The following is a 56,317-nucleotide window of genomic DNA, read 5'->3' on the forward strand; positions in this document are numbered from 1 at the left end:
AATGTCCGTGCCAGGCCCAGCCGGGCCGCTCCGTCACGCAATGCCTCGCTGGCGCCCAGCCATGCCACCGCCACGCCGCGCGCCGCCGCCTCGCGGCGGAACACCGCCAGCAACTGCAGCGCGGCCGTATCCACGCGCTCTACCGCGCCGCCGTCCAGCGTCGCGGCAGGTGTGGACAAGGCAGCCTCCAGCGCGGCCTTGACCGTCGCCAGGTCCGCGATGCGGCAATCCGCCGGCAGCGCCACGCGCCCTTCCGCCCGGTCTGTCTTCGCCTTGCCCATGTGCCGATGTCCCGCCTGTGTGATGGCTTTCAGGGCAGTTATCGGCGGGGACGCGGGCGGCTTTAGGCGGTCCGGGTACCTTTTTTCGGTCGGCATGGAACATGCACATTTCTTTCCGATGGCGTTGCGCGGCGTCAGAAAATCGACGCTCAAGTTCCCGCGCGGCCTGCCGAAGACATGCTTATTAGAAGAGATGGCAGGGCGTCGAATCACTGGCACCCCAAGCCCAGGAGCCCAAGTGATCATCCAGCCAACCAGCCTTGCCGCATTGACCTGGGCCGGCGCCGCCTCCGGCGCCAGCGCGGACGGCTGGCGCGTCGGCGCGGTGTTGGCCGCACGCACCCTGGGCTATAGCGAACAGGCCAAGCTGGTGCTGCAGATCGGTGCGCTCACCGTAGAGACCGAAGCGCCCGGCACCCAGCTGCCTTCGCAGTTCCAGGTGCGCGTGCTCAGCCTGGGCGCCGAGCCGAAGCTGGAAATCCTCGGCGCCGCGCCGCTGGAACAGGCAGTGAGCCGCGCCCTGCGCGAACGCCTGCCGCAGCAGAACGGCTACGCGCCGCTGCTGGCCACGCTCGGCGCGCTGGCGCAGCGCCCGCTGCTGCGCCAGCTGCCGGCGCCGCTGCGCGCGGCACTGGCCCTGCTCGAACACAGCATTCGTACCCCGGTCGAGATCGCGCACGCCGCCGGCCTGAAAGAGGCGGTGAAGCGCAGCGGCCTGTTCCTGGAAGCACAGCTCGCCCAGCCGCAGACCGACCTCGGCGAGCTGGGCGAAGACGACTGGAAAGCCGCCCTGCTGCGCCTGGCCGCCACGCTCGACCGCGGCGCGCCGCCGCAACCCGGCAGCGACCACGCCGAGACCGCGCCGCCACTGCTGCAGCGCGGCCTGGTCGCGCAGCCGCGCGCACCGATGCCCGAATCCGCCCAGCCCGGCGAAGTCGACAGCCTGCTGGTGCGCCTGCACAGCGAAGTGCACGCCGCACTGGCGCGGCTGGAAGTGGCCCAGCTCGAAACCCAGGCCACCGGCGCGTGGATGATCGAGATTCCGCTGCAGGGCGAAGGTGGCCAGGACATCCTGCAGTTGCAGATGACTCCGCACGAGGACGATCCCGAACAGCCCACCTCGTGGGTGCTCGGCTTCGCCATCGACCTGCCACGGCTGGGCCCGGTGCAGGGCGAGCTGCAATTGCGCGGCCTGCGCCTGTCGGTGCGGCTGTGGGCGCAGCGCATGGAAACCACCGCCAGGCTGGAACGCCTGTTCGGCGAACTGAGCCAGCAGCTCACCGCCAACGGCTTGCTGCTCGACCAGCTCAGCTGCCAGACCGGCGTGCCGCAGCCGCCGAGTTCGCGCAGCGCGGTCTTGCTGAAAGCCACCGCATGACGACGCGCACATGAGCCAAGCCCTGCCACCGCCCACCCGCAAGGTCAGCCTGCGCGTCGCCGCCGCGGGCGGCGGCACGCCACCATCGTTGCCGCCGGAAGCGCTGGAACAATTGCTGGCGCGCGCGCGTTCGCTGGGCATTGCCTTGCATCACGACGCGCAGGTCGCGGCGCTGCTCGCCGCGCTGAAGTTGCGCCCGGATATTCCGATGGAGCTGTATGCCGCTGCCGCTGCCGTGCTCAGCAGCGTGTATCGCGCCTCCGAAGAAGCTTGAGCTTGCGCCCGCTCTGGTTCGTCATCCCCACGTAGAACGGGATGACGAGCAAGCACAGGTGCGGCCCCTCGGAGCAAATTGAGACACCCAGCTATTGCTTTTGGGCCCTGCGCAGACATGCGCTTTACGCCCCCGCCTCAACCCAAGTACACAACGCGCACAAGGCCGCTCGCACAGGGGCGACGGCCACACCACCTGCCCAAACGGGCACGCGCGACCAACCCAATGGACCGGCGAGCGCCGGCCCCACCGACCGCGCGCAGCGGAAACCCACATGGACCAGTCGCCCACCACGAGCGAACGCCACCTGCTGCATTTCGATGCGGCAGCCGCACCCCGGCGCGACCACACGCTCACCTACTACGCCGGCCTCACACCGCACCGCATCCACACCCACACCAAGGCCACCCGCGCCGACGCCCGCGTGGGCAATGCACTGCTGCAGCGGATGCCGGATGCACGGCTGAGCCACTACCTCGAGGTCGACCTGCCGTCCGATTCGGTGATGGTCACCTACCTGGCGCGCGCCACCGAGGTCGAAGGCGCGACCACCGAGGACTTCCTCTCGCTGGCCATACACGTCCCGCGCGAAGGCCGCCGCCATCAACGGGAAAACCGCCTGCTGCGCGGCGCCCCGCAGGAACTGCATCCCAAGCTTGCCTGGCTGCTCGAAGACGAGGAACTCGGACAAGGCCTGCACACCCTGCTCCACGGCGATGCCGCGCGGCTGGATACCGATCTGCTGCACGACCTGATCGATCCGTTCGAGACCGCCTCCACCTTGCTGTTCCAGCATCCGTCGCTGATCAATCTCAACACCGAGAACGGCGGTGCGATTCCCGCGCTGATCCTGCGCGATTGCGTAGGCCGCGCGCTGCGCAAGCGCAGCCGTCTGCTCGACGAGATCCGCCGCCTGGGCGCGCAATGGTCGCGCCGCGTGCCCATGCTCGATGCGGACGGCAAAGTGGTGACGGATGCCGAAGGCACCATCTTCACCATCGAAGTGCACGAGAACGTGCGCCGCCAGATGCCCGCGCCGATGGGCCTGGCGCTGAAGTACTCGCAGCAGATGGAAGAGCTGCAGGGCCAGACCTGGAACGTGCAGTACGGCCAGACCGTGGCCGAGCATCGCCCCGTCCGCGCCGTGCAGCTGGGCACGCGCCCGGTGCTGCGCGCCGGCGAGACGCGCTGGACGGTGAAGGCGCTCAGCACGATGAATGGCGTGAGCACCGGCGCGGTCAACTTCGACCCGCCGCGCGAAGGCGGCTGGAGCATCGCCGCCAACTGGTCGACGGACGATATGGCGCCGTTATCCAAGGACATCGTCGAGGCGCTCGCCGATGGCCGCATGTTCGTGCGCATCGAGACGGCGGACGATGCCAGGGCCTGGGAGGGCGCGTTCGCGGCGCAGCCGCTCCAGGACGGCCGCGAGAACGCGTTCGATGCCGTCTACAAGAAAGGCGGCGGCGGCGCGGGCCTGGTCACGGCGACCGTGCGGGTCGACGAGCTGCTGGTGGATCTGTACCTGCATGTGCAGATGCGCTCGAGCTCCGGCAAGGTGCTCCGGCGTGCCCACCTGTACGTGCGCGAGCCCAATGGCGTGGAGCGGCTGGTGTGGAGTACCGCGCCGACCACCAAGGGCAAGTACGGCCAGTTGCGCGTCGACATGAAGAACGAGTGGTTGCGCCACCTGGGCGCCTACGCCGAGTTCTTCGACGCCGCCGGCCAGGTGATCAAGCCGGAGCAGTACCAAGGCAAGCTGCCGTCCCCGCTTTCGCAGTACTTCGATAACCATCCCACCAAGCGCTATATCGAGCTGATCGAGCCGGTGACCACGATCTTCGGCATCCCGATCCCGCCCGACACGCAGACGCTGAAGATCGACGTGCCCGAGTCGGCCGCCTCGGTCAAGTTGTACTGGGGCGGCCTGGGCACCGGCGAGTTCGACGAAACGGTCTGCCTCGGCGGCATTCTCTTCACGACGGTGATCGAGATGGCCCTGCCCATCTATCTGCTGATCAAGGGCGCCTCGGAGAAGAACACCGGCTTCATCAACAACCTGATGAAGGATCCCAAGGTCCGCATGGGCGTCTACTCGCTGGGCATCGGCCTGGCCACCGGCTACGCGTTCGGCGCGTCGCAGGATCCGGCCAAGACCATGGGCCGCTTCGCCACCGTGGCGCTGCCGAAGCTGGCGAAGATGGAAGCCAAGAAATTCTCGCTGTACCTGGCGCAGAAAGCCGGCGAAGCCGTCGCCAAGCGCGCCGTGCCGCTGATCAACCTGGCCTTCCTCGCGCTGGACACCACCATCACCCTGATGCAGCTGGCGCAGACCACGGCCGCCGTGCTGCAGTCGCCGTTCTACTACACCACCGAACTGACCCGCACCTTCGACCTGCGCGGCCGCGTGCTGCCCGATCCGGCCTTCAACAAGTTCCCCGACCATCACGACCGGATGCTGCTGCGCGTGCTCTACAACGCGGGCAATACCTTGCCGGTGCAGGAGATCCGCCTGCCCGGCGAGACCCTGTCCGAGCCGCTGCGGTTCGAGTTCAACAACATCGCCGCCGGCGGCCGGGTGAAGGTGATGGTGTTCTTCTACGCCGCCAACGGCTGGCAGTCGGCGATGGGCGCATCCGGCTGGATCGATGCCAAGGGCGTCAACGGCAGCTCCCTGCTCGAACTGGACATCGTGGTGAAGAACGCGCTGATCCCGCTGTCGCGCCAGTCGGTCTACCAGCACCGGCAATCGATCGTGTTCGAAGGCGGACGCCATCGCTGGAAGCAGCGGCCCGCCCCCACCGCCACCATCACCACGCCGCCGACGGACGACGGCCACCGGCTGCTGTCGATGGGCGGCATCAGCGTGGCGCAGCGGCCGGGCATGCTCGGCTACTCCTGGCAGGCCAACGGACTGAACCTGCCACGCGACCGCGCCGGACCGCCGACCGACGGCGCGATCCACACCATGCAGAACCTCTCGCTGCTGGAAGATCCCGAAGCGTCCTACGCCAGTTCGCCGCTCGGCTTCTCCTTGCCCTGCGGCGTGGCCTACGACCTCGGCTCGGCGGAGGACGGCACCGGCGCGAACTTCTATCTCGATCCCGGCGCCGGCGACTACGACGACACGCGCAACCCCGCCGGCGGCTTTCACCTGCGCCGCATCGCGCTGTCGCTGAAGGGCAAGCCGCGTTTCGAACCGGGCTCGCGGGAAAGCTGGGGGAGATTTTCCGCGCCGGTGGATCGCTTCGTGGTGCATCCCCAGGGCTATGTGGCCGGCGTCAGCGCCGATACGTCCAAGCTCTATCTGCTGAAGCTGCCCACCGCGCCGCGGACCAACGAGCAGGCCACCATGGCCAGCCCGTATAGCGGCGAAGGCACCCGCGTGGGCCTGCTGCAGCAGCCATGCGCGATCGCCGTCGCCCTGGACGGGCGCCTGCTGGTGCTGGAGCAGGGCAACCAGCGCATCCAGAGCTTCGACATCTCCGGCAATCCCGTGCCGTACTTCAAGCCGGCGGGCCAGGCGGAGAAATCCGCGCTGCTGCCGCTGCGGCGGACCGGCGCTGCCGCCACCACGTATCTGGACCTGTCGGTGGAGGCCAAGGGCTATCTGTTCGTGCTGGCTTACGACGACAACGGCAGCCAGCCCGAGCACTACCGCGTCGACATCTACGAACCGGACGGCAGCTTCCTGGTCAGCACGCCGCGGGTGGCGGCGGCACGCATCGCGGTCGACCTGGCACGCAGCCTCTACACGCTCAACTGGGAAACCCTGAGCGGTCCCGAACGCCGTACGGAACCCTCGCTCAGCATGTGGCTGCCCCCGCCGCCGCCCCCTGGGCTCGGCAGGAGGAAAAAGTAATGTTCGTTTTCGAAGGCAAGTGCAGGCTGATCACGCCCGGCCAGACCGTACGCTTCATGTTCCATATCGACCACCAGGCCGGGCAGTTGCGGATCCAGATCGACGAGCTGGAGCCGTACAGCAAATCGTTCGCGCAATGGGCCGAGCTGTTCAAGGACTTCTTTCCATTCCCCGCGCCGCGGGGACTGTTGTCGGCGCTGGCCGAGGCACAGCCGGGACAAGCAACCGGCGCCGTCGCCGTGCTGGCGAACCTGGCGGGCATCGGGCCGGGCCTGCAGGGCAAGCTCGACTTGCGCACCGATGCCTTGGGCGTGTCGAGCATCCTGCAATCGAAGAGCTGCGAGAAGGCCGATTTCTCTCCGCAGGGCAAGACCGTGGTCGACCTGCACGACACCGATTTCTCGGGCGTGCGCTTCGTCGACACCGACTTCTCCTCGGCGATCCTGCTCGGCGTCAATTTCTCCGGCTGCCGTTTCGAGCGCTGCACGTTCGCGCGCGGCCAATTGTCCGGCAGGCAGCTGACCGGCGCCGATTTCAGCAACCAGGAGCTGCAGAATCTCGACCTCTCGGGTGCCAAGCTCGACCGCGCCAAGCTCGATGGGGCCGGGATATCGCGATGCAACTTGCGCGGCGCTTCGCTCAGGAACGCCTCGATCAGCCGCACCAGATTCATGTCGTCGAATCTGACCCTGACCGCCTTCGATGGAACGACAGGCACGTTGCCGATGTTCGTGGACTGCGATCTCACCTTCGCCTCGCTGCGTGGGGTGGTCCTGGCCAAGCCGGTGTTCAGCGCCAGCCAGCTGGTGAGCGTCGAGGCCAAGGGCGCGAGCCTTGCCGATGCGCGTTTCGGCTGCCTCACGCTGGAAGATGCCGTCGAACGCGTGGTTCTGAAAACGAGCGTTGGCGCGAATCCGATCGATACCCCAGCCACCATTCATCAGGCCGATTTCAGCGGAACCACGCTTAACAACGCGCGCTTCGACGGCGCACGCATCACCGAGAGCAAATTCGATGCGGCAAAAATGCAGAAGGCCATTCTCGGCGGCACGACCTTGATCACAGTGTCGTTCAAGGACACCGAACTGAGCGGCGCGGATTTCGGCGCCAGGAAGGTGGAATACGTCGGCGCGCACCGCATGCGCGAGCCCGTCCCGGTCGCCACCTTCCAGAACGTGGACTTCGACAACGCCAACCTGCACGCCACCAACTTCTGCGGCGCCTTACTGACCGGCAAGATCAGGCACGCGCGCCAGCCCCGCCGCGACACTTCCAAGACCGAGCGCATGTGCCTGGCCGGCGCCACCTTCCGCTCCGGCTTGCTGGGCGTGGACTGGTCCTATGTCGACGCCGGCAGCGCGACCATTACGCTGGATCTTCCAGCCGGGGTGGAGATCAAGGACTTCAAAGCCAGGCAAGCGATCCTGCCCGTGGTGGAGTTCGCGGGACTGCGCCTGCCCGGCGCCGATTTCTCGTACGCCGAGCTGCGCGAGATGCACTTCGGCGATTGCGACCTGGCCGACGCCAAGTTCGGCAGGGCGGTGCTCGAAAGCGCCGACTTCACCGGGGCGAATCTGCAGGGCGCGGATTTCTCGCACGCCTCGCTGCTGGCCGCGAACTTCTCCGACGCCTGGATGTGGGAAGCCACGCTGGACGGCGCCGTGCTCACGGAAGCCAATTTCTCTTCCGCCATGCTGGCGCAGGTGAACTTCCATGGCATCAGCGATGGCCGCTTGAGCGCCGTGACCTTCTCCGGCGCGTGCCTGGTCTCGGCGAGCTTCAAGAACATCAAGGCGCCGCGTTCCGGCAACAAGCAGACCACCTTCTCGTCGGCCTGCATGGCCGGTGCCGATTTCAGCGGCGCCGCGCTCACTGACGTAGTGCTGACCAAGGCGCAGCTCTCTGCCAGGAAGGGGACCATCGCGATCTCGCACCCCGTACGCTCCGGCGATCTGGAGCTGGAGTACGAGGCGACCAAGCTGGAATCCGGCAGCACTGGCCAGCAAACCATCTGCCCCGATGGCAAGAGCGGCGCCTGCACGCTGGAGCGGCTGCGCGCTCACGCGGTGCCCGCAACGTGGTCGAGGGCGAAGTGACGGGGCCTTCGCGAGCAACACCATAGGCGAAGGGTTGGGAGCCATCCCGACCTGCGCCATGAAATCGGACTTGCTTCGAAGTGTTTTTCAGAACCGCCTGATGGATGGGCTGATGCCCGCCGCCTGACAATGCATACGTTCATGTCGCGCCGGTGCGTGCCTGCAGCCGGCGCGGCATGGAACGAAAGAAGGCATTGACTTTATCGCAAATCGCGATAATCTATCTTGGCGAGCAAGGACGAACGGATGAGAGTCGTATCCAACAAGCGGCTGCTTGAGTTTTCGGCCCGTTATCCCGACGCGCTCGCTCCACTGCAGGCCTGGCGCAAATTGATGGAATCCACCGAGTTCGCTCGCTTCGCCGCACTCAGGCGCAGCTTCGGTTCGGTCGATGTCATCGGCGACAAATACGTGTTCGACATCCGTGGCAATCGCTATCGATTGATCGCGGGGATCAGCTTCCAGGCGCAGATCTGCTACATCAAGACGGTGCTTACGCACGCCGAATACAACCGAGGAACCTGGAGATGAATGCTCAACTTGCCCCCGTCTTCGACGCCTGGGAAACCTTCCAGGAAATCTCTGGCGTAGGACATATCGAGACAGACGCCGACTACACGGAAGCCACCGAGCTCGCCGACGCCCTGCTGGACGACGGCGCCATGAACGAAGGGCATCCTCAGCACTCGCTGTTCATGCTGCTCAGCGACTTGATCTATGCCTACGACCAGACGCACTACCCACAGTCAGGAGTGAGTGGCGTCGACATGCTGCGCTTCCTGATGGAGCAGCACGACCTGCGCCAGAGCCAGCTGCCGGAGATCGGCACGCAAAGCGTGGTGTCGGAAATCCTGTCCGGACGCCGCGAGCTCACCGTCAACCACATCCGCGGCCTGTCGCGGCGCTTCGGCGTCAGTCCGGCCGCGTTCTTCTAAGCAAGGATCGCCTCAGGCCGCGGCCTCAAGTTCCTCCGGCAAACGGCACAAGCGCCGCACATCGAGCAAGGCCACAAACCCATCCGGCCCCGGCGCCACGGCTTCGACCGGATCGTCCTCCCGCATCACCCGGCCCGGCGGCGGCGCCACGGTCTCCCCGCTCACATCGAGCAGATCGCCCACCGCATCCACGCGCAAGCCCACCAGATGCCCCTGGTGCGACAACACCACGATGCGCCTGCGCGCACTCTCACCCGCATCGACGGGCAAGCCCAGGCGGCGGCATCCATCCAGCACCGGCACGATGCGGCCGCGCAACTGGCGAATCCCCAGCAGGTCGGACGCCGCCCCGGGCACCGGCGTGATGTCGCCATCGCGCACCACTTCGCTCACCTGCGTCAGCGGCGCCGCATACGGCTGGCCGGCAAGATGAAAAATCAGCCAGCCGCGTTCGGCGGGCGGTGCGGCGGCGCGGTCCTGGTTCATGCGTAAGTCTCAAGGCGTGTCATGGGCGGCGTGCGGCTCAGCCGTTCTCGACAGGAGCGATCTGCACGGTGCGCAATTTCGCGGCCACCGGCAGGCTGCCGGTCGGCACCGCGGGCATGGCGACCGCGGGAATCGCCGCCGGCAGCGGCGAAGAACGCACGGCCTCGCGCGGCGGCGGCGGCGGTGCAGCCGGCGCGATCGCCGCGGCAGCCGCCTGGGCGATCGCCGGCTCGGCGCGATCGGCGTCGCTGTAGAAACGTGCTGGCGCCTGCTGGTCGCTCAGCACCACCACCAGCACCCGGCGGTTGCGATTGCGGCCTTCCTCATTCGCATTGTCGGCGGCCGGGCGGTACTGGCCCCAGCCCATGATGCCCATGCGATTGGGGTCCACGCCGTTGTCGGCAAACAGGCGCGCCACGCTCGCCGCGCGTGCTGCAGACAGTTCCCAGTTAGACGGGAACACCGAGGTATTGATCGGCTTGTCGTCGGTATAGCCTTCCACCCGCAGCGGATTCGGAAACGGCGCGAGAATGCCCGCCACGCTGCGCAGCGTGGTATCGGCCTCGGACGAAATCCGCGCCACGCCGCTGGGAAACAGGATGTCGGTACGGATCTCGATCTCCAGCCAGCTCTGCGTGCGGCGTACTACCACCAGGCTCTGGTCGATCAATGGCTGCAGCGCGTGCTCCACTTCGTCCTGGATCTTCTGCAGGTTTTCCTGCGCGGTTTCGCGCGTGGTCAGCGCACCCTGGGTCATCTGCGGCGGCAGCGACTGGGTCGGCAGCGGCACGGCCAGGCGCGGGCGCAGCGAAGGCGGCGTGGTCGAGGTGGAGCGCTTGGCCGGCACCGGCGCGGGAGCCGTCGCGCTGTTGGTCTGCACCGGCTGGATCTGCTTGTTGTTGCCGTTGAAGGCCTCGATGATCGACTCGGACATCACCCGGTACTTGCCCTCGTTGACCACCGACACCGCATACATCACCACGAAGAACGCGAGCAGCAGCGTCATGAGGTCGGCGTAGGGAATCGCCCAGGCCTCGTGATTGACGTGGTCCTCGTGTTTCTTCTTCCTCATGTGAGGTAGCCCTGCAGGCGGCTTTCGATCTGGCGCGGATTGTCGCCGCGCGCGATCGAGACCAGCCCTTCGATGATGATCTCGCGCATCTGGCCCTGCTTGTGGATCATGCCCTTCAGGCGCGAGGACATCGGCAGCATCAGCAGGTTGGCCAGCGCCACGCCGTAGATGGTGGCGACGAAGGCCGCGGCGATGCCGTGGCCGAGCTTGCTGGGGTCGGCCAGGTTCTGCATCACCGCCATCAGGCCCATCACCGCACCGATGATGCCCATGGTCGGCGAGTAGATGCCGGCCTGCTCGAACACTTTCGCGCCGGCCAGGTCCTGGTGCTCGCGCGTGTCCTGCTCCACTTCCAGTACGCCGCGGATCGCTTCCGGTTCGCTGCCGTCGACCAGCAGCTGCAGGCCCTTGCGCACGAACGGGTCCTGCTCGGATTCGATCTGCGGCTCCAGGCCGAGCAGGCCCTGGCGGCGCGAGATCTCGCTCCAGCCGATCACCCGGCTGATCAGGTCGTTGGGCACGTGCCGCGGCGGCTTGTAGATCATCGGCAGCATGCCGATCGCGTGCTTGAGCACCTTGCCCTGGGTCTGTACCAGCAGCGCGGCGATGGTGCCGGCGAACACGATCACGAAGGCGGCCGGGTTCCACAGCGCGCCGACGCTGGAGCCCTTGAGGATGGTGCCGAGGATCACGACCACGAAGGCCAGGATCGTGCCGATGATGCTAACCAGATCCATGTCAGGCCACCGCCTCTGAAGTTGTCGATATGCGCGGCGCGAGCTGCCACGGCCCGCCTTCGCCGGCCAGCCCCGCCAGGTCCAGCACCAGGGCCAGGCGCCCGTCGCCGGTGATGGTCGCGCCGGCCACGCCGGCGACGCCGGCGAACAGCGGACCCAGCGGCTTGACCATTACGTCCTCGCGGCCGAGCACGTCGTGCACCAGGCAGCCCAGGCGCTGGTGGCCGATATGCAGCACCACCACGTGGCGCCCCGGCGTCGCAGCCGCCGCCGACCACGCGGCCAGGTCGCCCAGCGGCAGCACGCGGTCGCGATGCGCGGCGATCAGGCAGCCGTCGAGCAGGCGGTCCTGCCCCGCGGAGAGTTCGAATACTTCGTCCACGTTGCTCAGCGGCAGCGCGAACAGGCGCGCACCCACGCGTACCATCAGCACGCGCACGATGGCCAGGGTCAGCGGCACCGTGAGCTCAAGCTCGCTGCCCTGGCCCAGCTTCGAGCGCACCTGCAAGGTGCCGCCCAGTTCCGCCACGCGCGTCTTCACCACGTCCATGCCGACGCCGCGGCCGGAGATGTCCGAAACCTGCGCGGCGGTGCTGAAGCCGGGGCGGAAGATCAGTTCCAGGCATTCGGTCTCGGACAGGCGCGCGGCCTGCGCCGCATCGATCACGCCCTTCTCCACCGCCTTGCGGCGCAGGATCTCCGGATCCATGCCGCGGCCGTCGTCGGCCACCACGATCACGATGCGCTCGCCGCGCTGGCTCGCCGCCAGGCGCACGCGGCCCTTGCGCAGCTTGCCGGCGGCTTCGCGCAGGTCCGGTGTTTCCAGGCCGTGGTCGACCGCATTGCGCAGCAGGTGAATCAGCGGATCGGCCAGCGCTTCGACCAGGCTGCGGTCAAGATCGGTGTCCTCGCCTTCCAGCACCAGCTCGATCTCCTTGCCGAGCTGGCGGGCGAGATCGCGCACGATGCGCGGGAAGCGCTGGAACAAACGCCCCACCGGCTGCATGCGCATGCCGAGCACGGCGCCCTGCAGTTCGTCGGCTACGCGATCGAGTTCGCCCGCCGCGGTGGCGAAAGGTTCATCGCCGCTGCTGGCGGCGAGGCTGAGCAGGCGATTGCGCACCAGCACCAGTTCGCCGGCACGGTTGACCAGCGCATCGAGGCGGCCGGTGTCCACGCGCACGGTGGCTTCCGGCGGCGGTGCGGCCTTGGCGGCAGCCTTGGCGGGCGCCGCAGCGGCAGCGGCCTTGGCCGCAGCACCCGGCGCAGCACCCGGCGCAGCACCCTTGCCATGCAAGCTGTCGAGCAGCGCTTCGAATTCGCTGTCGTCGATGCTGCTGGCGGACGGCTGCACCGGCGTGCCGGGCGCCTTGCCCTTGCCGTGCAGATCGTCGAGCAGCTTTTCGAATTCCGTGTCGTCGATCATCTCGGACGCGGGCGGCTGCACCGGCGCTCCTGGCGCGCCGCCCATGCCGTAAAGGCTGTCGAGCAGCGCCTCGAACTCGCTGTCGTCGATGCTGCCGCCCTCTTCCGCCACCGGCGCAGGCGCCGGCATGGGAGCAGGCGCCGGAGCCGGTGCGCGCGCCGCATGCGGCTGCAAGCGCAGCAGCAAGGCAGCAGGCGCCACCGGCATCTCGCTCGATGCCGCCAGCGCGGCCATCATCGCGTTGACCAGGTCCAGCGCTTCCAGCAGCGCATCCATCCGCGCGGCATCGATCAGCACGTGGCCGGAGCGCGCTTCATTGAGCAGATCCTCGGCGTGATGGCATAGCTGCACCATCGGATCGATGCCGAGAAAGCCCGCGCCGCCCTTCACCGTATGGAAGGCGCGGAACACGGCATTGAGCAGTTCGGCGTCGCGCGGCGCCGCTTCCAGCGCCACCAGCTGTTCGCCCAGGCGCTGCACCAGTTCCCCGGCCTCGACCAGGAAATCGTCGCGCAGCTCGCTGTCGAGAGAGGGATCCATCAGGCCCTCGCGCTCAGAAACCGAATTCGCTGAGCAGGCGGTCCGCCTCGTCCTGGCTGGACACCTTGGCCGCGGCCACCGGCGCTTCGCCGCCGGCCAGCGCGCCGGTCAGGCGCACCAGTTCCAGCAGCGAGGATTCCACGCTGCCGATAAAGGTGGCGACCTTCTTGATGCGCTGGCCGGAAAGATCCTGCCAGGACTGCGCCATCACCATGTCGGACAGGCCTTCGCGGCACTGCGCGGCGAACTGGCGCGCTTCCGTCGCCAGCGCCGCCACCGGTGCGTCGCCGCCGCCGGCCAGCACCGTATCGGCGCGGTTCTCCAGCGCGGTGGCCTGCGGGCGCATGCGTTCGGCGAAATCGATGCTGCGGTGCGCGGCCTTGGCGCTCATCTCCAGCACGTCGTGCAGGTTCTGGCGCGCGTCGGCCACGCTGTCGGGCACGCCTTCCTGGGCCAGCTCGCCGCCGAGGCGGCGCACGGCTTCGTGCAGATCGCGGGCCAGCAGGCCCAGCGCACGGAACAGGTGCTGCTCGCGCTGGCGCACCATGGTGTCCAGCGCCACTTCGAAGGTGGCGCCGTCGGGGCTGGCCAGCAGTTCCTGCACTTCCTGCGGCAGCGCCGCGCTCATCGGGGTGACCATCACGGCGCTCATGCGCTTGCTCCTTGCGCGGCAAGCCGCTCGAAGATCTTGTCCAGCTTTTCCTTCAGCGTGACCGCCGTGAAGGGCTTGACGATGTAACCGTTCACGCCGGCCTGGGCGGCGGCGATGATCTGGTCGCGGTTGTTCTCGGCGGTGACCATCAGCACCGGCAGCCCCTTCAGCGCGGGCTCGGCGCGGATCGCGCGCAGCAGGTCGATGCCGGTCATGTTCGGCATGTTCCAGTCGGTCACGACCATGTCGAACGATTGCTGCTTGAGGATCGCCATGGCGTTGACGCCGTCGTCGGCTTCCTGGATCAGCGCATTGGTGAAGCCCAGCTCCACCAGCAGGTTGCGCACGATGCGCCGCATGGTGGAGAAGTCGTCCACCACGAGGATTTTCATGTTCTTGTCCAAACGCCTCTCTCCAGATCTTTAGCTCGCGTGTGGTTAAAGCCCCTCTCCCTCCGGGAGAGGGGTTGGGGTGAGGGTTCGGGCGGAGTGGTGCGTTCCACTTCGCCCGAACCCTCATCCGGCTGCCGCCACCTTCTCTCCCACGGGGACTACCTTCGGGTCGCCGGAGGGAGAAGGGTGCAAGCCTTGGAGCGCTGGCTTTAACCCGTACCCTTCAACTTCTTCGGCTTGCCGCTATCGCCTGCCGCACCCTGCTCGCGCCAGCCCGTCATCCGCGCACGCAACCGGATCAGCGCCTGCCCATGGATCTGGCACACCCGCGATTCCGTTACGCCGAGCACGGCACCGATCTCCTTCAAATTCAGTTCCTGCTCGTAGTACAGCGACATCACCAGCTGCTCGCGTTCCGGCAAACCACCGATCGCCTCGACCAGGGCCCCGCGCATGCCTTCCTGCTCGAAGCGGTCCTGCGGTCCCAGCCCGTCCTGGTCGGCCACGTCGAGCGCGGCGCCGTCCTCGTCGTCCTCCGGTGCGGACAGACTGAGCAGGCGCGCGCTGGCCGCGTCGGCCAGGATCTGGTGGTACTCCTGCGCGTCGATGCCCAGCCGCCGGATCACTTCGGCGTCGGTGGCGTCGGCGCCCGTCTCGTTCTCGATCTGGCGCACCACCTCGGAGACTTCGCGCAACTTGCGGTGCACCGAGCGCGGCGTCCAATCGGTCTTGCGCAGCTCGTCCAGCATGGCGCCGCGGATGCGGATGCCCGCATACGTCTCGAAGCTGGCCAGGCGGTCGGTCGCATAGTTCCGCGCCGCTTCCAGCAGGCCGATCATGCCGGCCTGCACCAGGTCGTCCACGTCCACGCTGGGCGGCAGCCGGCCCATCAGGTGATAGGCGATGCGGCGCACCAGCGGAGCGTGCCGACGCACCATCTCCTCCGTGCTTTCTCGTTGCAGTTGCAGATATTCGGAAGCCACGCTCATCTCGCACCCCCCTCGCGTACCGGGTCCGGCGCCAAGCCGACCTGGCCGCCGAAAAAGGCGATGCGGTCGCGACCCGTGCGCAGGGGTTCTCCCCATGTATCGACCGCACCCGCCATTTGCTTGAATCCCCGTGCGGACCGGCTGGCCGGCCACAGGTCCACCACCGCGCTCTGGCGCCGGATCGCCTGGCGCAGGTGTTCGTCGTAAGGCACCGCACCCATGAAATCGAGCGCCACGTCCAGGAAGCGGTCGCATACGCGCGCCAGCTTGTCGTACAGCTGCCGCGCCTCGCCGGCGTGGCGCACCATGTTGGCCACCACGTGGAAGCGGCGTACGCAGAAGTCGCGGCTGAGTACCTTGGTCAACGCATAAGCGTCGGTGAGCGAAGCCGGTTCGTCACAGACCACCAGCACCACGTCGTCGGCCGCCGCGGCGAACATCACCACGTTGTCGGCCACGCCGGCGGCGGTGTCGACGATCAGGAATTCCGGCGGATCGGGCAGTTCGTCGAAGGCGCGGATCACCGCCGCGTGCTCGCGCGTGTCGAGCTGGGCCAGGCGCCGCGCGCCGGAGCCGGCCGGGATCACCTTCAAGCCATGCGGTGCCGGCAGCATCAGCTCGCTCAGCGTGCAGCTGCCGTCGAGCAGGTGGCCGATATGCCGCGACGGCTGCAGCCCCAGCAGCACGTCGAGGTTGGCCAGGCCCAGGTCCGCATCCAGCAGCGCCACCTCGCGCCCGGCCATGGCCAGCGTCATGCCGAGATTCACCGCCACGGTCGACTTGCCCACGCCACCCTTGCCGCCTGCCACCGCGATCGCGCGGCAGCGGCGCGGCGGTGCGGCCGGCAGCGAATTGCCGGAGCTCGTCGCGAGCGGACGCGCCTCGCCCTCGCCCGGCGAATGGAACGCCGAAAACAGATTGCTCAGGCCCCAGGCCTGGTTCATCGCCAGGGTGGTCATCGTGCGCCCGCCATGGCCATGCCGAAGCGCTCGGCCATATAGCCTTCGTCCACGGCCGGCGCATTGCCCTTCAGCACCTGCGCGGCGCGGCACACCAGCACGCGCGCATCGGCGGTGGCGAGGTCTTCGGGCACGCGCTGGCCGTCGGTGGTGTAGTCCAGCGGCAGGCGGTGGCGGATCAGCGCGGACAGCGCGCCGCCAAGGCTGGGCGCCTCGTCCAGCTTGGTAAGAATGCAGGCCTGCGGCTGCTGCGGCAGGAAGGCGCGCAGCATGTCGTCGATCGCCTGCGCCTGCGCGTTGGCCGCCAGCACCAGGCAGGTGCGCAGCTCGCCGGCGGCGCGCAGCAGTTGCATCTGCTGTTCCAGCCGCGGATCGCTGCCGGCCACGCCGGCCGTATCGACCAGCACCACGCGGCGGCCACGCAGCACGTCGAGCACTTCGCGCAGGCTCTCGGCATCGTGCGCGGGGAACACGCGGGTGCCGAGCAGGCGGCCGTAGTGCTCCAGCTGCGCGGCGGCGCCGATGCGGTAGTTGTCGGTGCTGACCAGGGCCACCTGCGACGCGCCATGGCGCAGCACCGCGCGTGCGGCGAGCTTGGCGATGGTGGTCGTCTTGCCTACGCCGGTCGGCCCGACCAGGGCCACCACGCCGCCGCTGGCGGCGAGGTCGTAGCCGGTGATGGCGAGGCTGCGGCTGAGCACACCCAGCGGCAGGTAGCGCGCCTGATCGGCGCTGAGCCGGTCGGGCAGTTCGTCGGCTAGGCGGCGCGCCACATCGGGTTCGATGCCGATGCGCGTCATGTCGCGCAGCACGCGGCCGCGCAGCGGGTGGCGGCGCTGCAGGTCGTTCCAGGCCAGCGACGCCATTTGCGATTCCAGCAGTTCGCGCAGGCTGCCCAATTCGGCGCGCATGCGCGCGGTGTCGAGCGCGGCCTGCTCCACCATCGGGTGCAGCGGCGCCGGGTCGGCGGGCGTGGCCACGGGAGCGGCGACCGGTGCTGCTGCCACGATGGGGGCGGCGACAGCAGGTGCGCGCGCCACCGATGCGGCCACTGGTGCAGCGACCGGCGCACGCCGCGGCTTCGGCGGCAGCGCCGGCGCTTCCGGCGCACGCTCGCGCACGATGTGCACCTCGGTCGGCAACGGTTCGCCCGAGCGCGCGGCTTCGCGCACCAGCGACTCGTCGTAGTCGACGGCGGCGATGATCTCCACGCCCTCGTCCAGGCGGCGCGTGGAAAGAATGACCGCGTCGGGGCCTTGTTCCTCGCGCACTTCGCGCATGGCCTGGCGCATGTCCGCGGCAACGAAACGCTTGATCTTCATCGGTAGCTTCAACCCCTATTCCAGCGCGCCGGATCAGCGTCCCAGCGCCTGCACCAAACGCACCCGACGGTTGTCGGGCACCTCGTTGTAGGCCAGTACGTGCAGGTTCTGTGCCACGTGGCGAGTGAAGCGCGCGAGCCACGGCCGCAGCTGCGGCGCGACCAGCAGCACCGCCGGTTCGCCGCTCATTTCCTGGCGGCGCGCGGCATCGGCGACGCCGCTCTGCAGGCGGTCGGCCAGGCCCGGTTCCACCGCGGCGCCCGCCACGCCGCCATTGGCCAGCGAACCGAGCAGGATCTGCTCCAGTTCCGGCGCCAGCGTGATGACTGGAATCTCGGTGCCCAGGCCGGCGATCTCCTGCACGATCTGGCGGCCCAGCGCGACGCGCACGGCGGCGGTGAGCGCGCCGGGATCCTGACTCTGGCCCGCGTGTTCCGCCAAGGATTCGACGATGGAACGCATGTTGCGCACCGGCACCCGCTCGGCCAGCAGGTTCTGCAGCACCTTCACCACTACGCCCAGCGACATGCGCTTGGGCACCAGGTCTTCCACCAGCTTCGGCGCGACGGCGGTGAGGCGGTCCAGCAGTTGCTGCACGTCCTGGTGGCTGAGCAGTTCATGCGCATGGCCCTGCAGGATGTGCGACAGATGCGTCGCCACCACGGTGGCCGGGTCGACCACGGTGTAGCCCAGCGCCTGCGCGTTGTCGCGCTGGCCGGATTCGATCCACACCGCCTCCAGGCCAAAGGCCGGGTCGCGCGTGGCGATGCCCTGCAAGGTGCCGTGCACGCGGCCGGGATTGATCGCCAGCAGGCGTTCGCTGTGCACCTCGGCCTCGCCCATCGGCACGCCCATCAAGGTGATGCGATAGGTGTTGGGACCTAAGTCCAGGTTGTCGCGGATATGTACCGGCGGCACCAGGAAGCCCAGCTCCTGCGACAGCTTGCGGCGCACCGACTTGATCCGCCCCATCAGCTCGCCGCCCTGGTTCTTGTCCACCAGCGGGATCAGCCGGTAACCCACTTCCAGGCCAACCGGATCGACCCCGGCGACATCTTCCCAGCCCAGCTCCAGGCGCTCGGCCGGCGGCGCGGCGGGCGCGGCTTCGGCGATCGCTTCCTCGGCCAGCTTCTCGCGGGTTTCGCGCTCGCGCTTGAGCATCATCCAGGCGGCGCCGCCGCAGATCGAACCCAGCAGCAGGAAGGCGATGTTCGGCATGCCGGGGATCATGCCCATCACGCCCAGCACCACGCCGGCCACCGCCAGCGCGCGCGGCTGGCCGAACACCTGGCCGAGCACCTGCTTGCCCATGTCCTGCGCGCGCGAGACGCGGGTGACGATCACCGCGGTGGCGATCGACAGCATCAACGCGGGCACCTGCGCGACCAGGCCGTCGCCGATGGTCAGCAAGGTGTAGGTCTTGGCCGCGTCGCCGGCGGACAGGCCGTGCTGCATCACGCCGACGAAGAAGCCGCCGACGATATTGATGACCAGGATCAGGATGCCGGCCGTGGCATCGCCGCGCACGAACTTCGAGGCGCCGTCCATCGAACCGTAGAAGTCCGCTTCCTCGCGCACTTCCTGGCGCCGCTCGCGCGCCTGTTCCTGGGTCAGCAGGCCGGCATTGAGGTCGGCGTCGATCGCCATCTGCTTGCCGGGCATCGCGTCCAGGGTGAAGCGCGCGGTCACTTCGGACACGCGCGTGGCGCCCTTGGTCACCACCACGAAGTTGATGATGGTGAGGATGGCGAACACCACCAGGCCTACCGCGAAATTGCCGCCGATGACGAACTCGCCGAAGGCCTCGATCACCTTGCCCGCCGCGCCCGGGCCGTTGTGGCCGTGCAGCAGCACCACGCGGGTCGAGGCGATGTTCAAGGCCAGGCGCAGCAGCGTGGCCATCAGCACCACGGTGGGAAAGGCGGCGAATTCCAGCGGCCGCATCACGTAGATCACCGCCAGCAGGATCACCAGCGACAGCGCGATGTTGAAGCTGAACAGGATGTCCAGCAGGAACGGCGGCATCGGCAGCATCACCATCGCCAGCGCCGCCAGCATCACGACCGGCGCACCGGCGCCGCGGCGGGCGATGTGCTTGAAGGTTTCGAACGCGCTTGCGCTTGCGGCGGCCATGGAGCGGTGTCCTGAAGAAATCAGCGATAAGGGCCGAGCAGGTCCGGATCGACCTGCGGCGAAGGAGGTACGGGCGGTGCATCGCCATGCGCGACGGCCTGGCGCAGCTGGAACACATAGGCCAGCACCTGCGCCACGGCGACGTACAGCGCGGCGGGAATTTCGCGGCCCAGTTCGGTGGTGGCGTACAGCGCGCGCGCCAGCGGCGGCGCTTCCACCATCGGAATGCGATGGCCGGCGGCGACCTGGCGGATCTGCATGGCGAGCACGTCCACGCCCTTGGCGATCACCCGCGGCGCGCCCATGCGGTTCTCGTCGTACTTCAGCGCCACGGCGAAGTGGGTGGGATTGGTCACTACTACGTCGGCCTTGGGCAGCTCCTGCATCATGCGGCGGCGCGCGAGCTGGTGCTGCACCTGGCGGATGCGGCCCTTGAGCTCGGGATTGCCGTCGCTTTCCTTGTTCTCGTCGCGCACTTCCTGCTTGGTCATGCGCTGGCGGCGGCCGAAGTCGTAGCGCTGGTAGGCCGCGTCGATGCCGCCGATCAGGGCCAGCATGGTGCCGAACAGCAGCGCCGCACTGCCCAGCAGCGACAGCGACTGCGCGATGCCGGCGCCGACGGTGCCGCGCCCGGCGGCCTGCATGGCCTCCTGCCGATGCCACAGGAACCAGGCCAGCGCGGCGCCGATGAAGATCAGCTTGAGCAGCGACTTGGCCAGTTCCACCACACCGCGCAGCGAAACCAGCCGACCCAGGCCCGCGATGGGATCGAGCCGGTCGAACTTCGGTTCCAGCGCCTGCGCGCTGAAGCTGAGGCCGCCCAACAGCAGGGGTGCGGCGAACGTCGCCAGCAGGGTGGCCACCGCCACCGGCGTGATCAGCGCCATCGCCTCGCGCAGTGCGGCGCCGAGCACGCGCGCCGGCAGCTCGCCGGAGAACAGCGCCTCGCGGCTGTAGCCGAAGCCCAGTTCATAAATGCGCTTGGCGTGGACGAAGGCGCGCTCGCCGCCGTTCATCAGCGTGGCCACGCCGGCCAGCACCACCAGGGCACCGGAGAGATCGCGCGAACGCGGGACGTCGCCTTTTTCCCGCGCTTCGCGCAGGCGTTTTTCCGATGGTTTTTCGGTGCGTTCCTGATCGTCGCTCTCGGACACTGCCTTAACTCCCCAGCAGTTCGCGCATCAGCGACCACGCACTTTCCTGCAGCGAGCCGAAGGCCCCCGGCAAGGCGCGCAACGACAGCCACAAGGCGATAAAGCCCAGGCACAGGGTGATCGGGAAACCCACCGCAAACAGATTCATCGACGGTGCCGCACGGCTGATCGCGCCGAAGCCCATGTTCACCACCAGCAGCGCGGTCATCGCCGGCAAGGCGACACGCACCGCGCCGGAAAACAACTGCCCGCCGAACATCGCCACTGCATGCAGACCGTCCGGCGATATCGCACCGGCACCCGGCGGCAGCGTGCGGAAGCTCTCCGCCAGCAGCGCGATCAGGCGCAGATGGCCATCCATCGCCAGGAACAGCAAGGTCACCAGCAACAGGTAGAACTGATTGAGCACCGGCGAGCTGCCGCCGCCCTGCGGATTCACCACTTCGGCGAAGCCCAGGCTCATGCTCTGCGCCACCAGCTGCCCGCCGAAGGCCACCGCCTCGAAGATCAGCCGCAGCACGAAACCCACCGAGGCACCGATCAGCAACTGCCCCGCCATGGTGGCGATGCCGCTGCCGCTCAGCGGATCGATGCGCGCCGGCGCCAGCGGCGCCAGCACCATGGTGAGCAGCACGATCAGGCCGACGCGGATGCGCGCCGGCAGCACCGTGGCGCTGAACACCGGCGCCACCAGGAACAGGCCCGCCACGCGCCCCATCGCCCACAGCACGCTGCCGAGCAGGATCGGCAACTGGGCGAGGTCGACGCTGGTCACCGCACGGCTCCGGGCAACCCTTCGATCAGATGGCGCGTGAACTGCACCAGGGTGCGCAGCATCCATGGGCCCGTGATCAGCGCCACCACGGCCATGGCGATCAGCTTGGGGATAAAGCTCAAGGTCATTTCGTTGATCTGCGTCGCCGCCTGGATCACGCCGATCAGCACACCCACCGCCAGCGCCGTAAGCAGCAGCGGCGCGGCGACCAGCATCGCCACGTAGAGCGCGTGCTGGCCGAACTCGATGACCGATTCGGGCGTCATGAGAAGAAGCTCCCCGCCAGCGTCCCCAGCAACAAGGACCACCCATCCACCAGCACGAACAACATGATCTTGAACGGCAGCGAGATGATCATCGGCGACACCATCATCATGCCCATCGACATCAGCACGCTGGCCACCACCAGGTCGATGATCAGGAACGGGATGAACAGCAGGAAGCCCATCTGGAACGCGGTCTTCAGCTCGCTGGTGACGAAGGCCGGCATCGCCACGCGGAACGGCACGTCGTCCTTGCCGGCGTAAGGCTGTTCTTTCGCCAACCGGGTGAACAGCTGCAGGTCGGCGTCGCGCGTCTGGTCCAGCATGAAGCGCTTGAACGGCGCGGCCGCGGCGGGCAGCGCCAGCTCGGCGGCGAGCTGGCCGTCCATGTACGGCTTCACGCCGTCGGCGTAGGCGCGCTCCAGCACTGGCGACATCACGAACAAGCTGATGAACAGCGCCAGGCCCAGCAGCACCTGGTTCGGCGGCGTCGACTGCGTGCCCAGCGCCTGCCTGAGGAAACCCAGCACGATGATGATCCGCGTGAACGAGGTCATCATCAGCAGGATTGCCGGCAGCAGCGTCAGCACCGTCATCAGCGCCAGCATCTGCAGCGACAGCGTCCAGCTCTGGCCGCCGCCGGCGGCGTTCTGCACGTTCAGCACCGGGATGCCGGTGACCGGATCGGCCAGCAGCGGCAGCGGCGCCAGCAGCAGGATGAGGAGGAGGAGGTACTTCATCACTTGCGCTTCCAGAAACCGAGCAGGTCCGCGAAGGCGGGCACCGGCGGCGATGGCGGAACCTCGGCGACGAGCGCGTCGCCTTCGTAGACATGCAGCGTGCGCATGCCGCCCTGCCCCACGCCCACCAGCAGGCGCTTGCCGTCCGCTTCCAGCAGCAGCAGGCGATCGCGCGTGCCCACCGCGAAGGATTCGACGCAGCGGATGCGGCGGCCGCCGGGACGCGCACGCCCCTGTGCGCGGCGGCCCAGCCAGCCGGCGGCGAAGATCAGCGCGATGATGCCGATCAGGCTCAGGCACACGCGCAGCAGTTCCGCGCCCACGCCGGGCTCGGCCGCGGGTACGGCGGCCATGGCGAGCAGGATCATCAGCGCAGCTTCCGCACGCGTTCGGCGGGGCTGATCACGTCGGTGAGGCGGATACCGAACTTCTCGTTGATCACCACCACTTCGCCGTGCGCGACCAGCGTGCCGTTGACGAACACGTCGAGCGGCTCGCCCGCGGCGCGATCCAGTTCCACCACCGAGCCCTGGTTGAGCTGCAGCAGGTTGCGGATGCTGATGCGCGTGCGGCCGACTTCCATCGCCAGGGTCACCGGCACGTCCAGGATCAGGTCCAGGTTGACGTCGCCGTTCTCGCCGGCCACGCCGAGCATGGTTTCGTATTCCGGGCGGCCGGTCGGATCGAGCAGGGTGGCGGAGTCGTTGGTGGTGCTCATGCGTTGGGATTCCCGGTGGAGAACTCAGCGGACGTGCGCGTTTCGCGGCGGCCGACGGGGGTCTGGAAGCGGACGGCTTTGTGGCCGCTGGCGCGGCCGAGCTGGCCGCGGAAGATCGGCACGTCTTCGGCGAACACCGTGCACAGTTCCGGCAGGTTCACCGGGATCACGTCGCCGGGGCGCAACTTGAGGAAGTCGCCGATGTGCATGTCCGCTTCGAGCAGCAGCGAACTCAGCTCGACTTCGGCGTCCAGCACTTCCTGGTGCAGGCTCTGCAGCCAGCGCTCGTCGCGCTCGACGCGGTCGCTCTGCACGCCGGCATCGAGCAGCACGCGGATCGGCTCGACCATCGAGTACGGCAGGGTGAGGTGGATCTCGCCGCCGCCGCCGTCCACTTCCACGTGGAAGCGCGACACCACCACCGTCTCGGTCGGGCTCACGATATTGGCGAACTGCGGATTGATCTCCGAGTTGAGGAACTCGAAGTTCAGCGGCAGCACCGGCGACCACGCCTCGCTCATCGCGGTAAAGATCTCGGCCAGCACGATCTGGATCACCCGCGTCTCGGTCGGCGTGAAGTCGCGACCTTCGATGCGCGCGTGATAGCGGCCGTCGCCGCCGAAGAAATTGTCGATCACGCTGAAGACCAGGCGCGGCTCCATCACGATCAGCGCGGTGCCGCGCAACGGCTTCACGCGGACCAGGTTGAGATTGGTCGGCACGGCCAGGCCGTGCACGTACTCGACGAACTTGGACATCTTCACGCCCAGCACCGAGACCTCGCAGGTCTTGCGCAGCACGCCGAAGATGCCGGTGCGGAAGTAGCGCGCGAAGCGGTCGTTGACCATCTCCAGCGTCGGCAGGCGGCCGCGCACGATGCGGTCCTGCTGGGTGAAGTCGTATTGCAGCACGGCGTCCTTCGGCGGCGGTTCGTCGCCGCCGGTGGGTACGTCGCCGCCGTTGACGCCGTTGAGCAGGGCGTCGATTTCTTCCTGGGAGAGCAGGTCGCTCACGGCCGCCTCACTGCATCACGAAACTGGTGAAGTACAGCGCTTCCACGCCGGGGCGGCCGGTGCGGTCCTCGACGATCTTCTGCACCGCCGCCAGCGCCTTGGCCTGCAGCTTCTGCTTGCCGGCGGTGTCGGACAGCGCGGTGTAGTCCTGCGCGGAGAACAGCATCACCAGCGCGTTGCGGATCACCGGATCAGCTTCCTTGGCGGCTTGCAGCGCGGCCGGGTCGTGCGACATCAAGGTGATGCCGACCTGCAGGTAGCTCAGCCCGTCGGCCTTCTGGAAATTCACCACGAAGGCCGGGTCCATCGGCATGAACACCTCCGGCCCCTCCTTCTTCTTCTCGACCTTGGCTTCGCTGCTGGCAGCGGACGCCGCATGCCCGCGCAGCGTGTACAGCGCGTAGCCGCACACCGCCGACACCAGCACCAGCGCCGCGGCAAGAATCAGGATGGTGCCCCGCCCGCCACCCGCTTTCGGGGCGGGCGCGACGGCTACGGGGGTGGGCTCGGCGTTCGACATGCATGACCTCGGATTGACACGGTTCCTTGTCGGCATCGCTTGGGCAGCGAAGCCTGGCGGAGGTCTTGTAGCAATCGGCATGCCATCGGCAGGAATGGCTCAACAGCGCGGGTTTCGGCGCATCGGGTGCGGGCTGCGGCGTTTTATTGACGCGCGGCGGAGAGGTGTCGCGACGCCGTCATGGCGGTGCATTTTCGGATTTATGTGGTACCGTAATACGGTACCGTTCGAGCATGAAGAACAAGCACGCAAGGACGCTGGACCTCATCTTCCACCGCCCCGCTTCCGGCAACGTGAGGTGGGCGGATGTGGAGGCCCTGTTCAAGGAACTGGGCGCGACGATCGCCGAGGCGGAGGGTTCGCGCGTCACCGTCGTCCTGTTCGGCGAGGTGCACGTTTTTCATCGCCCGCACCCGCGTCCGGACACCGACAAAGGCGCGGTCGCCAGTATCCGCAAATGGTTGGAGTCTCTCGGAGTAAAGCCATGATCAATGTCATGACCATCGACGGCCACAAAGCCGTGATCGAGTACGACCCGGAGCTCGAAATGTTCCGCGGCGAATTCACCGGCCTCAACGGCGGTGCCGATTTCTACGCCACCGACGTGGCCGGCCTGGGCCGTGAAGGCAGCGTGTCGTTGCGTGTTTTCTTGGAGACCTGCCGGACGAACGGCATCGAGCCGTACAAGAACTTCTCCGGCAAGTTCCAGGCGCGCATCCCGCCCAAGCTGCACGAGCGCGCCGTAACCGCGGCCGCCGCACGCGGGGTCAGCCTCAACCAGCTGCTGCAGGCTGCGCTGGAGCACGAAGTGATCAGCGCGGCCTGAAGTCCCGCGTCAGGCAAACGTATCCAGCAAGCCCACGGCGACCCTGGTCGCGCTCACGCCTTCGATCGGATCCGCTTCCGCGGCGAGCGCGTCCTGCGGGTCGCCCGCGTAGCCGCTCCCCCGCTCTCCCGCTCCCTGCTGACCCACCTGCGCCTGGCCCAGCGACAGGCCATGCCCCGCCAGCATCAGGTCGAGCTGGCCCAGCGTCTGCTGCACGGCGGTGACCGCAGCCGGATGCTGTGCGGTGAAACTGACATCGACGCGGCCGTGCTCGGCCACGCTCACCTTCACATCGAGCTGGCCCAGTTCTTCCGGATGCAGGCGGATGCGTGCCTGCTTGATCTCCTGGCCGCCGAGCCATGCAACCTGCTGGCCGAGTTCCTGCGCGAAGCCGGGGTTGCCGGCGGGTGTGTCCATCTTCAAGGTGTGCACGACGGATGGCGCGTTGGCCGTCGGCGCTTGCGGGGTCACCGCAGCAGCAAGCGCATCGACGTTGGCGGGCTCGGTGGATTTGCGCGTTTCCGGCGCAGTCGCAGCGGTGGCCGCGGCGACCAGCGCGCTGGCGTCGATACCGGCGGACGGCGCGGACGGCGCGGCAACACCGGCATCTCTGGCGGCATCTTTCGCGGCATCGGCCACCAGGCCCTGCAGGCCGCGCTGCGCGCCGCCCTTGCCGGTGTCAGGCGACAGCGCCTGGCCTTGAGCAGCGCCGGCCACTTTCGCCTGCGCCGCGACGCCTTGCCCCAGCATCGCCAGCACGGCCGCCGCCAGGGCATTGCCGTCAGGTTCGGCCGGATCGGCGTTCGCATCGTCCTTGCCTGCAAGCAGGCGGCCGGGTTCGACCGGTCCGAGCGCCACCTTGGCCGGCAATACCGGCAGCGCAGTCTCGCCGGCCAGCAGCGTGGCGCCGGCCTGCTGGCGGATCAGCTGGTTGAACTGGTGCTCGAAACCGTCCTGAGCGGCGGCATCGACCGAACCGGTCGGCGCCGCCTTGCCGGCGGCGGCATGCGCGCCGGTGACGGCGGCCTTGGGCGTGGAGGTAGGCATGGATACGTTGGCGGTCATGGAGGTGAGCCTGCTAGCTGCGGCGCCGCGGGTTGCGGTGCTGCATGCGTTCGTCGATATCGTTCTGCTCGCGGCGCTCTTCGCTCTTGCGCTCCTGCTCGCGCGCCTGGCCGATCACGCTGTCCAGCGCGCGCTCGCGCGCATGCGCGGCGCGCCAGTTCGCGCCGGCCTGGTCGAGCAGGCGGCGCTGGCGTTCCACTTCGAGCAGTTGCTGCGCGATGGCGCGGTCGATGCGCTCCACGAACTGCTGCCGGTTGAGCAGCGCCGCGACCGATACCGCGGCCGCGCCGTCCAGCGCGTACTCGGAGCGGTAGCGGTGCAGTTCGGAAAGCTGGTGTTCGGCGGCGCGCAGGCGGTCCTGTTGTTCGGCCAGGCGCTGCGCGGCGGTTTCGCGCTTCTCCTTGGCATGATCGGCAGCGGGCGCCAGGCGCGCGGAGCGCGGCTTCATGCGGCGGCCTCGGCGGCGATGTCCTGCAGCGCCTCGATCGCCTGCGCCAGCGGCATCGGATCGTCCACCTCCTGCTGCAGGAAGCCGCGCAACTGCGGCCACATGGCGATCGCCTTGTCCACCTGCGGATCGGAACCCTTCTGGTACGCGCCCACCGCGATCAGGTCGCGCTGCTGGCGGTAGGCCGAATAGATCTGGCGGAACTGCTGTGCCGCGCGCAGATGCGTCCGCTCGACCACCGCCGGCATCACGCGGCTGATCGAGGCTTCGATATCGATCGCCGGATAGTGGCCGGCCTCGGCCAGGTCGCGCGACAGCACGATATGGCCGTCCAGGATCGCGCGCGCCGCATCGGCGATGGGGTCGTGGCGATAATCGTCGCCCTCGGTCAGCACCGTGTAGAACGCGGTGATCGAGCCACGCCCTTCCGCATCGTTGCCCGCGCGCTCCACCAGTGCCGGCAGCAGCGCGAACACCGACGGCGGATAACCCTTGGTCGCCGGCGGCTCGCCGATCGCCAGCGCGATCTCGCGCTGCGCCTGCGCATAGCGGGTGATCGAATCCATCAGCAGCAGCACGCGCTGGCCGCGGTCGCGGAACCATTCGGCAATCGCCGTAGCGTACTGCGCGCCGCGCAGGCGCTTCAGCGGCGGCGCGTCGGCCGGCGCGGCGACGATCACGGCGCGGGCGCGGCCTTCCTCGCCCAGCGTGTGCTCGACGAATTCCTTTACCTCGCGGCCACGCTCGCCGATCAGGCCCACCACCACCACGTCGGCGTCGGTGTAGCGCGTCATCATGCCCAGCAGGGTCGACTTGCCGACACCGGAGCCGGCGAACAGGCCTAGCCGCTGGCCGCGGCCGACGGTGAGCAGCGCATTGATCGCGCGCACGCCGGTGTCCAGCGGCGCGTCGATCGGCTTGCGCGCCATCGGGTTGATCGGTTCGCGCTTAAGCGAAGCGTGTTCGTCGACATCGAGCGGGCCGGCGCCGTCCAGCGGCACGCCGTCGGCGCCGATCACCCGGCCCAGCAGCGCCATGCCGACCGGCAAGCCGCCGGCCTGTGCGCAGGGGCGCACGCGTGCATTCGGCAGCACGCCGTGCATCTCGCTTACCGGCATCAGCAGCAGGCGGTCGTCGGCGAAGCCCACCACTTCGGTTTCCAGCGACGCGCCGCCCGCCGCGGCGACCAGGCAGCGCGCGCCCAGCGGCGCTTCGCAGCCTTCGGCCTCCAGCGTGAGCCCGACCACGCGGCGCAGGCGCCCCTCCACCACCAGCGAGGTGGCGGCCTCGGCGCGGCGCGCGCGGCGCGCCAGGCGATGGCGCCAGCGTTCCGTAGTGGTGGCGTTGGCGTCGGTGCTCATGCCGGTTCGTTCCCGCTGTCATCGAGGTCGGCATCGTCGATGGACTCGTCGCCGAAGATGGCATCGGCGATCGCCGCCAGCCGCGTTTCGACGCGTGCGTCCAGACGCGAGCTTTCGCTTTCCAGCAGGCAATCGCCGCGCTGCATCGCCGGGTCCGGCAGCAGTTGCCAATGCGGCTCGGCCGCATCCATCTCGCGCAGCAAGGCCAGGTCTTCCGGGTGCAGGTAGACCCGCAGTGCGCGCGTCGCCGCCGGCAGCGCCTGCGCGGCTTCGCGCACCGTGCGCGCGATCAGCGCGGGCGCGGTTGTGAGTTCATGCGCCACGACGCGACGCGCGATCACCAGCGCCAACCGCGCCAGTTCCTGCTCCGTCGCGTCGTCCAGCGCCGCCAGCGGGCGCGCGGCGGCGTGCAGGATGCCGTCGAAGCGCGCCAGCTGTTCGCGCCGTTCCGCTTCCGCGGCAGCACGGCCTTCCGCCAGCCCCGCGGCATAACCGGCATCGCGCGCTTCGCGCTCCAGCCCTTCCAGATCGGCCACCGTCGGCGGCGCCGCCTGCGCTTGCGCCGCCGCGTCGGACGCCTTGGGCGCGCCTACCTCGGGCAGCTCCCAGCGGCGGAATTCCTTCAGCTGTTCGCGCGAGAGAAAGGAGGCAGCCATCAGACGAAGTCGTCACCGCCGCCGGTCAGGCTGATCTGCCCGGAATCGGCCAGCCGGCGAGCGATCTGCAGCACTTCCTTCTGCGCCGCGTCGACTTCGCTCAGCCGCACCGGACCCTTCACCTCCAGGTCGTCGCGCAGCATGTCGGAAGCGCGCTTGGACATATTGGAGAAGATCCGCTCGCGCACACCCGGCTCCGCGCCCTTCAAGGCCGTGACCAGGCGCGCCGACGGCACTTCGCGCAGCAGCATCTGCATGCTGCGGTCGTCCAGTTCGGCCAGGTCCTCGAACACGAACATCAGTTCCTCGATGCGGCCGCCGAGCGAGGCATCGTGGCCGCGGATCGCGCTCATCAGTTCCGTCTCGCGGCTGGTTTCCATCGCGTTGAGAATGTCCGCCGCCGCCTTCAAGCCGCCGACGGTCGCGGACTTGAGCTTGTTGGTATTGCCGGAGAACTGGCGCTCCATGATCTCGTCCAGCTCGTTGAGCGCGTGCGGCTGCACGCCGTCGAGCGTGGCGATGCGCATCACCGAATCGCTGCGCACGCGCGGCGGCAGGTAGCCGATCACTTCGGCGGCCTGGTCCGGCTCCAGGTGCGCCAGCACCAGGGCGATGATCTGCGGATGCTCCTGGCCGATCATCTCGGCGATCGCGCGGCTCTCCATCCACTTCAGCGATTCCAGGCCCTTGCTGCTGCGGCCGAGCAGGATGCGGTCGATCAGGCCGCCCGCCTTGCTCTCGCCCAGCGCGTTGACCAGGATCTTGCGGATGTATTCCTCGGTGCCCACGCCCAGCGAGGTGTGCCGGCCCATGTCCTCGGTGAGGCGGCCGAGCACGTGGTCGACCTGGTCGCGCGAGACATTGCTGAGCCCCGCCATGGCCTGGCCCACCGCCTGCACGTCGCGGGCATTGAGGTGCTTGAGCACTTCGGCCGCGTCCTGTTCGCCCAGGGTCAGCAGCAGGATCGCCGCACGTTGCGCACCGGTAATTTCGATATTAGCCGCCATCTTCGCCCACCCAGCTCCTGACCACCTGCGCCACCTGCTTGGGGTTTTCGGTGACCATGCGCTTGGCCAAGGCCACGCGCGCTTCGTAGTTCAAGCCCGGCGGCGCACCCAATCGCCCCGGCGCCACGTCGTCGTCCATATCGTCGATGCGCACCGACACCGTCGGCACGCCGGCGCCGGCAGGCAGCGCCTGCAGTGCGGTGCCCGGCGCTGTCCTGAATACGCCGCGCAGCAGCGGGCGCAGCAGGCCGAAGGCGATGATCAGCGCGACCAGCACGCCGCCGCCCTGCTTGATCAGATCCATCACACCCGGGCGCTGCCAGAACGGCGTCTCCGGCAAGGGCTCGTTGCCCGGCGCCTTGTGGAAGGGCTGGTTGATCACGCTGACGCTGTCGCCGCGCTGCTGGTTGAAGCCGACCGCGTTCTTGGCCAGCTCGGTCAGGTGCTCCAGCTCCTGCGCCGTGAACGGCACGCTCTTGCTGTTGCCCTTGTCATCCGTGCTGGCCTTGTTGTCCACCGCCACCGCCACGGTGAGGCGCGCGAGGCGTCCGGCCGGGTCGCTGACATGGCTGACGGTGCGATCCAGTTCGTAATTGCGGGTGGCGCTGTTGGAACTTTCGCCGCCCGAGTTGGCATTCGCCGTCGCGGCATTGGCATTCGCCGCACCGGCATTGGGCTTGGCCGCGGTCGGCTGCGCCACCGTGGTCGGCGGCTGGTTGCTCAGCGCGCCCGGCACGGCGCCATTGCTGGAACCGTCGCGGCGCTGCTCGCTGCTGACCTGCTCGCTGCGCAGCGCGGGGTTGTCGTGGTTGTAGGTTTCGGTGGCCTTCTCGGTCTGGCTGAAATCCAGGTCCGCATAGACCTGCGCGCGCACCTTGCCCGGGCCGACCAGCGGCGTAAGCAATTCTTCGATGCGCTGCGCATAGGTGTTCTCCATCCGCGTCGCCAGGCGCAGGCGGCTGTCGCCCACCGCGCCCGCGCTGTCCGGATCGCTGACCGTGAGCAGCTGGCCTTGCTGGTCGACCACGGAAACCTGGCGCGGATCGAGCTCCGGCACGCTGGACGCCACCAGGTGCACGATCGCCGCGACCTGCGAGGCATCGAGCTGGCGTCCCGCAAACAGCGTCACCAGCACCGAGGCGCTGGCCTGCTTGTTGTCGCGGATGAATGCCGATGGCTTGGGCAGCGCCAGATGCACGCGTGCCGCGCGCACCGACTGCAGCCCGGCGATGGTGTTGCCCAGATCCGTTTCCAGCATCTGCTGGTAGCGTGTGCGCTCGGCCAGGTCGCTCATGCCGAATGGCGAATCCGCAGCCGGCATGCTGGCGCTGGTGCCCGCGCTGCCTTGCGGCAGCCCCTGCGCGGCGAGCCGCAGGCGCACCGCGGCGAGGTCCGCCGCCGGCACCGAGATCGAAGCGCCATCCTGTCCCAGTTGATATTGCGTATTGGAAGCCTGCAGCGCCTGGGTGATGGCGGAGGCATCCTTGGAATCCAGTCCCGCATACAGCAACGCGTAGTTCGGCCCGCGCGACCACAGCACCACCGCGACGCCGAACGCCACCGCCGCGGCGACGGCAACCAGCAGCAGCAGCTGCCGCGTCGCCGGGCTCTGCGCGAGTTGCTTCAGCGGGTCCAGGCGCTTGCCGTTCGGGTCGGTCTGCGCGATGGCGTTTTCGGCCATGAAAACTGCTCGTTATCGGTGTGAAATGGAGTGGCGAAGGCGGACGCTGAGGTCCGTCACACCGGCATGTTCATGATGTCTTTGTAGGCATCCACGAGCTTGTTGCGCACTTCGGTCATCGCACGCAGCGACAGGTCGGCTTTCTGCACCGCGACCATGGTGCGGCCGAGATCGGCGCCGGCATCGCCGCGCTCGAACGAGGCCGCCAATTTTCCGGCTTCCATCTGGTTCTGGCCGACGGCGGCCATCGATTGCTTGAGCAATGCGCCGAAATCGCTGTTCTGGCCTGCTATGGCGCTGCGCGAGGCGACTTCGGGCATCGGTATGTTTGCGGACATTTGCCGCATCTGGGATAGCAGGCTGTTGACGTCGATTGTGGGCATGACGGAATTCCAACGCGTGCAGTGATGACTAAAGGTGTGAATGCACAAGGTGTGCCATCACAAAAGTGGGGGGTTCGTTCGTCATCCCAGCGTGGGCTGGACGAGCGTGTAGCGCGAAGAACGCCCGTAGGGCGGCCCCTTAGGGGTGAGCGAAGCGAATCATCCAGTTTCCGTGTGGCTTGGTTGTCGCGGTGGCGCGACTTGGCCGCTTATGCAGCGGGCATTTCGTGCGCCTGCCGGCGCCCGAGTTACTTTTTCTTTGCTGGCCCAATCCCCTCAAGGGGGACCTCGACTAAAAGTAACCAAAAAGAAATGGCCTAAGAGCAAAGGCTCGCGACGCGACTAGAAGGAGCGTTGGCGGCTGCGGTAAACGGATTGACCTGGGTCGACACGAAGCGGGCGTGCGGTTTCGTAACGCGCCCTTCGAGGTGCCGTTGCCGAGAGGACGTTCAAGAGCTGAGGCCAGCTTGGGTGCTGCTTATTGCCTCCCCCCCAGTTCGAACCCTTCTCCCTCCGGGAGAAGGTGCCGGCAGGCGGATGAGGGTTCGGGCGGAGCGGGGAGATGAAGGTCTTTGCGCAGATAGAACGATCTAAATCCGGCGCGCGATCCGCGTGCCGGATTTGAGCTGATCAAGGCACTTGCAGGCCCGCTTGCAGGCCGTACTTGCGCAGTTTTTCTACCAGGGTCGTGCGTTGCATGCGCAGCAGCTTCGCGGCGTGGGCCACTACGCCGCCGGTTGCATCGAGAGCTTGGCGGATCAGGCCAACCTCGATGTCCGACAGGTGATCCTTCAGATCCAGGCCGCCTTCGGGAAGGATGGCTGCCGACGGCTCGTGCACCACCGATGCGGCGATCGGTGCGGCGATCACCGGGGCGCGGCCTTCCATTACCGCCAGCAGCGCGGCGCCGGTGACTTCCTCGCCGGCGGGGACGCCGCGATATTTTTCCGGCAGGTCGCCCGCGCGTACTTCGCAGGAGGGATAGAGGATCGCCATGCGCTCGACCAGGTTGCACAGTTCGCGCACGTTGCCGGGCCAGGCGTGGCTGCGCAGTGCGTTCATGGCGCTGGCGCTGAAACGCACGCCGCCGAGGCCGCGGCGCAGCAGGCGCTGATTGAACTCGGAGATCAGTTCCGGCAGGTCTTCCAGATGCTCGCGCAGCGGCGGCATCTCCAGCGGGAACACGCTGAGGCGGTAGTAGAGATCTTCGCGGAAGCGGGCGTCGGCGATGGCCTGCTCCAGATTGCGATGGGTGGCGGCGATGATGCGCACATCGCAGCGCTGGGTGCGGTTGCCGCCGACGCGCTCGAATACGCGTTCCTGCAGCACGCGCAGCAGCTTCACCTGCATCGGCAGGCTCATGTCGCCGATCTCGTCGAGGAACAGCGTGCCGCCCTCGGCCAGTTCGAAGCGGCCCTTGCGTGCGCTGATCGCGCCGGTGAAGGCGCCCTTCTCGTGGCCGAACAGCTCGCTTTCCAGCAGTTCGGCGGGAATCGCGCCGCAGTTGATCGCGATGAACGGCTTGTCGCGGCGCTGCGAGGACTCATGGATGGCGCGCGCCACCATCTCCTTGCCGGTGCCCGACTCGCCCAGCACCAGCACGGTGGAATCGAACGGCGCGACCTGGCGCACCAGCGCGTTCACTCGGCCCAGCGCATTGGAAGCGCCGACGATGCGATGCATGCCGGACTGTCCCGTCGCGCTCGCGCCCTGGCCGCCCTTGAAGCTCAAGCGCGCCGGCGCGGAAAAACGGCGCAACGCGTCGAGCAGCGGTTCGTAGCGCAGCGGGAAGGACAACAGTTCCACCGCGCGCGAACGCGATCCCGGCAGCGCGCCGGGCAACTGTGCGGCGAGCGGCGAATCGTTTGCCACCAGCAGCGGGAGATGCAGCGACTGCTCGCCCAGCGTGTCGAGCTGGCGCTGGAAATCGTCGAGGTCCACCACGTCGCCGATATAGATCGCACACCAATCGCCGGTGCCGCCCTCGGCGGCGTCCGTACCGGCGAAACGCGGGCGATACCCCAGGAACTGCAGCGCCGACGCGATCGTATCCGCGCGGACCGCATCTGCTTCGATGACCAATACGTCGATATCTTGGACTTCGTTTTGCACGCTAACCCCCTGCCCATGGTGGTGACCAGCATTCCAATGCCCGTCACTCGTTTTTTTTTGCTGACCCATAGCGTCAACGCTCCGACGTTGGCACCGTTGGGCTATACGCAAAATCGGGGCCAACGTCGTGGCGGGTCTATGACGGGGGGTACGGATGGGGTCGGTTTTCCGACTTCACACTAGCCATGAAAACGTATTCACGGGCATGGGTAAACGTCTTAAACCGTTGAGCGACCGGCGCTAAATGAACGAAGGCTGACGCGAGAAGGTCGGACTCAAAGCACATGCCAACTGTCAGACACGTCAAAAATCCGAACTTCCGGGCACTCGTTTTTGTGATGCCAATCACATTGGTTCAGTGCGGTCTTTCACGCCGCCGGCACATGCCCTTGCCGCGTGACTGCCACTCTGCGTCGGTGATGGCGAAAAACCATACGTTCCAGCCCCTCGCGCAGGGCTTCGGAATGATTCTCGAAGGTCAGGAAGACGCGGCCGTCGGGGAAACGGCGCTCCACCCGCAGCGGCAATTCCAGCGGAAAGCTGGGGCAGCCATCCAGGCGGATGCGCAGCAGCGCGCCCTCGCCGGCCGGCGCCAAGGCTGGCGGCAACAGGGCGCCGATGGCGTTGAAGCGGAGGGCATGACGGGGCCGGGTGAGCGCGTCGGGGATCAGCACCCGGTTGATGATGTGGATCAGCGCGGTGAGCTTGGCGTCCATCCGCGCAAGATCCTGCACCAGCGGACTGTCCTCGTCGGACACGTCGGTGGCACGCTCGTCGAGCACGTCCAGCATGCCCAGCGCCGACAGGTTGCGCTCGGCATAGCCGACCGCCACGCGCTCTTCCAGCGGCAAGGCCAGCGGCTCGGCTTCGGCCAGCCAGTCGCCCTCGCAGGCAAGCAGTTGCTGGAATTCGTCCCAGGCGCTGGTGTTCATGGCGTGGCTTTCTCCGGCGATGCCGCCTGATCAGGCGTAGGTGGGGGTGAGCTGCAGGCGGACCCCGACATGTCGGCACGGATGAAGGCTGCGATGCTGGGGTTCGCCTGCGGCTCGCCTCAACCTACACGTGTCGTTCCGCGAACTTCAATTGCTGGTGTAGGCGGCGATGGCTTGCGAGCGGCCGTGCGCCGCCTGCCAATCCTGCGCCACTTTATCGCGCTCGCGCTCCACCACCTCGCACAGGCGGCGGTTGTAATCGATCAGCGCGCTCAGGGCGGGCCCATCGTTGCGGCTGGCGGGAAGCACCTGTTCGAGCAGGCGCTCGCGTTCGTCCTGGATCGCGGCGAAGCGCTCCCAGTCGCCCTGCTCGGCCATGTCCAGCATGCCCCGGCTCAGCGCCATCACTTGCTCCAGGCCGCCGCTCACGGCGCGTCCTGCGCGGGACGCTGCGGGCTGCGTGCGTCCGTGGGAATAGCCGTCCAGCTGCGGCGCAACGTCTGCATCAGGTCGGAGACCTCATCCAGCGCGCGCGCGTCGTCGTGCAGGTTGGCGTGCAGCAGGCGGCGGCCCATGTAGTCGTAGAGCGCGCCGAGCTGGCCGACCAGCGGCGTTTCCACGCTGGGGTCGAGGCTGCCGCGCAGCTCGCTGACGATGTCCAGGCAGCGCGAGATCAGCTCGCCCTTGGCCGCCACTTCGCCGTGCAGCATGTGGCCGCGCGCCTTGGTCAGGCGCTCGATCGCGCCGTCCATCAGCATGGTGATGAGGCCATGCGGGTCGGCGGTTTCCACCGTCCCGTGCGAACGCACCTGCTGATAGGCGCCGGCGCCGTATCCGAATCCCATGGTCTGGCTCCTCGCTTACTTGCTGCTCTTGTTGAGCGCGTCGAACTGCTGCGTCAGGTAACTGCCGGTGTTATTGAGCTTGGTCACCAGGGTGTCCAACGCCGTGAACTGCCTGGTGTACTGCGCGGTAAGCGCATCCATGCGGGCGTTGAGGACGTCCTGGCGCGTACTCAGGTCGTTGAGCTGCTTGGTGAGGTTGGCGGTGCGCGTGGTCAGCACACCGGTGCTGGCGGTCCAATCGGTCAGCGGACTGCTGAGCTTGGTTGCCATGCCATTGGCACCGGCGAACAGGCCGCTGACCTTGATGCCGCCATCGCTCAGCGCCGTGGAAAGCGCGCCCGTGTCGAGCTTGAGCGTGCCGTCGATCTGCAGGGTGACGCCGGCGGAATTGAGCATCGCGCCATTGCCGCCGGGCCCGCTGACGATCGACGACAGCGTGCTCTTGATGCTGTTGAGCGTGGCATCTCCGATCAGCGCACCGGTATTGGCGCCGCTCGGGTCATACGCAGTGAGCTGTTGGTACACGCCGACGAAGTTGTTGTACGCGGTGACGAAGTTGCCCACCGCGGTGGACGCGGCGGAACTGTCGGTGCTGACCGAAAGCGTGGCCGTGCCCTGCTTCCACAGGCTCAGCGTGACACCGTCGATGGCGCCGGTCACCGTATTGCTGGCGCTGGTCGCGGCCATGCCGTCGATGGTGAATTTCGCGTCCTGCGCGGCGTTCACCACCGACAAGCCATTGCTGCTGGAAGCCGGGTTGTAATTGAGCGCCGCCAGTCCGCCGTCGCCGCCGCTGCTGCTCACCGTGAAGGCATTGGCCTGGCCGGTGGCGGTGCTGCTCAGCACCAGGTGCGCGCCATCCGAACCGGTGACGATGGTGGCGGAGACGCCGGGATTGCTGCTGCTCTTGTTGATTGCATCGCGAATCTGCGACAGCGAAGAACCGTCGCTGCCGATGTCCACGCTCATCGACTTGCTGCCCACGGCAATAGTGAGCGTGCCGGTGCCGACCTTGGCGTCGCTGCTGGCCACGCCGGCGGACTGCACTTTCAGCGAGGTGGCGAGCTGGCTGACATTGATGTTGTAGCTGCCGTTCACCGCTCCCGTGGTCGAGGAGACACTGAACACGCTCGCGTCGCTGGTCGCGGCCTTGCGGGTCTGGAAAGCGGTGCCGTCGCTCAAGCCCTTCAGCGCGGTCTGCATCGCGGCGAGCGCGGCATTGACCTGGCCCAGGGCGGAAATCTGTGTCTTGGCCGTATTGGCCTGCGACGTGATCTGGTTCTGCAACGGCGCTTTCTTCGCCGCCACCAGCTGGGTGACCATGTCCGCCAGCGGCAATCCCGAACCGCTGCCGAGCGAGCTGAGGGTGCCGCCCGAAGAAGTGGAAGAGGTGGTGATCGCCATGGTCGCTGGATTTCCTTAATTAAAGGGACGGCCGCGCATGACGCGCGGCCGTCCGTCGGGAGTTACTGCAGGAGCTTGAGCACGCTCTGCTGGCTGGAGTTGGCCTGGGCCAGCACCGACACGCCGGCCTGCTGCAGGATGTTCGCGCTGGACATGTTCGCCGTTTCCGCAGCGAAGTCGGCGTCCTGGATCTGGCTGCGCGAGGAGTTGAGGTTCTGCGAAATCGTCTGCAGGTTGGAGATGGTGGACTGGAAGCGGTTCTGCACGGCGCCCAGGTCCGAACGCAGGTTGCTCACTGCCTGCAGCGAAGAGTCGACGCGGCGGATGGCGTCATTGGCGCCGGCCACGGTCGAGATCGACGCGTCGGACAGGTGCTTGGCGTCCAGGGCATGCGTGGCCTTGTCGGTGGCGGCGAAGCCCAGGGCGGTGGCGCCCGAAGCGTCGACGTCGGCGCCGAACGCGGCGACGCTGATCTTGCCGGTGGCATCGGCCGAGGCCTGCGCATCCACGCCGGCATCCTTGAAGCCCGCATTCAGCGCGTCGGTGACGTTCTGCGCGGTGTTGAACACCGTGCCGCTCTTCAGGGTGATGCTGGTCGCGCCGATCTTCACCGTCTGGTCGGCGGCGAGGGTCAGCGGATAGGTCGGGGCCGTGCCGCTGGCGGACACCGAAGCGGTGTCGACCTGGCCGACCTGGTTGGTCTTCATGCCGACGCTGAAGTTGACGCTGATGGTCTCGCCCACGTTCGCGCCGACCTGGAACGCCACCGAACCGGCGCTGCCGTCCAGCACCTTGGTGCCGTTGAAGTTGGTCTGCTGCGCGATACGGGTCACTTCGGCCAGACGCTGCTGCACTTCCTTGTCGAGCGCGGCGCGGTCGGTGGTCGAGTTGGAACCGGTGGCCGACTGCACGGCCAGCTCGCGGATGCGCTGCAGGTTGTTGGTCACTTCGTCCAGCGCCGACTCGGTGGTCTGCGCCATCGAGATACCGTCGTTGGCGTTGCGCACGGCCTGGTTCAGGCCATTGATCTGGGTGGTGAAGCGGGTCGAGATGGCGAGGCCGGCGGCGTCGTCCTTGGCGCTGTTGATGCGCATACCGGAGGACAGGCGCTCGATGGCGGTGCTCAGCTTGCTCTGCGTCTTGGCCAGGTTGTTCTGGGCATTCAGCGAGCTGATGTTGGTGGTAACGCTCATGACCATGGGAAATCACTCCGTTGGGGTCGAAGCCGACAAGAGGCCGGCGGTTGTGTTCTCAGCGGGAATTCCTGCTGGAACGTCCGCCTCAAGTACTGTTTCGACCGGTTCTCATGGAACTTGAGCAAGTGGGCAAACTGGGTTAGGGAAGGCCACGCCCGACCACACCGCGTCCCGCCTGCGGCAAGCACGCCGGCCTGGTCGGAAGTGGAAGGGAACGCGGTCGTCATGATGGTCGGGTGTCCTGATGGAGAGGAACGGCCGCGCCCACTGCGCGGCCATTGGATGGATGGCTTACTGCAGAAGCTTGAGCACGAGTTGCTGGCTCGTGTTGGCCTGAGCCAGCACCGACACGCCGCTCTGCCGCAAAGTATCCGCACTCGCCTTGGCCGCGGTTTCCGCCGCGAAGTCAGCATCCTGGATCTGGCTCCGGGAGGAAGACAGGTTCTGCGAGATGGACTTGAGATTGGCTACGGTCGACTCAAAGCGGTTCTGCACCGCACCGAGGTTCGAACGCAGGTCGCTCATCGATTGCAGGGCAGAGTCGATGCGCCGGATGGCATCGTTGGCTCCGTCGCTGGTAACGATCGAGATATCCGAGAGATGTTTGTCGTCCGCCTTCGCCTTATCGGCGGCCGCGAAACCTAGGACGGTGGCACCCGAAACGTCAATCGCGCCTGCGGCGTTGGCGGCAGAGACGGTGAGCTTGCCCGTGCTGTCGACCGAGGCCTGCGCGTTCACGCTCGCATTGCCGAAGCCAGCATTCAAGGCAGCGACCAGTTCGCCCGCATTCTTGAACGATGCATCCTTCTTGAGAACAATACTGGCTGTGCCGATCTTCACGGTCTGGTCGGCAGCCAGGGTCAGCGGATAGGTCGGGGCCGTGCCGCCAGCCGTCACGGAGGCGGCTTCGAGCCGACCGATCTGGTTGGCTCGCATACCCACGCTGAAGTCGACGCTGATCGTCTCTCCCACATTGGCGCCGACCTGGAATGCCACGGAACCCGCACTGCCGTCCAGCACCTTGGTGCCGTTGAAATTAGTCTGCTGCGCGATGCGGGTCACTTCGGCCAGGCGCTGCTGCACTTCCTTGTCGAGCGCGGCACGATCGCTGGCGGAGTTAGAACCGCTGACCGATTGCACGGCCAGCTCGCGGATACGCTGCAAGTTGCCGGTCACCTCTTTCAGCGCCGACTCGGTGGTCTTGGCCATCGAGATGCCGTCGTTGGCGTTGCGCACCGCCGTGTTCAGGCCATTGATCTGGGTGGTAAAGCGAGTGGCAATGGCCAGGCCGGCGGCATCGTCCTTTGCGCTGTTGATACGCAGGCCGGACGCCAGCCGCTCGCTTGCAGTCGAATACTTGCTCTCCGCCATGCCGAGGTTGTGCCGGGCAATCAGCGCGTTGATGTTGGTGTTGAGGCTCATGATCATAGGACATGCACTCCGTTGGATAGGTAACCGGCGAGGCCGGCGCCTATCCCAACGGGAATGCCTGCTGGAACGCCGCCGCCTCAGGTACTGCGTCGGCGATGTCCCCATGGATCTGCATACGATCTGCGCCAAAGCGCTACGAACGAGTACCCGAAGCGAGCAACTGGATGCAGCGACCACCGCAAAGCGCTTGTTGCCCTCCGCCGCCGTCATTCGTGCATGCCCTTCGCTCATTCCTTCCCTGCCTTACCTCAGGTAGTCGAACAGCGTCGACCCCTGCACCTTGGTATAGGTCATCTGCGCCGCCTGCAGCGCGGTGTTCTGCAGATTGAGCTTGCTGATCGCGTCGTAGTAGTCGAGGTCCTGCACGTCGCTCAGCGCGCCCTGGTACTGCAGCGACAGGTCGCCATTGAGCGACTGCTGCTGGTCCAGCGCATTCATGCGCCCGCCGATCGCGGCGCGCGTCTGGGAGACGGTGTCGATGGCCTGGTCGAGATTGGAGAACTGCGCGTTGAGCGTGTTCTTCATTGCCGGCCCGCCGCCGGTGGTCTTCAAGGCGCCGATGATGTTGTCCAGCGTGCTGAAGATGTCCTGCGTGCCCGACGGCCCCACGCTGAAGCTGTCGCCCGCCGCCGGCACGCCGCTGATGCCCACCTGCACGCCGCGGAAGGCCACCACCGCGTTGCCGTCGTTGGCATAGGTGCCGCTGCCCACCACGTTGTTGGAGGCGTCGCGCACTTCGTAGGCCGTGGCCGAGGTGAAGGCGATGCTGTACGTGCCGTTGTCCCATTGGGTGCGGTCGGCCACGCTGATCGTGCCGGCCACTGCGGTGCCGGTATTGGCGGCGCCGGCGGAGACCTGGAAGGTGCCGTTGCCGGTAGGGACATTCATGAAGATCGCCGAACCCGGGTCGCCCGTGGCCACCTGCATGCCCGGGCCAGCCGCCACCATGCGCTGGCCGTCGTCGCCGTTGTAGACCACCGCATTGCCCTGCGCCGCGAACGGTTGCGCGCCGGTGCGGTTGCCGGCAAACAGATAATCGCCGTTGCCGTCCTTGCCATTGGCCACGCCCATCAGCTGGGTGCGGATCTGGGTCAGCTCGGCGGCGATGTCGGAACGGGTCTGGTCGGTCTGCGTACCGTTGATGCCCTGCAGGACCAGGGTGCGCACGCGGGTCAGCGCGTCGGTCGACGTCGACAGCGCCTGGTCTTCCAGCCCCAGGCGCGCATTGGCCGAGCTGATGTTGCGCTGGTACTGCGCCACGTCCGCGTCCATGTGATTGAGTTCCAGTGCGCGCGAAGCGCCCACCGGATCGTCGGACGGCTGGTTGATGCGCTTGCCGCTGCTGATGCGGTTCTGCAGGTCGGACAGGCTGGACTGCCCGTCGAGCATGCTGTTGACCGACTGCTGGGCCATCCAGCTGGTGGAGACTCTCATCGGATGCTCCTTCAGTTGCGCACGGCGCTGAGCAGCGCGTCGAAGATCTGGCTGGCGGTGGAGATCACCTGCGCCGAGGCTTGATACGCCTGCTGGTAGCGCACCAGGCTGGCCGCTTCCTCGTCGATGTTGACGCCGGACACGCCCTGTTGGGATGCCAGCGCCTGCTGGTACACCGAGTTCTGCGTGGTCAGCGCGTCCTTGGCCAGCGAACCGGCGCTGCCCACCTGGCTGGTCAACTGGCCATAGGCGCGGCCCACGCTGGTGGCGCCGTTGTCGAGCACGCCGAGATTGGCGACCTTGCCCAGCGCCAGGGCGTTGGCATTGTCGCCGCGCGCATTGGAGTTGGCCTTGAGGGTGAACGTGTCGTTCGCCGCGGGCGTGCCGTTGAGGGTGAGGCTCCAGCCGTTGGCGCTGATCGGCTGGCCGGGCGTATACGTCTGCGCGGCGCCGCCGTTGATGGTGTAGCTGGTCGGCGAGGTGAACACGATATTCGCGGTGCCCAGCAGGCCCGCATTGGACGGATCGGTGATGGCGATACCGCCCACGCTGCCGCTGCCCTTGTTGGCCGCGCCGGCCGCACCGGCCAAGGGCGCGGCCGCGGCGATCTTGTTCGGATCGGTGATGGCCGCGCCGAAGCCCGCGGCGGCCGCCGCGGTGGGCCGCACCTGGAAGCTGTCGCCCGCGCCCGGCGCGCCGCCCACCACCAGGCTCAGGCCGTCGGCCTTGAACGGGTCCGCCGCCGTGCCGGTGCCGGTCATCGCCACGGCGTTGCCGGCGGTGTCGCGCAGGCTCCATGCGCTGCCGTCGTAGCGCATCACGTAGTCCTTGGTGGTCAGCGCGCCGACATTGGAAATGTTCGCGCTGACCGTGCCCGTGCCCTGGTTGGCCGAGCTGATCTGCACCTGCGGCGAGCCGACGTTGAAGAAGGCGCCGCCCATGTTGCCGTTGAGGTCCATGCCCTGCGCATGCTGGGCATTGAACGCGCTGGCCATCGCCACCGCGGCGCGGCCGAGCTGGTTCTGCGCCGGGTCGAGCACGTTGGTGCGGAAATCCAGCAGCGCGCCGAGCGCACCGCCGCCGACCTGGCCGGTGAGCACGCTGCCGCTGTCCTTGCCGGTGATCTCCAGCCGGGTCGGGTCGTACTGGTTCGGCGCGGTGGCGAGCGGGTAGCCATTGGAGCCGTTGACCAGGGCCTGGCCGTTGCCGATGAACAGGCTCACCGTGTGGTCGTTCTGCTGCACCACGGTGACGCCCACTTCGCCGGAGACCTTCTTCACCAGCGCATCGCGCTGGTCGAGCAGGTCCGACGGCTCGCCCTTGCCGCTGGCATAGGCGGTGCGGATCTGCTCGTTGAGCTTGGCGATCGAGTTGCTGTCGCTGTTGATCGAATCGACGGTGTCGCTGATCTGCCGCTGCACCTGTCCGTTCAACTGGTTGAACTGGCCGGACAGCGCCTGAAAGGTGCTGCCCAGCGCATTGGCACGGGCCAGCAGCACGCCGCGCGCGGCGGAGTCGGCCGGCGCGTTGGAGACGTCGCCCAGCGCGCCGTAGAACGCGTCCAGCGAGGTCTGCAGGTTGGTGCTGCCGGACAACTGGTTGTTGATCTGCCCGGTCAGGCTTTGATACGTCGCCGCGCGGCTCTGGTCCGACGAGGCCGTCCACAGCGCGGTATTGAGGTACTGGCTGTAGGCGCGCTGCACCGCCACCGTATTGACGCCGGTGCCGACATAGAAATTGCCCAGCTGCTGCGCCTGGCGCGCATTGAACTGCACGGTCTGGCGGCTGTAGCCATCGGTGTTGACGTTGGCCACGTTGTGGCTGACGGTGCTGAGGCCGATCTGCGAGGCCAGCAGGCCCGAGACGCCGGTGGAAAGCAGGTCAGCCATGGTGGGCGGTCCTTGTGGCGGTACGTGTCATGGGGAGAGAGGGGCACGTCATGGCAACTGTGACGGCAAACCGTCGTCCGACTTGAGCGCGGCCAGCGCCTCCAGCCCCTTGCGCATTTCCGGGCTGTTGGCAATCGCTTCGAGCTTGGCCGCGTAGGCCGGGTCGGTGGCATAGCCGCCGTGGGCCAGCGCCTTGGCGAAGCCCTTGATGTCTTCGCCCTTGCCGATGGCATGGGCGTAGCGCGGGTTGCCGGTCAGCACGTCGGCATAGTCGGAGAAGGAATCGCCCGGGTTGCCGTAGGCGCGGAACTGGTCGCGCTTGCGCACCGCCACCCCGCCTTCGTATTCGAGCGTGGGCACACTGACCTTGTCGCCGTCCCAGCTGCGGCCGGCCTTCATGCCAAACAAGTTGTTGCTGGAGCTGCCATCGTGATGCGCCGGCAGATGCTTGCCCCAGCCGGTTTCCAGCGCAGCCTGGGCCAGCAGCGCGCGCACCGATACACCGAGCTTCTGTGCCGCGGCCTGCGCATGCGGCGCCAGCGCCTGCACGAAGTTCACCGCGTCGCCGGTGCCGGGCATCCACTCGGCCACCTTGCCGGCGACCTTGCCGGCGCCGTGCGCGAGCTGGTCCAGCGTGCTTTGCCAGGAAGACGCCGCATCGGCGGAGGCATCGGTAGCGCCACTGTCCTTGCCGCCGAGCTGGCGCATCAGCATCTGCGCGATGCCCAGGCCGTGGCCGCCATTGGACAGGCTCAACGACAACTGGTGATCGAACAGGTCGCGATAGGCATTGCCCTGCTCGCTGTCGCCGATGCCGCCGCCAGGACTGGCCTCGCGCATCGACTTCAGCATCATCTGGGTAAAGATCGCCTCGAATTGCTTCGCTACCTGCGGCAGTGCCGACTTACCGTCGCCGGCCGCCTGCGCGCGCAGCTGCTGGAAGCCCGACAGCTCGGTCCAGGTATTGAGCGCACCGTTGGCCGCGCCGGAGATGCCGTCAGCCGCGCTCATCTCAGATCACCACCAGTTCGGCGCGCAACGCGCCGGCCTGCTTCAGCGCCTGCAGGATCGAGATCAGGTCGGTCGGCGAGGCGCCAACCTGGTTCACCGCGCGCACGATCGTATCCAGGCTGGCGCCGGGGCCGAACTTGAACATATGCGCGCCGTCCTCGCTGACCTGCACGCTGCTGCTGGGCACCACCACGGTCTGGCCGCCGCGGCTGAACGGCGCCGGCTGGCTGACCTGCGGCTGCTCGCTGATGGTGACCTGGATCGAACCGTGCGCCACCGCGGCGGCGCTGACCTTGACGTCGGAACCGATCACCACGGTGCCGGTGCGCGAATTGACCACCACCCGCGCCGGCGCATCGCCGGGCTGCACCTCGAGCGACTGGATCATGCCCAGCCAGGACACCCGCTGCGCCGGATCGGCCGGCCCACGCACCGCCACCGAACCGCCGTCCACCGCCTGCGCGGTGCCGGCGCCGTAAGCGCGATTGACCGCTTCGGCGATACGCGCGGCGGTGGTGAAGTCCTGCGTATTGAGATTGAGCACCAGGTCGCCGCCCTGCCCGAACGAGGACGCCACGCTGCGCTCCACCGTGGCGCCATTGGGCACGCGCCCGCTGGCCGAGATGTTCACCTGCACGCTGGAACCGCTCTTGCCCTGCGCGCTGATGCCGCCGACCACCACGCTGCCCTGCGCCATCGCATAGACATTGCCGTCGGCGCCGCGCAACGGCGTCATCAACAATTCGCCGCCGCGGATGCTCTTGGCATTGCCGATCGAGGCCACCGTGACGTCGATCGCCTGGCCCGGCTTGGCGAACGGCGGCAACTGCGCGGTGACCATCACCGCCGCCGCGTTCTTCAGCTGCGGCCGCACATTGGCCGGCACCGTGATGCCGAACTGCTGCAGCATGTTCTCCAGGCTTTGCGTGGTGAACGGCGCTTGCGTGGTCTGGTCGCCGCTGCCATCGAGGCCGACCACCAGGCCATAGCCGATGAGCTGGTTGCTGCGCACGCCGGCGACCTGGGCGAGGTCGCGGATCTTGTCGGCGTGGGCGGTGGCTGCGAGCAGCAGCAGCGCGACGAAAAGCATGATGCGTGAACGCATACGATGGACCCAGGTAGATTGGGGTGAGCCATAGGCGAACCCCAACATCGCCGTCGCGATGATCGCCTCGCCTGCTGGGGTTCGCTGGCGCTCACCCCAACCTACGCCGGCGTAGTGATTGGCGGTGGACATCAGAACGGCATCCACTTCGAACCGAAGAAGCGCGACAGCCAACCCTGCGTATTCGCATCCGCCAGCGTGCCGCGTCCCGTATAGCCAATGCGCGCATCCGCCACCCGCGTCGACGGCACGCTGTTGTCCTGCCCGATGTCCTGCGGCCGCACGATGCCGGAAATGCGCACCTGCTCCTGCCCCTGGTTGATGGTCAGCCACTTCTCGCCGCGCACCAGCAAGTTGCCGTTGGACAGCCGCTGCGCCACGGTCACGGTGATCGAACCGGTGAGCTGGTTGCTCTGGGTGCTGTTGCCGCTGCCGTCGAAGCTGCGGTCACCGCTGGTGCCGAAGCTCACGTCGGTGCCGCCGATGCTGACCGGGCGGCCCAGGATGGTCGGCGCGGCAAGGTTGGTCTTGTCCTTCTTGCTGGTGCTGGTCGAGGCCTTCTTGCTGGCCTGCGTGCTCTCCACCAGCGAAATGGTGAGGATGTCGCCCACGCGATGCGCACGCGGGTCGTTGAACAGCTCCATGTTTTGCGCTTCGTGATAGATCGAGCCGTCCGCCTGCGGCTGCGCCAGCGGCTCCTGCGGCGGCGTCGCGGCCCAGGCGGCATCGTCGCCGCGCGGCGCGGGCATGGCGCAGCCGGCGAGCAGGGCCAGCAGCAGGGTGGCGCCGCACAGGCGCAGGCGACGGAAGTTCGACATGGCCGTGCTCAAGTCTTGTTGGTGAGGAACTGCAGCATCGAATCCGCGGCGGAGATCGCCTTGGAATTCATTTCGTAGGTGCGCTGCGTTTCGATCATGTCCACCATCTGCTCGACCACGTTGACGTTCGAGCTTTCCAGCGAACCCTGGGTCACCGTGCCCAGGCCGTTGAGGCCGGGCTGGCCGATCTGCGGCGCGCCGCTGGAGGCGGTTTCCTGATACAGGTTGTCGCCGCTCGGCTGCAGGCCGGCGGGATTGATGAAGTCGGCCAACTGCACGGTGCCGATGGTCTGCGGTGCGGCCTGGCCCGGCAGCTTGGCGCTGACCGTGCCGTCGGTGCCGATGGTCACGCTCTGCGCGTTCTGCGGAATCACGATGGCCGGATCGAGCTGGTAGCCGGAGGCCGTGACGAGCTGGCCGTTCTGGTCCAGATGCAGCGAGCCGTCGCGCGTGTAAGCCACGGTGCCGTCGGGCTGGGTCACCTGCAGGAAGCCGCGGCCCTGGATCGCCAGGTCCAGCGCATTGCCGGTCTGCTGCGGATTGCCCTGGGTGAACAGTTTCTCGCTGCCGACCACGCGCACGCCGGTGCCCAGCATCAGGCCGGACGGCGACTGCGTCTGCTCGGTGGTCTGGCCGCCGGGCTGGCGCACGTTCTGGTACATCAGGTCCTGGAACGAGGCGCGCGAGCTCTTGAAGCCGGTGGTGTTGGCATTGGCCAGGTTGTTGGAGATCACGTCCATGCGCGTCTGCTGCGCATCGAGACCGGTCTTGGCGACCCACAGGGAAGAAAACATTTGGTTCTCCGCGCGGCTTGCGCCGCTTCAGAAAGAAAAAATCAGCCCACTTGCAGCAGGCGCGTGGCCGACTGCGCGTTGTCGTCCGCGGTGCGGATCGAACGCACCTGCAATTCGTACTGGCGCGAGAGCTGGATCATCTGCACCAGCGTCTGCGACGGATTCACATTGCTCGATTCGAGCGCACCGGCCTTCACCGTCACCGCCGGATCGGCCTGCGCCACGCCGCCGCCCGCCAGATGCATCAGGCCATCGTCGCCCTGCTGCATTTGATCCGCGGCGGGATTGACCAGCTTCAGCTTGCCGATCACCGACGAGGTATCCGGCCCCTGCCCCTTCGGCACCACCGAGATGGTGCCGTCGACGCCGATGCTGATCTGGGTGGCGTCCGGCACGGTGATCGGTCCGCCGTCGCCCATCACCGGATTGCCGCGCGCATCGGTAAGCAGGCCATCGGCGGTGAGCTGCAACTGGCCGGCGCGGGTATAGCCTTCGCCGCCGTCCGCACTCTGCACGGCCATCCAGCCGTCACCCTGCACCGCCACGTCGAGCGGACGCCCGGTGTCCATCTGCGCGCCGGCGTGCATATCCAGGCCGATGCCCTGCGCCACGCCGTTGATGCGCGCGCCCAGCCCCTGGCCCTGCACGGGCAGCGGCTTGAACGCCGACATCTGCGCCTTGAAACCGACGGTGTCGGCATTGGCCAGGTTGTGCGCCACCTCGGTCTGCGCACGCATCATTTGCGTGGCGCCGGTCATGGCTACGTAGACGGAACGATCCATGGCATGTCTCAGGAAGCTGGGGAACGGAGGACAGGGCGCGCTTGGGTCACGCCCTGCCCGTGCGCTTCATCAGTTGCGGATATTGATGATGGTCTGGGTCAGCTTGTCGTCGGTGGAGATCACCTGCGCATTCGCCTGGTAGTTGCGCTGCGCCTTGATCATGTTCACCAGCTGCGCGGTGAGGTCGGCGGTGTTGGACGCTTCCAGCGCGCCGGACTGCACGTTGCCGAAATTGCCGGTGCCGGCCGCGCCCATCACCGGCGTGCCGGAGTCGTACGAGGCGGCCCAGTTGGTGTTGTCCATCTGGCGCAGGCCCTGCGGGTTGGCGAAGTTCGCCAGCGCCAGCTGGCCGAGCGACTGCGACTGGCCATTGGAGAACTTGGCCTGCACCACGCCGTCGCTGGACACGTCGATGCTCGACAGCGTGCCGGTCGGATAGCCGTCCTGGTTGATCGAGGTCACCGCGTAGTTGTTGCCGAACTGGGTGGCCTTGGTCACGTCCAGCGTGATCGCCATCGGGTCGGAACCCGGGCTGGCGCTGATCGCCGGGAAGGTCAGCTTGCCGCCGGCCGGGGTGGCCAGCGCGCCGGTGCTGGTGAAGCTCAGCTGCTGGGTGGCGCCGGTGTCCTTGCCGTCGATGAACAGGTGCGCATCCCAGGTATTGGCGGTGGCGTTGCGCACGAAGTACACGGTGCCGTTATGCGTGGCGCCCAGCGAATCGTAGGCGGTGAACGGCGTGGCCTGGTTGTAGCTGGTGGCGTCCTTCGGATCGAAGGCCTTGCCCGGCGGGGTGGCGTTCGACGGCAGGTTCAGCGCGAGCTGCACGCTGCCGGTGGCCTTGGCCGCGTTCTGCGAGGTGATCAGGCGCAGGTCGGTCATGGTGCTGGTGTCGAAACCGCCGGCATTGTTGGCCGGAAACACCTGCAGGTTCTGCCCGGCGCTGTTGACCACGTAGCCGTTGGCATCCTGGCGGAACGCGCCGGCGCGGGTATAGGACAGGCCCTTGCCATCTTTCAAGGTAAAGAAGCCGTCGCCGCTGAGGGCGAAGTCCAGCGCGTTGTTGGTGTTCTCCACGTTGCCGGCGGTGAACTGCTGCGCCACGTTGGTCAGGCGCACGCCGCTGCCGACCTGGGTGGCGCTGAGGTTCTTGCCGGCCACGCTGTACAGCTCGGCGAACTCGGCGCGCGAGCCCTTGAAGCCGGTGGTGGATGTATTGGCGATATTGTTGGCGGTGACTTCGAGATCCGAAGACGCCGCCTTCAAGCCGCTCAGTGCGATGTTGAATGCCATGCTGTGCTCCCCTGTGGAGACTGTGTGTGCGGGCCGCCCGGCCCTGATGTATCGGCGATGCGTGTCAATCGATGCGCGCGACCTGGGCCAGCAGCACGCCGCCGAACCCGGCCACCTGCAGATAAGCGCCCTGATCGCCGGCCATGCCGACGCTGTCGACCTTGCCGCTGACGTAGGCCTGCACCGCCGTGGTGCCCACCTGCGCCTTGATCCCGTAAGTACCGTTCGGCAGCGGCTGGCCGTTCTCGTCCTTGCCGTCCCAGTGGAAATCCGCCAGGCCTACGTCGGGCTTGCCCAGGTCGATGGTGCGCACCACGTTGCCGGCGGTATCGATGATCTGCACCGAAGCGGTCTGCCCGCTGCTGCCGACATTGATCGCGCCATCCACGCCGGCCGTGCCTTCGAGCTTCGCGGCATTGGACGGCACGGTGACGTTGCGCCCGACCAGGTCGCTGGCCTGCAGCAGCTGGTTGCCCTGCAGCGCGGTGCTCAGCGTGTCGAACGAGGTCTGCAGCGACTGCGTGGCCGAGACCTGGGCGATCTGCGCGAGCTGGCTGACCATCTGCGATGAATCCATCGGCTGGGTCGGATCCTGGTTGCGCATCTGCTGGGTGAGCAGGCTGAGGAAATCCGCCTGGCTCAAGGTGCTGCCATTGGTTTTCTTCACCGCCTGCGAGGCGGAGGAGCCGGTGGAGTTGTTGATTGCGATATCGGCCATGGTGGTCTTCGCTGCGCTTATTTGCCGAGATCCAGCGTCTTCTGCATCAGCTGGCGTGTGCTGTTCATCACCTCGACGTTGTTCTGGTACGAACGCGAGGCGGAAATCATGTTGACCAGCTCGTCGACCGGATTGACGTTGCTGGCATAGACATAGCCGTCGCCATCGGCGAGCGGATTGCCCGGCTCATAGCGGCTTTCCACCGCAGCCTGGCTCTCGGTGACGCCGAGCACCTGCACGCCCTGCGCGCCGTCCTGATCCTTGGCCGCGAGATTGCGCTGCACGGTGGCGAACAACGGTTCCTTGGCGCGATACGCCGCTTCCGGCGAACTCGCCACGCTGTCGGCATTGGCGATATTGCTGGCCACGGTATTGAGCCGCAGCGACTGCGCCGCCATGCCGGAGCCGGCGACGTCGAAGATCTTGAACAGCGACATCAGCTCTGCCCTCCGGTGATGGCCGTGCGCAGCATGTGGATCTGCGCCGTGATGAAGGACAGGCTGGCCTGGTAATGCACGCTGTTGGCGGCGAAGTTCGCCTGCTCCATCTGCGTGTCGACGGTGTTGCCGTCCATCGTCGGTTGCAGCGGCACGCGATAGGCGAGCTGCTCGTTCGCCTGGCTCGCCGGGTCGATGTGTCCGCTTTCCGTCGCGGCCAGCGACAGCTTGCCGTCGCCGCCAGCGCTCATCAGCGCCTGGCGGAAGTCCACATCGCGCGCCTTGTAATCCGGCGTATCCGCATTCGCCAGGTTCCCCGCCAGCACTTCCGCACGCTTCTGCCACAGGCCCAACGCCTGCGCATGAATGCCGAACAGCTTGTCGTTGATCTGGCTCATGGCCTTAAGACTCCGCACGGAAAGTCCGCGGAGGTCTTTGAGCAAAACGCATGCCATGCGCCTCAAAGCCTTGTGGCATATGGGTTTGCAGCAAGCGACCCGAGCGCCGGGAGCGCACGTGTCGAAATTCCGACGCGCCGCAGCGAGTCAATTCCTTTTGGAAAAATCCGGACGAACGCCCCCTGACCGCTCCCGCAAACTGCGCCGCTCTCTAGACCCTCTTTCAGGATGGAACGGCGTGTCGTCCAGGACTTATCACCCCAAGATCCCGTTCGCGGCCATCCGCCATGGCCGGGCTCCCCGCTATTCCGGCCTGGCCTTTGCCCTGGCCTGCGGCATCGCCCACACCGGCGCGGCACATGCGCAGGCGGCGCCGCCTCCAGGAGACAGCCAGGAGGTGCAACGGCGACTGAGCCGCGAAATCGAGCGTACCCAGGATGCGGTCGAGCAGAAGAGCGTGGTGCTCAAAGGCTCGGCGGCGCGCAAGCATGCCGCCTTCACTCCGCCGCAGGAAACGCCCTGCGCGATGGTGACCGACGTAGGCTGGAGCGGGATCCTGCCGTTCTCCTGGCTGCCGGGCACCGTTTCGCCACGCGGCATGTGCCTGGGTCCGAACGGACTGAAGGAACTGCAGCGCTATCTCACCGGCCAGCTGATCGAGCGCGGCTACGTCACCAGCACGGTACTCATGCCGGAGCAGGATCCGGCGAACGGCAGGCTCATCATCAAGGTGATTCCCGGCCGCGTGGGCAAGCTGATCGACAAGGCCACCGGCCAGCCGCTGCAGGCACGCAATGCCCTGCCGTTCCGCGAAGGCGATGTGCTGAACCTGCGCGACCTGGACCAGGCCCTGGAAAACGTGCGCCGCACGCCAGGCCAGGCCGGAGCGACCTTCACGCTGACACCCGGCGCGGAAGTCGGCACCAGCGACATCACGCTCGATCGCAAGCGCAGCAAGGACCGCTGGCATACCGTGCTCACCGCCGACAACGGCGGCCAGGACGCCACCGGCCAGAACCAGCTGGGGCTGATCGGCATCGTCGACGCGCCGCTGGACCGGGACGACCTGCTGTTGCTGACCTACAGCAACAACATGAATGTCGGCAATGACCGGCAGGCATCGCGCGGACTGGGCCTGAACTGGTCGATGCCGGTCGGCTATTGGAATGTCTCGCTCGCCGCCAACAGTTCTTATGCCAAGCAGAGCTTCGAGCTGCTGCAAGGCGGGCACATCGCCTACACCAGCAAGACCAACCTGGCCCAGCTCGGGGTGGACCGGGTGGTGAACCGCTCTTCGCACGGCCGCGGCACGGTCAAGTTGCAGTTGAGCCGCAGGTCGGACTCCAGCGAGCTGGGCGGCGAACAGCTGGCCGTGCAGAGGCGCGACATCACCAGCTATGGCTTGAGCTACGACTATCTGCACTTCATCGGGCGGGCCTCGCTGCAAGCGAACATCGGCGTGCGCGGCAGTCTGCCGGGCCTGTCCGCCCGCTCCGGCTATGTGGTCGGCCGTCCCACCTGGAACGGCAGCTATCGCCTCGGTTCGGCCAGCGTCGCGATCAACGCGCCGTTCACCATCGGCGGCCAGCGCTTCACCTACGAAGGCAATCTTTCCGGCCAGCACGCCTTCACCCCGCTGCCGTGGACGGAATACCTGTCGATCAACAGCCGCTATGCGGTGCGCGGCTTCGATGGGCGCTATGTGTTCACCGGCGAGAACGGCTGGGTCGCGCACAACAACGTGGTGTGGAACAGCGGCGGCAAGCTGGGCAATCCGTATCTGGGCGTCGACGCCGCGCGGCTCAGCGGTCCCTCGCTGGCCGCCAAGGGCAGCCAAAGCTTCAGCAGCGTAAGCCTGGGCCTGCGCGGGCAGGTGGCGCGATTCGGCTACGACGTCTCGGTGGGGCACGCCCTGAGCAAACCGGCAGCCGTGCCCGATGGCGGCTTCAACGTCTCGTTGCGCATGACCGCGCGGTTCTAGCTTCCCGCTCACTTTTCCAGCCGGCCGCAATGGCCGGCCGTCTGTTTTGGCGGCCATGGAATAACCGCCAGCCCAGGGGTTCTCCAACAACAAGGCCATGTATATCCAAAACAAGTAAGAACCTGCCGTACCGCCGCAAGCTGTATGTCGCGCTCGCGCTGGCGTTGCCGATCAGTTCGATGGCGGCGGTCACTCCGGTGAGCGGTGTGAATGGCCCTGGCGTCACGCAGGGCGGCAGCCAGGCAGCGGTCGTCGATATCGTCACTCCGAATGGCGCGGGCGTATCGCACAACCAGTTCACCCAGTTCGATGTCGGCACGGCGGGCGTCGTGCTCAACAACAGCAGCATCGGCGTGGCTTCGCAGCTCGCCGGCCAGATCAACGGCAATGCGAATCTCGCCAATGGCACAGCCAAGGTGATCATCACCGAGGTGACCGGTAGCAAGGCGTCGATGCTGAAGGGTGCCCTGGAAATCGGGGGCGACAAGGCTGCGCTGATCGTAGCCAATCCGAACGGCATCAACGCCGACGGCGCCAGCTTCATCAATGCCTCGCGCGTCACGCTCGCCACCGGCATTCCGCAGCTGAATACGCAAGGAAACGTAGCCTCGATCCAGGTGACCAAGGGCGTTATCACGGTGGGCGCCAACGGCATAGACACCAGCGCGGTGGGCATGGCGGACCTGTTTGCGCGCAGCATCGAGCTGAACGGCAAGTTGAATGCCGATCAGCTGCGCGTGGTCACAGGCGCCAACAAGGTGACCTATGCAACCAATGGAAACTCCATCGGTTATTCGCGCATCGCCGGTGAGGGCGACGCGCCGAAGCTGGCGCTGGACGTGTCTGCCCTCGGCAGCATGTACACGAATGCCATCCGCATGGTCGGCACCGAAAGTGGCGTAGGTGTGAATGTGGCCGGCACGATCAAGTCCGGGAAAACCAATGCTCTCAACCTGGAAGCCGGCGGTTCGATAGCTGTGACCGGCACGATCGAGTCCCAGAGCTCGATCAACCTGACCAGCCGCGATGGAGCAATATCCGTCGCCGAGGCCGGCAAGGTGGATGGCAAGTACGGCTTGAATCTACGTGTAGCTACCGAGGTGAACAACGCGGGTACGTTGAATTCAACCAACGGCAGCATCGAGGCCTACGCCAACACCGACGCCAGCGGCAACGCGGACTCGAAGTCGCGCTTCATCTCCACCGGCACGCTTTCTTCCGGCCTCTCAGCGACCGCCACTGGCTTCGGCTTCAAGAAAGTGAGTGGCACCATCACCACGGACGGTAGCGCCAAGGGTGCAGGTACGTTGAGTGACGACGAAGGCAATTCGATCGTCGGCGGCGGCAGCATCGGCGATGGAGGCAACGACGACCTGCCGGTCGAGCAGCCCAAGCCTGTCGAGGAGCCCAAGCCCGTCGAGGAACCCAAGCCGGTCGAACAGCCCAAGCCCGTCGAGGAACCCAAGCCGGTCGAACAGCCCAAGCCCGTCGAGGAACCCAAGCTGGTCGAACAGCCCAAGCCCGTCGAGGAGCCCAAGCCGGTCGAACAGCCCAAGCCCGTCGAGGAGCCCAAGCCGGTCGAACAGCCGAAGCCCGTCGAGGAGCCCAAGCCGGTCGAACAGCCCAAGCCCGTCGAGGAGCCCAAGCCGGTCGAGCAGCCGAAGCCCGTCGAGGAGCCCAAGCCGGTCGAACAGCCCAAGCCCGTCGAGGAGCCGAAGCCGATCGAACAGCCGAAGCCCGTCGAGCAGCCCAAGCCGGTCAAAGATCCGATCGCAGTGTTCGTCGAACAGCTGTTGAACCAGATCTTCAACCATCCGATCTATGGCTACGCGCCGGCGTGGGGCAAGCCGTCTTTCGGCCAGGTGCCGTGGAATCGTCCGTCCTACGGCTACTCGTCCTGGAACGCTCCGTCGTACGGCTTCGCACCGTGGATGCCGACGTTCTTCCGCCCGCAGCCGGTGTTTTCGCCATACCGCCCGATGGCTTATGGGTACAACCCGCCGCGCTGGCGCTGACTGAAAGCCCCGGCCATCGCCGGTCGGCAGCCTGACCAACGGCCGGAGTGCAAGCTCCGGCCGTTTTTTATGGCCCCGGGCGATCGCCACGGCCATGGCACACCCCTTGCTTCCTCAAGTTCCGCCCTATCCAGACGATCACTACGCCATACGCGTAGACCCAAGGACCACCCGATCCATGACCCTCATCCCGGCCAAAGCCCTCGCCGACCTCGCCCAAGCCGCCGCCACCGGCGACACCCCGCGGGTCGAGCAGCTCGCGCGCCGCCATCCGCGCCTGGCCGAGGCCCTAGCTCCGCTGCTGGCGCGCATCGCGCCGCGCGAACCGGCCGCCATCGCGCTGCAATCGGTGGAACAGCAAAGCCTGGTGATGGGCACCGCACAGACCGTGCTGCGCGCCCAGGAGGCCCTGCACCAGGCCACCGGCGAGGCGCGCGACAGCGTCGGTCGCTTGACGGAGCAAGGCGCCGGGATCTCGACGGCCCTGCAACAGGCCGCCGGCGAAGTGGCGCAAGCCACCGCGCACAACCGCCACGGCGCCGAGACCGTCACCGAACTCGACGGCCAGCTGCGCCTGCTGCGCAGCGCGCTGTCGGCGATGAACCGCAACCAGAGCAAGCTGGCCGAACAGGTCGCGCAGATCCGCAAGCTCACTTCCACCGTGCAGGAGATCGCGCACCAGACCAACCTGGTCGCGCTCAACGCCGCCATCGAGGCCGCGCGCGCGGGCGAGGCCGGCCGCGGCTTCGCCATCGTCGCCGACGAAGTGAAGCAATTGGCGGAAAAGACCACCCAGGCCACCGACCAGATCGAAGCGATGACCACGTCCATCGGCGCGTTCTCGCAGCAGCTCGACGGCGACGTGCGCCAGGGCGTGCAGCGCCTGGAGCGCGCGCAGGACCGTGCCGGCCATACCGCCGGCAGCTTGGAGCGCGAAGGCGAGGCGCTGCGCGCGATCGCCGCGCGCGTACAGAATTCGCAACAAGGCTGCGATGCGCAGAACGCGCGCATCGCAGCCGCGCAGGCCACCCTGGGCGCGCTGCAGCGGCGCAGCATGGAGGCGATCCGCCAGGCCGAATCGCTGGACCGCGCCGCGGTGCTGTCGCACCGCCTGTGCCTGGGCTGGCTGGATCACGCCGATACGACGTCGGTCGCCAGCCTCAGCCTGAGCCTGCGCGAATCGATCCAGGGCCTGCGCCAGGCGATGGAGCTGGCCCTGCACGAACCGGCCGCGCTGGACCGGCGCTGGTTCGACACCGCCGCCTTCGATCGCGCACTGGCCCGCCTGGGCGCGCAGCGCGCCGAGCATCCCGCCGCGGTCAGCTTGCTGGAAGCCGGGCAGCGCCTGTCCGGCCATGCCGGCAATTTCGTGCGGCTGCTCGGCGAGGGCCAGACCGCGCAGGCCGCGCAGTTGTCCGACCAGGTCGAGCGCGAGCGCGAATCCATCCATCAGCAGCTCAGCCAGTTGCTGGCCCAAGCCGAGGCATGAAGCGAAACGCGCCGTCATCGCTGCTGCTCCTGCCGCTGCTGGCGGCGGGCATGGCGCATGCCGCCGCGGCGGAAGAGCCGCGGCGCGTGGCC

At 67.4% G+C, this 56,317-nt stretch carries 56 protein-coding genes (2 of these 56 only partly in view); 12 read left to right on the forward strand and 44 right to left on the reverse strand.

The window, feature by feature from the left end; translation table 11 throughout:
* Positions 1 to 281: the 5' portion of an STAS domain-containing protein gene (locus tag AB4083_RS12515; RefSeq protein WP_441608139.1), read on the reverse strand. Its footprint begins 28 nt before the window's first position; the window shows 281 of its 309 coding nt (coding positions 1–281); its start codon is at positions 279 to 281; its stop codon lies beyond the left edge, outside the window.
* Between the two features lie 238 nt (positions 282 to 519).
* Here AB4083_RS12515 and fliK point away from each other — a divergent pair, with 238 nt between their 5' ends.
* The 6 genes from fliK to AB4083_RS12545 all read left to right on the forward strand — a co-directional run bounded on the left by fliK (position 520) and on the right by AB4083_RS12545 (position 8,826).
* Positions 520 to 1,659 carry a flagellar hook-length control protein FliK gene (gene fliK / locus AB4083_RS12520; protein WP_441608140.1) on the forward strand — a complete coding sequence of 380 codons (1,140 nt, stop codon included), beginning with the start codon at positions 520 to 522 and terminating at the stop codon, positions 1,657 to 1,659.
* Between the two features lie 10 nt (positions 1,660 to 1,669).
* The gene (locus AB4083_RS12525; protein ID WP_441608141.1) at positions 1,670 to 1,933 is read left to right on the forward strand and encodes a flagellar biosynthesis protein; all 264 of its coding nucleotides are present in this window, start codon (positions 1,670 to 1,672) and stop codon (positions 1,931 to 1,933) included.
* 274 nt (positions 1,934 to 2,207) lie between these two features.
* The gene (locus AB4083_RS12530; protein ID WP_441608142.1) at positions 2,208 to 5,795 is read left to right on the forward strand and encodes a hypothetical protein; all 3,588 of its coding nucleotides are present in this window, start codon (positions 2,208 to 2,210) and stop codon (positions 5,793 to 5,795) included.
* A complete protein-coding gene (locus tag AB4083_RS12535) occupies positions 5,795 to 7,891 on the forward strand; it encodes a pentapeptide repeat-containing protein (protein ID WP_441608143.1) in 2,097 nt (698 codons plus the stop codon). Before AB4083_RS12530 ends, AB4083_RS12535 begins: the two co-directional genes overlap by 1 nt.
* A 225-nt stretch (positions 7,892 to 8,116) precedes the next feature.
* Positions 8,117 to 8,422, forward strand: a complete 306-nt coding sequence (locus AB4083_RS12540) for a type II toxin-antitoxin system HigB family toxin (RefSeq protein ID WP_441608144.1) — start codon at positions 8,117 to 8,119, stop codon at positions 8,420 to 8,422.
* On the forward strand, positions 8,419 to 8,826 hold the full coding sequence (locus AB4083_RS12545; protein ID WP_441608145.1) for a helix-turn-helix domain-containing protein: 408 nt from the start codon (positions 8,419 to 8,421) through the stop codon (positions 8,824 to 8,826). Before AB4083_RS12540 ends, AB4083_RS12545 begins: the two co-directional genes overlap by 4 nt.
* A gap of 12 nt (positions 8,827 to 8,838) precedes the next feature.
* Here the strand turns inward: AB4083_RS12545 and AB4083_RS12550 are convergent, their stop codons facing one another.
* From AB4083_RS12550 to AB4083_RS12635, 18 genes are all read right to left on the reverse strand, one after another.
* Positions 8,839 to 9,312, reverse strand: a complete 474-nt coding sequence (locus AB4083_RS12550) for a chemotaxis protein CheW (RefSeq protein WP_441608146.1) — start codon at positions 9,310 to 9,312, stop codon at positions 8,839 to 8,841.
* A gap of 37 nt (positions 9,313 to 9,349) precedes the next feature.
* Positions 9,350 to 10,384 carry a flagellar motor protein MotD gene (gene motD / locus AB4083_RS12555; protein WP_441608147.1) on the reverse strand — a complete coding sequence of 345 codons (1,035 nt, stop codon included), beginning with the start codon at positions 10,382 to 10,384 and terminating at the stop codon, positions 9,350 to 9,352.
* Positions 10,381 to 11,121 carry a flagellar motor protein gene (locus tag AB4083_RS12560; RefSeq protein WP_441608148.1) on the reverse strand — a complete coding sequence of 247 codons (741 nt, stop codon included), beginning with the start codon at positions 11,119 to 11,121 and terminating at the stop codon, positions 10,381 to 10,383. Before AB4083_RS12560 ends, motD begins: the two co-directional genes overlap by 4 nt.
* A 1-nt stretch (position 11,122) precedes the next feature.
* Positions 11,123 to 13,087 (reverse strand): chemotaxis protein CheA, encoded by a 1,965-nt coding sequence (locus AB4083_RS12565; protein WP_441608149.1) that lies wholly within the window; start codon positions 13,085 to 13,087, stop codon positions 11,123 to 11,125.
* A gap of 13 nt (positions 13,088 to 13,100) precedes the next feature.
* Positions 13,101 to 13,739, reverse strand: coding sequence for a protein phosphatase CheZ (locus AB4083_RS12570; protein WP_441608150.1), 639 nt, complete (start codon positions 13,737 to 13,739; stop codon positions 13,101 to 13,103).
* Positions 13,736 to 14,143, reverse strand: a complete 408-nt coding sequence (gene cheY, locus AB4083_RS12575; RefSeq protein ID WP_441608151.1) for a chemotaxis response regulator CheY — start codon at positions 14,141 to 14,143, stop codon at positions 13,736 to 13,738. The genes AB4083_RS12570 and cheY overlap by 4 nt, the downstream gene beginning before the upstream one ends.
* Positions 14,144 to 14,340: 197 nt before the next feature.
* Positions 14,341 to 15,120 (reverse strand): RNA polymerase sigma factor FliA, encoded by a 780-nt coding sequence (locus AB4083_RS12580; RefSeq protein WP_441608152.1) that lies wholly within the window; start codon positions 15,118 to 15,120, stop codon positions 14,341 to 14,343.
* Positions 15,117 to 16,079, reverse strand: coding sequence for a MinD/ParA family protein (locus tag AB4083_RS12585; RefSeq protein WP_441608153.1), 963 nt, complete (start codon positions 16,077 to 16,079; stop codon positions 15,117 to 15,119). Before AB4083_RS12585 ends, AB4083_RS12580 begins: the two co-directional genes overlap by 4 nt.
* On the reverse strand, positions 16,076 to 17,401 hold the full coding sequence (flhF, locus tag AB4083_RS12590) for a flagellar biosynthesis protein FlhF (RefSeq protein WP_441608155.1): 1,326 nt from the start codon (positions 17,399 to 17,401) through the stop codon (positions 16,076 to 16,078). The genes AB4083_RS12585 and flhF overlap by 4 nt, the downstream gene beginning before the upstream one ends.
* Positions 17,402 to 17,434: 33 nt before the next feature.
* Positions 17,435 to 19,534 (reverse strand): flagellar biosynthesis protein FlhA, encoded by a 2,100-nt coding sequence (flhA, locus tag AB4083_RS12595; RefSeq protein ID WP_441608157.1) that lies wholly within the window; start codon positions 19,532 to 19,534, stop codon positions 17,435 to 17,437.
* 20 nt (positions 19,535 to 19,554) lie between these two features.
* A complete protein-coding gene (flhB, locus tag AB4083_RS12600) occupies positions 19,555 to 20,688 on the reverse strand; it encodes a flagellar biosynthesis protein FlhB (protein ID WP_441608159.1) in 1,134 nt (377 codons plus the stop codon).
* 4 nt (positions 20,689 to 20,692) lie between these two features.
* Positions 20,693 to 21,463 carry a flagellar biosynthetic protein FliR gene (gene fliR / locus AB4083_RS12605; RefSeq protein WP_441608160.1) on the reverse strand — a complete coding sequence of 257 codons (771 nt, stop codon included), beginning with the start codon at positions 21,461 to 21,463 and terminating at the stop codon, positions 20,693 to 20,695.
* Positions 21,460 to 21,729: a flagellar biosynthesis protein FliQ gene (fliQ, locus tag AB4083_RS12610; protein ID WP_441608162.1), complete on the reverse strand. Its 270-nt coding sequence runs from the start codon at positions 21,727 to 21,729 to the stop codon at positions 21,460 to 21,462. Before fliQ ends, fliR begins: the two co-directional genes overlap by 4 nt.
* On the reverse strand, positions 21,726 to 22,466 hold the full coding sequence (fliP, locus tag AB4083_RS12615) for a flagellar type III secretion system pore protein FliP (protein WP_441608164.1): 741 nt from the start codon (positions 22,464 to 22,466) through the stop codon (positions 21,726 to 21,728). Before fliP ends, fliQ begins: the two co-directional genes overlap by 4 nt.
* Positions 22,466 to 22,834, reverse strand: a complete 369-nt coding sequence (locus AB4083_RS12620) for a FliO/MopB family protein (protein ID WP_441608166.1) — start codon at positions 22,832 to 22,834, stop codon at positions 22,466 to 22,468. The genes fliP and AB4083_RS12620 overlap by 1 nt, the downstream gene beginning before the upstream one ends.
* Positions 22,834 to 23,121 carry a flagellar motor switch protein FliN gene (fliN, locus tag AB4083_RS12625; RefSeq protein WP_231504260.1) on the reverse strand — a complete coding sequence of 96 codons (288 nt, stop codon included), beginning with the start codon at positions 23,119 to 23,121 and terminating at the stop codon, positions 22,834 to 22,836. The genes AB4083_RS12620 and fliN overlap by 1 nt, the downstream gene beginning before the upstream one ends.
* A 59-nt stretch (positions 23,122 to 23,180) precedes the next feature.
* Positions 23,181 to 24,197, reverse strand: coding sequence for a flagellar motor switch protein FliM (gene fliM, locus AB4083_RS12630; protein WP_441608168.1), 1,017 nt, complete (start codon positions 24,195 to 24,197; stop codon positions 23,181 to 23,183).
* 7 nt (positions 24,198 to 24,204) lie between these two features.
* The gene (locus AB4083_RS12635; protein ID WP_441608170.1) at positions 24,205 to 24,717 is read right to left on the reverse strand and encodes a flagellar basal body-associated FliL family protein; all 513 of its coding nucleotides are present in this window, start codon (positions 24,715 to 24,717) and stop codon (positions 24,205 to 24,207) included.
* 233 nt (positions 24,718 to 24,950) lie between these two features.
* On the opposite strand from AB4083_RS12635, the gene AB4083_RS12640 reads away from it, so the two are divergent.
* Together AB4083_RS12640 and AB4083_RS12645 are read left to right on the forward strand one after the other, a co-directional pair.
* Positions 24,951 to 25,205 (forward strand): type II toxin-antitoxin system HicA family toxin, encoded by a 255-nt coding sequence (locus AB4083_RS12640; protein WP_441608172.1) that lies wholly within the window; start codon positions 24,951 to 24,953, stop codon positions 25,203 to 25,205.
* On the forward strand, positions 25,202 to 25,543 hold the full coding sequence (locus tag AB4083_RS12645; protein ID WP_441608174.1) for a type II toxin-antitoxin system HicB family antitoxin: 342 nt from the start codon (positions 25,202 to 25,204) through the stop codon (positions 25,541 to 25,543). Before AB4083_RS12640 ends, AB4083_RS12645 begins: the two co-directional genes overlap by 4 nt.
* Before the next feature lie 9 nt (positions 25,544 to 25,552).
* Here the strand turns inward: AB4083_RS12645 and AB4083_RS12650 are convergent, their stop codons facing one another.
* The 25 genes from AB4083_RS12650 to flgB form a co-directional block, all read right to left on the reverse strand.
* Entirely contained in the window at positions 25,553 to 26,608 is a 1,056-nt protein-coding gene (locus tag AB4083_RS12650) for a flagellar hook-length control protein FliK (protein WP_441608176.1), read from the reverse strand.
* 13 nt (positions 26,609 to 26,621) lie between these two features.
* Positions 26,622 to 27,056 (reverse strand): flagellar export protein FliJ, encoded by a 435-nt coding sequence (gene fliJ / locus AB4083_RS12655; RefSeq protein ID WP_441608178.1) that lies wholly within the window; start codon positions 27,054 to 27,056, stop codon positions 26,622 to 26,624.
* The gene (gene fliI / locus AB4083_RS12660) at positions 27,053 to 28,417 is read right to left on the reverse strand and encodes a flagellar protein export ATPase FliI (protein WP_441608179.1); all 1,365 of its coding nucleotides are present in this window, start codon (positions 28,415 to 28,417) and stop codon (positions 27,053 to 27,055) included. Before fliI ends, fliJ begins: the two co-directional genes overlap by 4 nt.
* Positions 28,414 to 29,073, reverse strand: coding sequence for a FliH/SctL family protein (locus AB4083_RS12665; protein ID WP_441608181.1), 660 nt, complete (start codon positions 29,071 to 29,073; stop codon positions 28,414 to 28,416). The genes fliI and AB4083_RS12665 overlap by 4 nt, the downstream gene beginning before the upstream one ends.
* Entirely contained in the window at positions 29,073 to 30,062 is a 990-nt protein-coding gene (fliG, locus tag AB4083_RS12670; RefSeq protein WP_441608404.1) for a flagellar motor switch protein FliG, read from the reverse strand. Before fliG ends, AB4083_RS12665 begins: the two co-directional genes overlap by 1 nt.
* A gap of 7 nt (positions 30,063 to 30,069) precedes the next feature.
* On the reverse strand, positions 30,070 to 31,761 hold the full coding sequence (gene fliF, locus AB4083_RS12675; RefSeq protein ID WP_441608182.1) for a flagellar basal-body MS-ring/collar protein FliF: 1,692 nt from the start codon (positions 31,759 to 31,761) through the stop codon (positions 30,070 to 30,072).
* A 56-nt stretch (positions 31,762 to 31,817) separates the two neighbouring features.
* The gene (fliE, locus tag AB4083_RS12680) at positions 31,818 to 32,099 is read right to left on the reverse strand and encodes a flagellar hook-basal body complex protein FliE (protein ID WP_441608184.1); all 282 of its coding nucleotides are present in this window, start codon (positions 32,097 to 32,099) and stop codon (positions 31,818 to 31,820) included.
* Between the two features lie 675 nt (positions 32,100 to 32,774).
* Entirely contained in the window at positions 32,775 to 34,256 is a 1,482-nt protein-coding gene (locus tag AB4083_RS12685; protein WP_441608186.1) for a sigma-54 dependent transcriptional regulator, read from the reverse strand.
* Positions 34,257 to 34,624: 368 nt separating this feature from the next.
* A complete protein-coding gene (locus AB4083_RS12690; RefSeq protein ID WP_441608187.1) occupies positions 34,625 to 35,188 on the reverse strand; it encodes a PilZ domain-containing protein in 564 nt (187 codons plus the stop codon).
* A gap of 147 nt (positions 35,189 to 35,335) precedes the next feature.
* A complete protein-coding gene (locus AB4083_RS12695) occupies positions 35,336 to 35,617 on the reverse strand; it encodes a flagellar protein FliT (protein WP_441608189.1) in 282 nt (93 codons plus the stop codon).
* Positions 35,614 to 36,033: a flagellar export chaperone FliS gene (gene fliS, locus AB4083_RS12700; RefSeq protein WP_441608190.1), complete on the reverse strand. Its 420-nt coding sequence runs from the start codon at positions 36,031 to 36,033 to the stop codon at positions 35,614 to 35,616. The genes AB4083_RS12695 and fliS overlap by 4 nt, the downstream gene beginning before the upstream one ends.
* Positions 36,034 to 36,048: 15 nt before the next feature.
* A complete protein-coding gene (gene fliD, locus AB4083_RS12705; RefSeq protein WP_441608192.1) occupies positions 36,049 to 37,437 on the reverse strand; it encodes a flagellar filament capping protein FliD in 1,389 nt (462 codons plus the stop codon).
* A gap of 62 nt (positions 37,438 to 37,499) precedes the next feature.
* On the reverse strand, positions 37,500 to 38,636 hold the full coding sequence (locus AB4083_RS12710; protein WP_441608194.1) for a flagellin: 1,137 nt from the start codon (positions 38,634 to 38,636) through the stop codon (positions 37,500 to 37,502).
* 288 nt (positions 38,637 to 38,924) lie between these two features.
* Positions 38,925 to 40,061, reverse strand: coding sequence for a flagellin N-terminal helical domain-containing protein (locus tag AB4083_RS12715; RefSeq protein WP_441608195.1), 1,137 nt, complete (start codon positions 40,059 to 40,061; stop codon positions 38,925 to 38,927).
* A 246-nt stretch (positions 40,062 to 40,307) separates the two neighbouring features.
* On the reverse strand, positions 40,308 to 41,498 hold the full coding sequence (gene flgL / locus AB4083_RS12720) for a flagellar hook-associated protein FlgL (RefSeq protein ID WP_441608197.1): 1,191 nt from the start codon (positions 41,496 to 41,498) through the stop codon (positions 40,308 to 40,310).
* A gap of 11 nt (positions 41,499 to 41,509) precedes the next feature.
* Positions 41,510 to 43,387, reverse strand: coding sequence for a flagellar hook-associated protein FlgK (gene flgK / locus AB4083_RS12725; protein WP_441608199.1), 1,878 nt, complete (start codon positions 43,385 to 43,387; stop codon positions 41,510 to 41,512).
* A 48-nt stretch (positions 43,388 to 43,435) separates the two neighbouring features.
* Positions 43,436 to 44,398: a flagellar assembly peptidoglycan hydrolase FlgJ gene (flgJ, locus tag AB4083_RS12730; protein WP_441608201.1), complete on the reverse strand. Its 963-nt coding sequence runs from the start codon at positions 44,396 to 44,398 to the stop codon at positions 43,436 to 43,438.
* A gap of 1 nt (position 44,399) precedes the next feature.
* Complete coding sequence (locus AB4083_RS12735) at positions 44,400 to 45,503, reverse strand: flagellar basal body P-ring protein FlgI (protein ID WP_441608202.1); 1,104 nt, start codon at positions 45,501 to 45,503, stop codon at positions 44,400 to 44,402.
* Positions 45,504 to 45,634: 131 nt separating this feature from the next.
* A complete protein-coding gene (gene flgH, locus AB4083_RS12740; protein ID WP_441608204.1) occupies positions 45,635 to 46,321 on the reverse strand; it encodes a flagellar basal body L-ring protein FlgH in 687 nt (228 codons plus the stop codon).
* Between the two features lie 8 nt (positions 46,322 to 46,329).
* A complete protein-coding gene (gene flgG, locus AB4083_RS12745) occupies positions 46,330 to 47,115 on the reverse strand; it encodes a flagellar basal-body rod protein FlgG (RefSeq protein ID WP_441608206.1) in 786 nt (261 codons plus the stop codon).
* A 41-nt stretch (positions 47,116 to 47,156) separates the two neighbouring features.
* Positions 47,157 to 47,897: a flagellar basal-body rod protein FlgF gene (gene flgF / locus AB4083_RS12750; protein ID WP_441608207.1), complete on the reverse strand. Its 741-nt coding sequence runs from the start codon at positions 47,895 to 47,897 to the stop codon at positions 47,157 to 47,159.
* Between the two features lie 69 nt (positions 47,898 to 47,966).
* A complete protein-coding gene (gene flgE, locus AB4083_RS12755) occupies positions 47,967 to 49,187 on the reverse strand; it encodes a flagellar hook protein FlgE (RefSeq protein ID WP_441608209.1) in 1,221 nt (406 codons plus the stop codon).
* A 64-nt stretch (positions 49,188 to 49,251) separates the two neighbouring features.
* Complete coding sequence (locus AB4083_RS12760) at positions 49,252 to 49,905, reverse strand: flagellar hook assembly protein FlgD (RefSeq protein ID WP_441608211.1); 654 nt, start codon at positions 49,903 to 49,905, stop codon at positions 49,252 to 49,254.
* A gap of 17 nt (positions 49,906 to 49,922) precedes the next feature.
* Complete coding sequence (flgC, locus tag AB4083_RS12765) at positions 49,923 to 50,342, reverse strand: flagellar basal body rod protein FlgC (RefSeq protein WP_441608213.1); 420 nt, start codon at positions 50,340 to 50,342, stop codon at positions 49,923 to 49,925.
* Positions 50,342 to 50,740 (reverse strand): flagellar basal body rod protein FlgB, encoded by a 399-nt coding sequence (gene flgB / locus AB4083_RS12770; protein WP_441608215.1) that lies wholly within the window; start codon positions 50,738 to 50,740, stop codon positions 50,342 to 50,344. The genes flgC and flgB overlap by 1 nt, the downstream gene beginning before the upstream one ends.
* Before the next feature lie 238 nt (positions 50,741 to 50,978).
* On the opposite strand from flgB, the gene AB4083_RS12775 reads away from it, so the two are divergent.
* The 4 genes from AB4083_RS12775 to flgA form a co-directional block, all read left to right on the forward strand.
* Positions 50,979 to 52,721, forward strand: a complete 1,743-nt coding sequence (locus AB4083_RS12775; protein WP_441608217.1) for a ShlB/FhaC/HecB family hemolysin secretion/activation protein — start codon at positions 50,979 to 50,981, stop codon at positions 52,719 to 52,721.
* 179 nt (positions 52,722 to 52,900) lie between these two features.
* Positions 52,901 to 54,736 carry a two-partner secretion domain-containing protein gene (locus tag AB4083_RS12780; RefSeq protein ID WP_441608219.1) on the forward strand — a complete coding sequence of 612 codons (1,836 nt, stop codon included), beginning with the start codon at positions 52,901 to 52,903 and terminating at the stop codon, positions 54,734 to 54,736.
* 178 nt (positions 54,737 to 54,914) lie between these two features.
* Entirely contained in the window at positions 54,915 to 56,225 is a 1,311-nt protein-coding gene (locus AB4083_RS12785) for a methyl-accepting chemotaxis protein (RefSeq protein ID WP_441608220.1), read from the forward strand.
* A protein-coding gene (gene flgA / locus AB4083_RS12790) for a flagellar basal body P-ring formation chaperone FlgA (RefSeq protein WP_441608221.1) crosses the window boundary here: on the forward strand, positions 56,222 to 56,317 show its 5' portion. 594 nt of this gene lie beyond the right edge of the window; only the first 96 of its 690 coding nucleotides appear in the window; it begins with the start codon at positions 56,222 to 56,224; its stop codon lies beyond the right edge, outside the window. Before AB4083_RS12785 ends, flgA begins: the two co-directional genes overlap by 4 nt.

The organism is Dyella sp. 2RAB6 (assembly GCF_052115385.1).
Taxonomy (GTDB): Bacteria; Pseudomonadota; Gammaproteobacteria; order Xanthomonadales; family Rhodanobacteraceae; genus Dyella_D.

Coding starts and splice junctions, on each gene's coding strand:
- AB4083_RS12525 (WP_441608141.1), top strand. CDS start 1,670: ATGAGCCAAGCCCTGCCACCGCCCACCCGCAAGGTCAGCCTGCGCGTC.
- AB4083_RS12530 (WP_441608142.1), top strand. CDS start 2,208: ATGGACCAGTCGCCCACCACGAGCGAACGCCACCTGCTGCATTTCGAT.
- AB4083_RS12535 (WP_441608143.1), top strand. CDS start 5,795: ATGTTCGTTTTCGAAGGCAAGTGCAGGCTGATCACGCCCGGCCAGACC.
- AB4083_RS12545 (WP_441608145.1), top strand. CDS start 8,419: ATGAATGCTCAACTTGCCCCCGTCTTCGACGCCTGGGAAACCTTCCAG.
- AB4083_RS12550 (WP_441608146.1), bottom strand. CDS start 9,312: ATGAACCAGGACCGCGCCGCCGCACCGCCCGCCGAACGCGGCTGGCTG.
- motD (WP_441608147.1), bottom strand. CDS start 10,384: ATGAGGAAGAAGAAACACGAGGACCACGTCAATCACGAGGCCTGGGCG.
- AB4083_RS12560 (WP_441608148.1), bottom strand. CDS start 11,121: ATGGATCTGGTTAGCATCATCGGCACGATCCTGGCCTTCGTGGTCGTG.
- AB4083_RS12565 (WP_441608149.1), bottom strand. CDS start 13,087: ATGGATCCCTCTCTCGACAGCGAGCTGCGCGACGATTTCCTGGTCGAG.
- AB4083_RS12570 (WP_441608150.1), bottom strand. CDS start 13,739: ATGAGCGCCGTGATGGTCACCCCGATGAGCGCGGCGCTGCCGCAGGAA.
- AB4083_RS12580 (WP_441608152.1), bottom strand. CDS start 15,120: ATGAGCGTGGCTTCCGAATATCTGCAACTGCAACGAGAAAGCACGGAG.
- AB4083_RS12585 (WP_441608153.1), bottom strand. CDS start 16,079: ATGACCACCCTGGCGATGAACCAGGCCTGGGGCCTGAGCAATCTGTTT.
- flhF (WP_441608155.1), bottom strand. CDS start 17,401: ATGAAGATCAAGCGTTTCGTTGCCGCGGACATGCGCCAGGCCATGCGC.
- flhA (WP_441608157.1), bottom strand. CDS start 19,534: ATGGCCGCCGCAAGCGCAAGCGCGTTCGAAACCTTCAAGCACATCGCC.
- fliQ (WP_441608162.1), bottom strand. CDS start 21,729: ATGACGCCCGAATCGGTCATCGAGTTCGGCCAGCACGCGCTCTACGTG.
- fliP (WP_441608164.1), bottom strand. CDS start 22,466: ATGAAGTACCTCCTCCTCCTCATCCTGCTGCTGGCGCCGCTGCCGCTG.
- AB4083_RS12620 (WP_441608166.1), bottom strand. CDS start 22,834: ATGATCCTGCTCGCCATGGCCGCCGTACCCGCGGCCGAGCCCGGCGTG.
- fliN (WP_231504260.1), bottom strand. CDS start 23,121: ATGCTCGGCGTGGCCGGCGAGAACGGCGACGTCAACCTGGACCTGATC.
- AB4083_RS12635 (WP_441608170.1), bottom strand. CDS start 24,717: ATGTCGAACGCCGAGCCCACCCCCGTAGCCGTCGCGCCCGCCCCGAAA.
- AB4083_RS12640 (WP_441608172.1), top strand. CDS start 24,951: ATGAAGAACAAGCACGCAAGGACGCTGGACCTCATCTTCCACCGCCCC.
- AB4083_RS12645 (WP_441608174.1), top strand. CDS start 25,202: ATGATCAATGTCATGACCATCGACGGCCACAAAGCCGTGATCGAGTAC.
- AB4083_RS12650 (WP_441608176.1), bottom strand. CDS start 26,608: ATGACCGCCAACGTATCCATGCCTACCTCCACGCCCAAGGCCGCCGTC.
- fliJ (WP_441608178.1), bottom strand. CDS start 27,056: ATGAAGCCGCGCTCCGCGCGCCTGGCGCCCGCTGCCGATCATGCCAAG.
- fliI (WP_441608179.1), bottom strand. CDS start 28,417: ATGAGCACCGACGCCAACGCCACCACTACGGAACGCTGGCGCCATCGC.
- AB4083_RS12665 (WP_441608181.1), bottom strand. CDS start 29,073: ATGGCTGCCTCCTTTCTCTCGCGCGAACAGCTGAAGGAATTCCGCCGC.
- fliF (WP_441608182.1), bottom strand. CDS start 31,761: ATGGCCGAAAACGCCATCGCGCAGACCGACCCGAACGGCAAGCGCCTG.
- fliE (WP_441608184.1), bottom strand. CDS start 32,099: ATGTCCGCAAACATACCGATGCCCGAAGTCGCCTCGCGCAGCGCCATA.
- AB4083_RS12690 (WP_441608187.1), bottom strand. CDS start 35,188: ATGAACACCAGCGCCTGGGACGAATTCCAGCAACTGCTTGCCTGCGAG.
- fliS (WP_441608190.1), bottom strand. CDS start 36,033: ATGGGATTCGGATACGGCGCCGGCGCCTATCAGCAGGTGCGTTCGCAC.
- fliD (WP_441608192.1), bottom strand. CDS start 37,437: ATGGCGATCACCACCTCTTCCACTTCTTCGGGCGGCACCCTCAGCTCG.
- AB4083_RS12710 (WP_441608194.1), bottom strand. CDS start 38,636: ATGGTCATGAGCGTTACCACCAACATCAGCTCGCTGAATGCCCAGAAC.
- AB4083_RS12715 (WP_441608195.1), bottom strand. CDS start 40,061: ATGATCATGAGCCTCAACACCAACATCAACGCGCTGATTGCCCGGCAC.
- flgL (WP_441608197.1), bottom strand. CDS start 41,498: ATGAGAGTCTCCACCAGCTGGATGGCCCAGCAGTCGGTCAACAGCATG.
- flgK (WP_441608199.1), bottom strand. CDS start 43,387: ATGGCTGACCTGCTTTCCACCGGCGTCTCGGGCCTGCTGGCCTCGCAG.
- flgJ (WP_441608201.1), bottom strand. CDS start 44,398: ATGAGCGCGGCTGACGGCATCTCCGGCGCGGCCAACGGTGCGCTCAAT.
- AB4083_RS12735 (WP_441608202.1), bottom strand. CDS start 45,503: ATGCGTTCACGCATCATGCTTTTCGTCGCGCTGCTGCTGCTCGCAGCC.
- flgH (WP_441608204.1), bottom strand. CDS start 46,321: ATGTCGAACTTCCGTCGCCTGCGCCTGTGCGGCGCCACCCTGCTGCTG.
- flgG (WP_441608206.1), bottom strand. CDS start 47,115: ATGTTTTCTTCCCTGTGGGTCGCCAAGACCGGTCTCGATGCGCAGCAG.
- flgF (WP_441608207.1), bottom strand. CDS start 47,897: ATGGATCGTTCCGTCTACGTAGCCATGACCGGCGCCACGCAAATGATG.
- flgE (WP_441608209.1), bottom strand. CDS start 49,187: ATGGCATTCAACATCGCACTGAGCGGCTTGAAGGCGGCGTCTTCGGAT.
- AB4083_RS12760 (WP_441608211.1), bottom strand. CDS start 49,905: ATGGCCGATATCGCAATCAACAACTCCACCGGCTCCTCCGCCTCGCAG.
- flgC (WP_441608213.1), bottom strand. CDS start 50,342: ATGTCGCTGTTCAAGATCTTCGACGTCGCCGGCTCCGGCATGGCGGCG.
- flgB (WP_441608215.1), bottom strand. CDS start 50,740: ATGAGCCAGATCAACGACAAGCTGTTCGGCATTCATGCGCAGGCGTTG.
- AB4083_RS12780 (WP_441608219.1), top strand. CDS start 52,901: ATGGCGGCGGTCACTCCGGTGAGCGGTGTGAATGGCCCTGGCGTCACG.
- AB4083_RS12785 (WP_441608220.1), top strand. CDS start 54,915: ATGACCCTCATCCCGGCCAAAGCCCTCGCCGACCTCGCCCAAGCCGCC.